Annotated in this window: 37 protein-coding genes and 1 pseudogene; 14 read left to right on the top strand and 24 right to left on the bottom strand. The window is 63.0% G+C overall.

Features of this window, described 5'->3' with window-relative positions; translation table 11 throughout:
* Window positions 1-216: 216 nt before the first annotated feature.
* The 4 genes from acnA to EBBID32_RS21745 all read left to right on the top strand — a co-directional run bounded on the left by acnA (window position 217) and on the right by EBBID32_RS21745 (window position 5,341).
* Entirely contained in the window at window positions 217-2,886 is a 2,670-nt protein-coding gene (gene acnA / locus EBBID32_RS21760; RefSeq protein WP_006967210.1) for an aconitate hydratase AcnA, read from the top strand.
* 43 nt (window positions 2,887-2,929) lie between these two features.
* Complete coding sequence (locus EBBID32_RS21755) at window positions 2,930-3,220, top strand: CBU_0592 family membrane protein (protein ID WP_006967208.1); 291 nt, start codon at window positions 2,930-2,932, stop codon at window positions 3,218-3,220.
* Window positions 3,217-3,897, top strand: coding sequence for a cyclase family protein (locus tag EBBID32_RS21750; RefSeq protein WP_006967206.1), 681 nt, complete (start codon window positions 3,217-3,219; stop codon window positions 3,895-3,897). Before EBBID32_RS21755 ends, EBBID32_RS21750 begins: the two co-directional genes overlap by 4 nt.
* An 85-nt stretch (window positions 3,898-3,982) precedes the next feature.
* Window positions 3,983-5,341 (top strand): glycoside hydrolase family 27 protein, encoded by a 1,359-nt coding sequence (locus EBBID32_RS21745; protein WP_006967204.1) that lies wholly within the window; start codon window positions 3,983-3,985, stop codon window positions 5,339-5,341.
* 13 nt (window positions 5,342-5,354) lie between these two features.
* Here the strand turns inward: EBBID32_RS21745 and EBBID32_RS21740 are convergent, their stop codons facing one another.
* Together EBBID32_RS21740 and EBBID32_RS21735 are read right to left on the bottom strand one after the other, a co-directional pair.
* On the bottom strand, window positions 5,355-6,998 hold the full coding sequence (locus tag EBBID32_RS21740) for a M20/M25/M40 family metallo-hydrolase (protein ID WP_006967202.1): 1,644 nt from the start codon (window positions 6,996-6,998) through the stop codon (window positions 5,355-5,357).
* 41 nt (window positions 6,999-7,039) lie between these two features.
* Entirely contained in the window at window positions 7,040-7,696 is a 657-nt protein-coding gene (locus EBBID32_RS21735; RefSeq protein WP_006967200.1) for a glutathione S-transferase, read from the bottom strand.
* A 124-nt stretch (window positions 7,697-7,820) separates the two neighbouring features.
* Here EBBID32_RS21735 and EBBID32_RS21730 point away from each other — a divergent pair, with 124 nt between their 5' ends.
* Window positions 7,821-9,044 (top strand): polyhydroxyalkanoate depolymerase, encoded by a 1,224-nt coding sequence (locus tag EBBID32_RS21730; protein WP_006967198.1) that lies wholly within the window; start codon window positions 7,821-7,823, stop codon window positions 9,042-9,044.
* A 57-nt stretch (window positions 9,045-9,101) separates the two neighbouring features.
* On the opposite strand, the gene EBBID32_RS21725 is transcribed toward EBBID32_RS21730, so the two are convergent.
* Window positions 9,102-10,625 carry a peptide MFS transporter gene (locus tag EBBID32_RS21725; protein ID WP_006967196.1) on the bottom strand — a complete coding sequence of 508 codons (1,524 nt, stop codon included), beginning with the start codon at window positions 10,623-10,625 and terminating at the stop codon, window positions 9,102-9,104.
* 268 nt (window positions 10,626-10,893) lie between these two features.
* Here EBBID32_RS21725 and EBBID32_RS21720 point away from each other — a divergent pair, with 268 nt between their 5' ends.
* On the top strand, window positions 10,894-11,472 hold the full coding sequence (locus EBBID32_RS21720) for a nitroreductase family protein (RefSeq protein WP_037492433.1): 579 nt from the start codon (window positions 10,894-10,896) through the stop codon (window positions 11,470-11,472).
* 72 nt (window positions 11,473-11,544) lie between these two features.
* Window positions 11,545-11,877: a GntR family transcriptional regulator gene (locus EBBID32_RS21715; protein ID WP_006967194.1), complete on the top strand. Its 333-nt coding sequence runs from the start codon at window positions 11,545-11,547 to the stop codon at window positions 11,875-11,877.
* A 27-nt stretch (window positions 11,878-11,904) separates the two neighbouring features.
* Here EBBID32_RS21715 and EBBID32_RS21710 read toward each other — a convergent pair whose 3' ends face one another.
* From EBBID32_RS21710 to EBBID32_RS21695, 4 genes are read right to left on the bottom strand one after another with little or no spacing between them, the layout of a single operon-like run.
* Window positions 11,905-13,944 (bottom strand): tetratricopeptide repeat protein, encoded by a 2,040-nt coding sequence (locus tag EBBID32_RS21710; RefSeq protein WP_006967192.1) that lies wholly within the window; start codon window positions 13,942-13,944, stop codon window positions 11,905-11,907.
* Window positions 13,941-15,305 (bottom strand): PEP-CTERM-box response regulator transcription factor, encoded by a 1,365-nt coding sequence (prsR, locus tag EBBID32_RS21705; RefSeq protein ID WP_006967191.1) that lies wholly within the window; start codon window positions 15,303-15,305, stop codon window positions 13,941-13,943. The genes EBBID32_RS21710 and prsR overlap by 4 nt, the downstream gene beginning before the upstream one ends.
* Complete coding sequence (prsK, locus tag EBBID32_RS21700) at window positions 15,305-17,377, bottom strand: XrtA/PEP-CTERM system histidine kinase PrsK (RefSeq protein ID WP_006967185.1); 2,073 nt, start codon at window positions 17,375-17,377, stop codon at window positions 15,305-15,307. The genes prsR and prsK overlap by 1 nt, the downstream gene beginning before the upstream one ends.
* Before the next feature lie 10 nt (window positions 17,378-17,387).
* A complete protein-coding gene (locus EBBID32_RS21695; RefSeq protein ID WP_006967183.1) occupies window positions 17,388-18,776 on the bottom strand; it encodes a TIGR03013 family XrtA/PEP-CTERM system glycosyltransferase in 1,389 nt (462 codons plus the stop codon).
* A 184-nt stretch (window positions 18,777-18,960) separates the two neighbouring features.
* Here EBBID32_RS21695 and EBBID32_RS21690 point away from each other — a divergent pair, with 184 nt between their 5' ends.
* Window positions 18,961-19,554, top strand: a complete 594-nt coding sequence (locus EBBID32_RS21690) for a hypothetical protein (RefSeq protein WP_006967181.1) — start codon at window positions 18,961-18,963, stop codon at window positions 19,552-19,554.
* Here the strand turns inward: EBBID32_RS21690 and EBBID32_RS21685 are convergent, their stop codons facing one another.
* The 4 genes from EBBID32_RS21685 to EBBID32_RS21670 form a co-directional block, all read right to left on the bottom strand.
* On the bottom strand, window positions 19,555-19,815 hold the full coding sequence (locus EBBID32_RS21685; protein ID WP_006967180.1) for a hypothetical protein: 261 nt from the start codon (window positions 19,813-19,815) through the stop codon (window positions 19,555-19,557).
* A 52-nt stretch (window positions 19,816-19,867) separates the two neighbouring features.
* A complete protein-coding gene (locus EBBID32_RS21680) occupies window positions 19,868-20,536 on the bottom strand; it encodes a sigma-70 family RNA polymerase sigma factor (protein WP_037492431.1) in 669 nt (222 codons plus the stop codon).
* Window positions 20,537-20,655: 119 nt separating this feature from the next.
* Window positions 20,656-20,787 (bottom strand): hypothetical protein, encoded by a 132-nt coding sequence (locus tag EBBID32_RS25170; RefSeq protein ID WP_006967174.1) that lies wholly within the window; start codon window positions 20,785-20,787, stop codon window positions 20,656-20,658.
* 81 nt (window positions 20,788-20,868) lie between these two features.
* Window positions 20,869-21,660, bottom strand: coding sequence for a response regulator (locus EBBID32_RS21670; RefSeq protein WP_037492425.1), 792 nt, complete (start codon window positions 21,658-21,660; stop codon window positions 20,869-20,871).
* A gap of 322 nt (window positions 21,661-21,982) precedes the next feature.
* Here EBBID32_RS21670 and EBBID32_RS24325 point away from each other — a divergent pair, with 322 nt between their 5' ends.
* Together EBBID32_RS24325 and EBBID32_RS21665 are read left to right on the top strand one after the other, a co-directional pair.
* Complete coding sequence (locus EBBID32_RS24325) at window positions 21,983-22,204, top strand: NepR family anti-sigma factor (protein ID WP_231382280.1); 222 nt, start codon at window positions 21,983-21,985, stop codon at window positions 22,202-22,204.
* Window positions 22,205-22,307: 103 nt separating this feature from the next.
* Entirely contained in the window at window positions 22,308-23,819 is a 1,512-nt protein-coding gene (locus EBBID32_RS21665; RefSeq protein WP_006967169.1) for a sensor histidine kinase, read from the top strand.
* A gap of 3 nt (window positions 23,820-23,822) precedes the next feature.
* On the opposite strand, the gene tgt is transcribed toward EBBID32_RS21665, so the two are convergent.
* Both tgt and EBBID32_RS21655 read right to left on the bottom strand, forming a co-directional pair.
* A complete protein-coding gene (gene tgt / locus EBBID32_RS21660) occupies window positions 23,823-24,953 on the bottom strand; it encodes a tRNA guanosine(34) transglycosylase Tgt (protein WP_006967168.1) in 1,131 nt (376 codons plus the stop codon).
* Window positions 24,954-24,992: 39 nt separating this feature from the next.
* Complete coding sequence (locus EBBID32_RS21655; protein WP_006967166.1) at window positions 24,993-25,172, bottom strand: hypothetical protein; 180 nt, start codon at window positions 25,170-25,172, stop codon at window positions 24,993-24,995.
* Window positions 25,173-25,410: 238 nt separating this feature from the next.
* On the opposite strand from EBBID32_RS21655, the gene EBBID32_RS21650 reads away from it, so the two are divergent.
* The gene (locus EBBID32_RS21650; protein ID WP_006967165.1) at window positions 25,411-26,373 is read left to right on the top strand and encodes a crotonase/enoyl-CoA hydratase family protein; all 963 of its coding nucleotides are present in this window, start codon (window positions 25,411-25,413) and stop codon (window positions 26,371-26,373) included.
* 20 nt (window positions 26,374-26,393) lie between these two features.
* On the opposite strand, the gene EBBID32_RS21645 is transcribed toward EBBID32_RS21650, so the two are convergent.
* Window positions 26,394-28,382, bottom strand: coding sequence for a putative bifunctional diguanylate cyclase/phosphodiesterase (locus EBBID32_RS21645; protein WP_006967163.1), 1,989 nt, complete (start codon window positions 28,380-28,382; stop codon window positions 26,394-26,396).
* Between the two features lie 152 nt (window positions 28,383-28,534).
* Here EBBID32_RS21645 and EBBID32_RS21640 point away from each other — a divergent pair, with 152 nt between their 5' ends.
* Window positions 28,535-29,209, top strand: coding sequence for a GNAT family N-acetyltransferase (locus EBBID32_RS21640; protein ID WP_006967160.1), 675 nt, complete (start codon window positions 28,535-28,537; stop codon window positions 29,207-29,209).
* A 64-nt stretch (window positions 29,210-29,273) separates the two neighbouring features.
* Here EBBID32_RS21640 and groL read toward each other — a convergent pair whose 3' ends face one another.
* Both groL and groES read right to left on the bottom strand, forming a co-directional pair.
* Window positions 29,274-30,920 (bottom strand): chaperonin GroEL, encoded by a 1,647-nt coding sequence (groL, locus tag EBBID32_RS21635; RefSeq protein WP_006967158.1) that lies wholly within the window; start codon window positions 30,918-30,920, stop codon window positions 29,274-29,276.
* Window positions 30,921-30,999: 79 nt separating this feature from the next.
* Window positions 31,000-31,287: a co-chaperone GroES gene (gene groES, locus EBBID32_RS21630; RefSeq protein WP_037492430.1), complete on the bottom strand. Its 288-nt coding sequence runs from the start codon at window positions 31,285-31,287 to the stop codon at window positions 31,000-31,002.
* 329 nt (window positions 31,288-31,616) lie between these two features.
* Between groES and EBBID32_RS21625 the strand changes: the two genes are divergently transcribed.
* Together EBBID32_RS21625 and yghU are read left to right on the top strand one after the other, a co-directional pair.
* The gene (locus tag EBBID32_RS21625; protein WP_006967152.1) at window positions 31,617-32,048 is read left to right on the top strand and encodes a universal stress protein; all 432 of its coding nucleotides are present in this window, start codon (window positions 31,617-31,619) and stop codon (window positions 32,046-32,048) included.
* Window positions 32,049-32,125: 77 nt separating this feature from the next.
* A complete protein-coding gene (gene yghU, locus EBBID32_RS21620; protein WP_006967148.1) occupies window positions 32,126-32,995 on the top strand; it encodes a glutathione-dependent disulfide-bond oxidoreductase in 870 nt (289 codons plus the stop codon).
* A gap of 106 nt (window positions 32,996-33,101) precedes the next feature.
* Here the strand turns inward: yghU and ligA are convergent, their stop codons facing one another.
* From ligA to EBBID32_RS21580, 8 genes and pseudogenes are all read right to left on the bottom strand, one after another.
* A complete protein-coding gene (gene ligA / locus EBBID32_RS21615) occupies window positions 33,102-35,201 on the bottom strand; it encodes an NAD-dependent DNA ligase LigA (protein WP_006967143.1) in 2,100 nt (699 codons plus the stop codon).
* A gap of 358 nt (window positions 35,202-35,559) precedes the next feature.
* Window positions 35,560-35,940, bottom strand: a complete 381-nt coding sequence (locus EBBID32_RS21610; RefSeq protein WP_006967141.1) for a putative quinol monooxygenase — start codon at window positions 35,938-35,940, stop codon at window positions 35,560-35,562.
* A 141-nt stretch (window positions 35,941-36,081) separates the two neighbouring features.
* Window positions 36,082-37,746 carry a DNA repair protein RecN gene (gene recN, locus EBBID32_RS21605; RefSeq protein WP_006967139.1) on the bottom strand — a complete coding sequence of 555 codons (1,665 nt, stop codon included), beginning with the start codon at window positions 37,744-37,746 and terminating at the stop codon, window positions 36,082-36,084.
* A gap of 51 nt (window positions 37,747-37,797) precedes the next feature.
* Window positions 37,798-38,583: an outer membrane protein assembly factor BamD gene (locus EBBID32_RS21600; protein ID WP_037492428.1), complete on the bottom strand. Its 786-nt coding sequence runs from the start codon at window positions 38,581-38,583 to the stop codon at window positions 37,798-37,800.
* Window positions 38,584-38,638: 55 nt separating this feature from the next.
* Complete coding sequence (locus EBBID32_RS21595; protein ID WP_006967135.1) at window positions 38,639-39,658, bottom strand: sensor histidine kinase; 1,020 nt, start codon at window positions 39,656-39,658, stop codon at window positions 38,639-38,641.
* Between the two features lie 147 nt (window positions 39,659-39,805).
* Window positions 39,806-42,136, bottom strand: coding sequence for a polyribonucleotide nucleotidyltransferase (pnp, locus tag EBBID32_RS21590; protein ID WP_006967133.1), 2,331 nt, complete (start codon window positions 42,134-42,136; stop codon window positions 39,806-39,808).
* A 337-nt stretch (window positions 42,137-42,473) separates the two neighbouring features.
* Window positions 42,474-42,743 (bottom strand): 30S ribosomal protein S15, encoded by a 270-nt coding sequence (gene rpsO / locus EBBID32_RS21585; RefSeq protein ID WP_006967129.1) that lies wholly within the window; start codon window positions 42,741-42,743, stop codon window positions 42,474-42,476.
* A pseudogene (locus EBBID32_RS21580) lies at window positions 42,744-43,186 on the bottom strand (tRNA pseudouridine(55) synthase TruB); the annotation flags it as partial.

Raw genomic sequence — 43,186 nt, 5'->3', positions numbered from 1 at the left:
GCCAGCCACCTCCCCTACAAGGGGAGAATTGGCTTTGCTCGACACGCCAACGACGCCGCACTCGGCAGTCCCCCGGCGACAGCCTCACCGCCCCGGCAATTGATTTGCCGCCCGCAATGCCTATCTCCCTGCTACAACGGGACATAGCTGCTTCGACCCATGATTCATGCGTTATCGCTCGATGGGGCCGAAGCTATTGCGAGGAGACGCACATTCATGACCGCCATCGGACAGGACACGCTGGGCACGCGCGACATATTGCATGTCAATGGCAAGGATATCGGCTTCTATTCGCTCAAGAAGGCCGCGGCAAAGCTGGGCGATGTGTCGCGCCTCCCCTTCTCGATGAAGGTGCTGCTCGAAAACCTGCTCCGATTTGAAGATGGCGTCACCGTCACGGTGGAGGACATAAAGGCGATCGTCGACTGGCAGAATGACCGGGGCAAGGCGGAGCGCGAAATCCAGTATCGCCCCGCCCGTGTGCTGCTTCAGGATTTCACCGGCGTTCCCTGCGTGGTCGATCTGGCCGCCATGCGCGACGCGATGAACGCGCTGGGTGCCGACGCCAGCAAGATCAACCCGCAGGTGCCCGTCCATCTCGTCATCGACCATAGCGTCATGGTCGATGAATTCGGTACGCCCAGGGCGTTCGAGCAGAATGTCGAAATCGAATATCAGCGCAATATGGAGCGCTACGACTTTCTGAAATGGGGCAGCAAGTCCCTCGCCAATTTCTACGCCGTCCCCCCCGGCACCGGCATCTGCCATCAGGTGAATCTGGAAAATATCGCGCAGGCCGTCTGGTCCTCGGTCGATGCTGACGGCAACATGGTCGCCTATCCTGACACCTGTGTCGGCACGGACAGCCACACCACCATGATCAACGGCCTCGGCGTACTGGGCTGGGGCGTCGGCGGGATCGAGGCGGAAGCGGCGATGCTGGGCCAGCCCGTCTCCATGCTGATCCCCGAAGTCGTCGGCTTCAAGATGATCGGCGAACTGAAGGAAGGCGTGACCGCCACCGATCTGGTCCTCACCTGCACCGAAATGCTGCGCAAGAAGGGCGTCGTCGGCCGCTTCGTCGAATATTTCGGCCCCGGCCTCGCCTCGCTCAGCCTCGCCGACCGCGCAACGCTCGCCAATATGGCGCCCGAATATGGCGCGACCTGCGGCTTTTTCGGCATTGATGACAAGACGCTCGACTATATGCGCCTGACCGGCCGCAGCGACGATAATCTCGCGCTGGTCGAAGCCTATGCCAAGGAACAGGGCTTCTGGATCGACCCGTCGGCCGACCTTATATTCACCGACACGCTGGAACTGGACCTTGCCACCGTCGTCCCCAGCCTGGCCGGTCCCAAGCGCCCGCAGGACCGCGTCTCGCTGCCGAAAGTCGATGACGTGTTCAACGCCGACCTCGTCAACACGTACAAGAAAGCGCAGCAGCGCGTACCCGTAGCGGGCAAGGATTTCGACATTGGCGACGGCGATGTCACCATCGCCGCGATCACCAGCTGCACCAACACGTCCAACCCCGGCGTCATGGTCGCTGCCGGTCTCGTCGCCAAAAAAGCGAACGAACTCGGCCTCAAACCCAAGCCCTGGGTCAAAACCTCGCTCGCACCCGGCAGCCAGGTCGTGACCGACTATCTGGAGCGCGCCGGTCTCCAATCGCACCTCGACGCAATCGGCTTCAATCTGGTCGGCTATGGTTGCACCACCTGCATCGGCAATAGCGGCCCGCTGGCGCCACCGATCAGCGCAGCGATCAACGACAACGGCCTGGTCGCCGCTGCCGTCATCTCCGGCAACCGCAACTTTGAAGGCCGCGTGTCGCCCGACGTGCGCGCCAACTTCCTCGCCAGCCCGCCACTTGTCGTCGCCTACGCCCTCAAGGGCACGGTGATCGAGGATTTCATCACCACGCCCATCGGCGTCAGCAGCGCGGGCAATGACGTTTATCTCAAGGACATATGGCCGACCAATGACGAGGTCGCCTCGACCATGGCGGGCTGCATGGACCGCGCCATGTTCCAGGCACGCTACGCCAATGTCTACAAGGGCGACGCCCATTGGCAGGCGATCGACGTGACGGGCAGCGACACCTACAAATGGCGAGCAGGCTCCACCTATGTTGCCAACCCGCCCTATTTTGAAGGGCTGAGCATGACGCCTGCACCGGTCACCGACATCATCGAAGCAAAACCATTGGCGATCTTCGGCGACTCCATCACCACAGACCACATCTCGCCCGCCGGCTCCATCAAGGCGTCCTCGCCCGCGGGCAGGTGGCTATCCGAACATCAGGTCGCGCAGGCCGATTATAACAGCTACGGCGCACGGCGCGGCCATCATGAAGTCATGATGCGCGGCACCTTCGCCAATATCCGCATCAAGAATTTGATGCTCGACGGCGTCGAAGGCGGCATGACCAGCTACAAGGGCGAAACCCTGCCGATCTATGACGCGGCGATGAAGCACAAGGCCGACGGCACCCCGCTGGTCGTCATCGGCGGCAAGGAATATGGCACTGGCTCCTCGCGCGACTGGGCGGCCAAGGGCACCAACCTGCTCGGCGTCCGCGCGGTCATCGTTGAAAGCTTCGAGCGCATCCACCGCTCGAACCTGGTCGGCATGGGCGTGCTCCCGCTCCAGTTCAAAAATGGCGACACGCGCGACACGCTCGGCCTGACCGGCGACGAAAGCTTCACGATCCAGAATGTCGCGGGCCTCAAGCCCCGTCAGGATGTGGACGTGATCGTCAAGCGCGCCGACGGCTCAACCTTCACCTTCACCGCCCTCTGCCGGATCGACACGATCAACGAGCTGGAATATTTCCTGAACGGCGGCATCCTCCAATATGTGCTGCGCAAGCTGGCCGCTTGATCGACTGACGCACTGGCGTAAGAGTTGAAAGGCTCCCTCCCACATGGAGGGAGCCTTTTTCCTGGCTGGAGGACTGCCGTTGGCGTTGTTCGTCGAAGTCATAGGCTGGACCGGCGCGTTGCTGGTTCTGGCTGCCTATTTGGGGGTATCCAGCGGACGGCTGACAGGCGGATCATGGGCCTTTCAGGGCATGAACGCGCTGGGCGCTGCCTTTTTCGTGCTCAACACTTGGTGGCACGGGGCAATCCCCTCGATGGTCCTCAACATCATCTGGAGCGGAATCGGCTTCGTCGCTTTGTGGCGCATCGCCCGCCGGAAAGTTTCGCCCGCATGACCCGCTTCATCGACCTCAGCCATGCAATCGAGCATGGGATGCCGACCTATAAGGGCGTGGCTGCACCGCATATCTGCGATTACTGGACAAGGGAGCAATCGCGCGCCACCTATGCCGATGGCAGCGCCTTTCAGATGGGACGGATCGACATGGTGTCGAACACCGGCACCTATCTGGATGCCCCATTTCACCGTTTCGAGGATGGCGACGATCTGTCGATGCTGGCGCTCGACCGGCTGGCCAGCCTGCCCGCCATCCTGGTCAGGCGACCGTTCGAGACAGTGGGGCTGGCAACCGATGCCGCGGATCTGGACGGACTGGACGTGAACGGCAAGGCCGTGCTGATCCACACGGGCTGGGACCGGCATTGGCGCACACCGGCTTATTTCGATGAACATCCGTTCCTGACGGAGAGTGCCGCCTGCCTCCTGGCGGATCGCGGCGCGCGGCTGGTCGGGATCGACAGTCACAATATCGACGATACCCGCCCCGGTTGTGGTCGCCCGGTGCACCGCACGCTGTTGGGCGCAGGCGTCCTGATTTGCGAACATATGACCAATCTGGCCGCATTGCCGGAGGCCGGATTTGCCTTTAGCGCCGTACCGCCCAAGATTATGGGCATGGGGACATTTCCCGTCCGGGCCTTCGCCATGCTGGACCGCGACATGATGGCCTGATTTGCCCGCCACCGGTAATGGCTGGCCGGAGTTAAAACATAAACCTGCCTTGATCTTGCCGCCGATTTCGCATTAACTCCTACAAATGAACATGCTCAATTGGAAAGCCAGCCGCCGCAACCTGTTGACCGCAGGCGTGACGGGCCTCGCTGGCGCTGTCACCGCGCCCGCGAACGCCGCGCCACAGCGACGGGATCAGGTGCTGGCCCCGCGCCCGCCGATGGGCTGGAACAGCTGGAACAGTTTCGCCACGACCATCACCGAAGCGCAGGCGCGCGAAACAGCCACGATCATGGCCGAAAAGCTGCTCCCTTTCGGCTACGACATCTTCACCGTCGATATCCAATGGTATGAACCCGAAGCGTCCAGTTACACCTACAACGCCAAACCCAAACCCGCGATGGATGCCTATGGACGCATGATACCCGCGCCCAACCGTTTTCCGTCCAGCGCCCACGACAGCGGCTTTGCGCCGCTGGCGAAGGCAATGCACTTATTGGGACTGAAGTTCGGCATCCACGTCATGCGGGGCATCCCACGCGCAGCGGTCGAGCAAAATCTGCCGATCCTGGGAACGCCCTACCACGCGGCCGATATCGCCGACCGGACCAGCATCTGTTCGTGGAATCCCGATATGTTTGGCGTCGACATGGCACGGCCTGGCGCACAGGCCTATTATGACAGCATCTTCCGCCTCTACGCCGATTGGGGCGTCGATTTCGTCAAGATGGACGATATGAGCCGCCCCTATGACGCCCATGCCGCAGAGATCGAGGCCGCGCATAAGGCGATTCTGGCAACCGGACGGCCGATCATCCTCAGCCTCTCACCGGGCGAAACCCCGGTGATCCGCGGCGACCATGTGCGCCGCTTCGCGCAAATGTGGCGCATCTCCGACGATTTCTGGGATGATTGGGCGATGCTCGACGCGCAATTCACCCGGCTGGAAAATTGGACGCCCTATCGTGGTCCAGGCAGTTGGCCCGATGCCGACATGCTGCCCTTGGGCCGACTGGCGCTTGGGGAGCGGGACACGCGCTTCACGCCGGACGAACAGCGCACATTGATGACGCTATGGGCGATCGCCCGCTCGCCACTGATCATGGGCGGGGATTTGCGGCACCTGGATGACGCCACATTGGCGCTGTTGACCAATCGCGACGTGCTGGCCGTCAATCAGGCCAGCCACGGCAATTGCCCGCATTTCGTCGAGGACGGGGTCCGCATCTGGTCGGCCTGGGCGGACGGCGGCACCGATCGCTATGTCGCGCTGTTCAACACCGGCGACAAACCGCGCGACGTCGGCGTCAGATTGCGCGACCTGGGGATCAGCGGCCCGGTCGCCGTGCGCGACCTGTGGGAGGGCAAGGCACTGCCACGACAGGCGGAGCGCATATCGGCGATGCTGCCGTCGCACGGTGCCGCCCTCTACCGGCTGCGTTGAACAATCACGCCCCTCATGGCCGCGCCGCCGCGCTCGCGTCCCGCACCGCCTTGAACTCCGAACCCGCCTTCCATTGCGGCCAGCGGGTCGATGTGGCGAGGTCATGGCCAATATCCAGCATCAGCGCCACATCCTGCGCCGCGCCATCCAGCTTCCATGTCGCGTCGATCGCGTCGCAGGCCTGATGGTAGCATTGGCCGGTATAGGCATCGACCCACGCCTGCCCGGCAACACGCCCACCCTCGACCAGATCGGACGCGCCCGCAATGCCCATCATCAGCAGCACCGGCACGCCGCGCTTGGCCATGGAAAAATGATCGGCGCGATAGAATAGCCCGCGCTCAGGCAGGCTTTCGGGTGTCACGACCCGGCCCTGCGTGGCGGCGGCCCTGGCCAGATCATCCTCCAGCGTCCCTTGCCCCTTGCCGACCAGAATGACATCCTTCGCCTTGCCAGCGGTCTGGAGAATGTCGAGGGTCAGGTTGGCGACGGTCTTGTCCAATGGCCAGACCGGGTTCTGGGCATAATGTTCGGACCCCAGCAACCCGCGCTCCTCGGCAGTCCAGGCCGCGAACAGGACGGACCGGTCGGGCGCCGGGCCAGCCTTGAACGCGCGGGCGATCTCGAACAGCCCGGCAATGCCCAGCGCGTCATCATTGGCCCCGGCGCGATATATGCGCCCCTGCGCGTCGGGCGCGCCCTTGCCATAGGCGTCCCAATGCGCGCCATACATCACCGTTTCATCAGGCCGTGTCGCACCGGGGATGCGCGCCAGCACGTTGGCGCTTTTGACCACGTCCTGCGTCACCGGGAAATCAGCGGAGAAGCTGGCCCCCTTCAACTCCACCGCACGAAAATGCTTCGACCGCGCCTGCTTGCGCAGCGCGTTCAAATCCAGACCCGCGCCCGAAAACAGCGTGGCCGCCGCGCCGCCCTCTATCCAGCCCTGCAACTGGAGGCTGGTCACCTTGTCGGGCGCACGCACCAGATCGTAATTCTCGCCGCCCGGACTGATCACCACATTCCAGCCATAGCCAGCGCCCGCCATATCATGCACGATCAGCGCACCGATCGCCCCGCGCCGGGCCGCTTCCTCAAATTTGTAGGTCCAGCGGCCATAATAGGTCATGGTCCGCCCGCCAAATTTGCCGACCGCATCGTCGCCCCTGGCCGCCTCGAAATCCGGATCGTTGATCAGAAAGACGGCGACCTTGCTCTTCAGGTCCACGCCCTTGAAATCATCCCAGCCGCGTTCCGGGGCGGAAACGCCATAGCCGACAAACACCATTGGCGCGGCGCTGATCGCCACCTTGTCTTTGGGCTGGAGAGTGGAGAGATAGACATGCCTGCCCACGGTCCAAGGCGTCGTAGCGCCCCCCTGCGAAACGCCAAGCGTCCCCGCGCTTCCCAGCCTTGTGTGCAGCAAGGGCACGCTCTGCACCCATTGACCATCCGGACCACCCGGCTCCAGCCCCAGCGCCTGAAAGCGGCCGACCAGATAGCCGATCGTCCGCTCCTCTCCCACCGTACCGGGCGCGCGCCCCTCGAACAGGTCCGACGCCAGAACCCGGACCGATTGTTCGAGCTGCTGCGGCGCCACGGTCTGGGCGTGAGCAGGAAGGGCGAGAAGGCTCAGAGCCAGAAAAGCGCGGGTCATGGCAATGGCTTACGCCCTGCCCACCTCAAGGGAAAGAGCGGTCAGAATTCGATGTCGAGTTCTTCCACCTCGTCCGGCTCGACCCGCGCCTCATCGATCCATTCGCGCATGATGTCCCAGCTATTGATCGTCCGGCAATAGGCCGCAGCCATGGCCGAAACCGGCACGGCATAGGTCAGGAACCGTTCGGCCACCGGCGCGAACATCGCGTCGGCGACGGTCGGCTTGTCGCCGAACAGCCATGGCCCGCCATAGCTGTCCAGACATTCCGCCCAGATCGTCTCGATCCGTTCGATGTCGGGCTTGGCACCCGAAAAGATCGGGAATTTGGCGTGCCGGACTTTCAGGTTCATCGGCAGCGCGGAACGAAGATTGGCAAAGCCCGAATGAATTTCCCCCGACACCGACCGGCAATGGGCGCGCGCGATCCGGTCGGCGGGATACATGCCGGCATCAGGGTATAGCTCATGCAGATATTCCGCGATCGCCAGCGTGTCCCACACGCTCGCCCCTTCATGGGTCAGGCGCGGCACCAGCACGGATGGGGACAGCAGCAGCAGTTCGGCGCGATTGTCCGCATCGTCCAGCGCGATCAGCTTTTCCTCGACCTTCAACCCCGCGATCCGGCAGAGCAGCCAGCCGCGCAGCGACCATGAGGAATAATTTTTACTGGATAGAGTGAGTTGCGCAACGGCCATGACATTCCCTCCGGTCAGCCTTAACCTACATTTATGATGATGCGGTGCAACATGAAAAACATGTATAGCGTTTCATACGAGAACCGATTCGGATGGACGGATTGAACAAGGCGCGCTTATAGTCATGCGAATGCTGTACAGTGGTTATCAGGCGTGGAACGATATGCTGGCGCCGGCACGCTTCGGGGCGCAGTTTGCGCTGGGGATGCGCGACAAGATGGGGCCAATGGCCGACTGGGCCATGCCGCGCCGCATGTTCGCGCTGATGGATGTGTTCCAGGGCGCGCGCGTCACGCACAAGCGCCCGGCCTATGCGATTACCTCGGTACGCAGCGGCAATGCCGATGTCGCGGTGCGCGAAGAGATTGTGGCGGACCTGCCCTTTGGCGACCTGCTGCATTTCGTGAAGGATGAGGTAGAGACCGCCCAGCCGCGCGTGCTGGTGGTGGCACCGATGTCGGGTCATTTCTCCACCTTGCTGCGCAGCACGGTGGTGACCCTGCTACGCGATCATGACGTCTATATTACCGACTGGAAAAATGCCCGCGACGTACCGCTGGAAGCCGGGCGCTTCGGCTTTGAGGATTATGTCGATTATATAATCCAGTTTTTCCAGACGATGGGTCCGGGCGCGCATCTGCTGTCCGTATGCCAGCCCTGTGTCCCCGCGCTCGCCGCAGTCGCGGTGATGGCCGAGGACAAGGATCCCGCGACGCCCAAATCGATGACTTTGATGGGCGGGCCGATCGACACGCGGGTCGCGCCAACCGTGGTCAATGACCTCGCCAATGACAAGCCGATCGACTGGTTCGAGAAGAATCTGATCTCCACCGTTCCCTTCCGCTATGCCGGGCGCGGGCGCGAAGTCTATCCGGGCTTCCTGCAACTCTCGGCCTTCATGGCGATGAACATGGAACGGCACGGATCGCAGCATCGCGAACTCTATCAGCTACTGGCCGACGGCAAGACGGTCGAAGCCGACAAGATAAAGACATTCTACGAGGAATATTTCGCGGTCCTGGACATGACCAAGGAATTCTACCTCGAAACCGTCGATCTGGTGTTCCAGCGCACCTTGCTGGCCAAGGGCGAGTTGATGCACCGCGGCCGCCCAGTCAATCCGGGCGCGATCCGCAAGACCGCGCTGCTGACGGTCGAGGGTGAGAAGGACGATGTCTGCGCCGTGGGCCAGACGGCGGCGGCGCATACGCTCTGCACCGGCCTGCGCCCCCACCTCAAGCGCCATCATCTCCAGCCGGGCGTCGGCCATTATGGTGTCTTTTCCGGCAGCAAATGGGAAAAGCAGGTCTATCCGCAGGTGCGGAACATGATCCTGTCGATGAACTGACCGCCCGGTCAGGGGCGGCTTCCGGTCGTACCGGACAGCCGCCCGCGCTGCGCCGGTTCAGCCCTTGGCCTCCGCGCCGATCGTGTCGGGATGCATCAGCCGCTTGATCATGGGCGATATGAGCAGCACCAGCACGCCCACCCCCATCGAAAACCAGCCGATACGGGTATAGACATCCAGCACTTGGCTCACCCCATCAGCGTCGCCGCTGCCGGTCGCGCGGGCGATAAGCCCTGCGATGAAATTGCCCGCCGCCATGGCCAGAAACCATGTGCCCATCACCAGCCCGACCATATTGGGCACCGACAATCGCGTCATCGCCGACAGGCCGACGGGTGAGAAGCACAGTTCCGCCATGGTGTGGAACAGATAGATGAGGATGACGAACAGCAACGGGGTCAGATCCTCCCCAGCCATCGCCGCACCCGCGACCAGCACCAGAAAGCCAGCGCCGCACAGGATCAGGCCAATGCCGAATTTGGCGGGCGATGATGGTTCAAGGCGGCGCTTGTCGAGGAAGGTCCACAATATGGCGAACAAGGGCGCCAGCAGGATGATGAAGATGGAATTGACCGACTGGAACATCGACGCGGGAATATCCCAGCCCAGCACCGTGCGGTCGACATTGCGGTCGGTGAAGATGTTCAGGGACGATCCGGTCTGCTCGAACAATCCCCAGAACAACGGGTTGAGCGCAATCAGGAACAGCGCGGCGAACATGCGGTCTCGGTCGACCTTGGCCAGCGTGCCGAGCGTCCGCCAGACGATATAGATCACCGTCAGCGCCGCGAAGGCGAGCAGCGCATAGCCCAGCAATTCGGCATAGCGGATAACGAACCAGATCGCGACCACGCCCAGCGCTGCGCCCAGATAGATGGTCCATTCCTGGCTGAGGCCCGCAACGGCAGGCGCGCGCAATTGCTGCGGCGCGGGCGGCTCGCCCTTCCCTAGCAGCCAGGGAGTGAGCCAGACGAACAGGACAAGGCCCAGCAACATGCCGACCCCCGCCGCCCCAAAGCCCCAGCCCCAGCCCATCGTCTCACCCAGCAGGCCGCAGACCAGCGGGCCGATCGCCCCGCCCGCATTGATGCCCATGTAAAAGATGGAGAAAGCCGGGTCGCGCCGCGCATCATCGCGGGGATAAAGTTCGCCCACCAGCACCGAAATATTGGCTTTCAGGAAGCCCGTGCCAACGATGATGCTGGCCAGCGCCAGATAAAATCCGTTGAGATAGACCGGGTCCTGTCCCCCCGGTCCCTCCGTCACCGCGATCAGGAAATGGCCGAACGCAATGAACAGCCCGCCCGCCAGCACCGCCTTGCGCGGGCCCAGAAAGCGGTCGGCCAGATAGCCGCCGATAACCGGCGTGATATAGACCAGCGAGGTATAGGCACCGTAGAGCAGATAGGCCTTGTCCTCCCCGAACAGGAAATGTTTGGTGAGGTAGAAGATCAGAATGGCGCGCATCCCATAATAGGAAAAACGCTCCCACATTTCTGCGAAAAACAGCAGGAACAGCCCGCGCGGATGGCCAAGCCAGGTCTTGCCCGCTGCCGCCGCGCCAGAAATTGAGGTCGCCATCAGCTACCCTTGTCATTTATGTGTGCCAGCCCGCCGAACGGGGACCAGAGGATGGCGCGAGACTAGAGGCAAAATCGCATCTGTCAAAATTCCACCCCGTTCGTCCTGAGTAGCCGCTGAGCTTGTCGAAGTGGCGTATCGAAGGATTGCGCGACATGCTTCGATATGGGCCTTCGACAAGCTCAGTCCCTACTCAGCACGAACGGATATTGCGTGACGTTCGTTTCTCACCCTTGCGTCAAAGCGGGTGCCGCGCCATCTGGACGCGATGTTCAATGATCGCTCCTCTCCGCTCGCCCTGCTCCAGACCCGCCGTTCGGGCAAACCGCGCGACCTGATCGCGCCCGGTCCCGACGACGCGCAGTTGCGCCAGATATTGGAGGTGGCGATCCGCACCCCCGACCATGGCAAGCTGGCCCCATGGCGCTTCGTGATAGTGCCGCTGGAGAAACGCGCGGCCTTCGCCGACCTCCTCGAAACCGCCTATCGCGCCGAAAAGCCCGATGCCGGACGGCTGGAGATCGAGGCGATGCACCAGTTTGCCCATCAGGCGCCGACATTGGTGGTGGCCCTGTCCGCGCCGGTCGCGGGCAGCAAGATACCAGTGTGGGAACAACAGTTATCCGTCGGCGCGGCGATCATGAATTTGCTCAACGCCACCCATGCGCTGGGCTTTGCCGGCGGGTGGCTGACGGGGTGGCCAACCTATAATGATGATGTCCGCACGGCCTTTGCCGCAGAAGGCGAAAACATCGCAGGGTTCATATTCATCGGCACGCCCGGCAAGCCACAGGAAGAGCGGCCACGGCCAGATTATGACGCCGTGATATCAGTCTGGGACAGATAGTTACGCAAACGGCCCAATCTAACGCAAGCAACTGACTTGCGCGCATCGCTGTATTATGGCACTGATGCAGTCATGGCCGACGATTCCAAACCCGTCTATCTCCGCCTGCGTGAGATTATTGCTGCGTCCATATTGGATGGTGAATTTGGCGATGGCGACATGCTGCCATCGGTACGCGCCTTTGCCGCGCGGCAGGGTGCCAACCCGCTGACGGTGGCGAAAGCCTATCAGAGCTTTCAGGATGACGGGCTGGTCGTGGTCAAACGCGGCGTCGGCATGTTCGTCGCCGACGGCGCGACCCGCCGGTTGCGCGTGGCGGAACGGGAGCATTTTCTGGAAACCGTCTGGCCCCCCGTCGCGGCGCAGATCCGGCGGCTTGGGCTGCACATCGACGAACTGGCTTAAATTCCTCCCCTGCAAGGGGAGGATTGTCTACAGCGCCGCCAGCGCGTCGACCGCTTCCTGCCGTCCAGTGAAATTGCCCGCTGACGCCGCGCGACCCAGCGCCAGCTTGGCATCATCCTTGCGCCCGGTTGCTGCATAGGCCTGCCCCAGATGGAATTGCAGCACCGGATGACCCGGCGCGAGCGCCACCGCCTTTTCCAGCAGATCGACCGCCGCCGGTCCCTTCTCGCCAGTCCGCAGCAGCGTCCAGCCATAGATGTCGGCGGTCATCGGGTTGGCGGGCATCAGCCGATAGGCGTGGGCCGCATAAGCGCGCGCCGCCGCACGATCGCCACTTTCCAGCGCAGCGCGCGCGAGATCGGCCATCAGCACCGCGTCGCCATCCCCGGCCTGCGCCCGCACCGCCTGCAACAGTCGCAACGCACCGCGCCAGTCCTGGCGCTGCATCGCAATGGCGGCGGCCAGGCGCTGGGCTTCGGCGTCATTGGGGTGCTGGGTCAGGAATAATTGCACGACCTGCGCTGCCCGTGCAGGATTGCCCGCCTGCCCCCATGCGGCGGCCAGACGCAGCGCTGCGGCGCGATCGAAGCGAATGTTCGCGGCGGCTTCGTAGGAACGCGCAGCATCGGCAGGGCGGCCAACGGCACCCAGCGCGTCGCCCTGAACCAGCCAGGCATCGGGCGCGCCCGGATTGGCGCGGCTCAGCGATTGCGCACGGGCCAGCGCATCATCGGTGCGGCCCGTGCTCAGCAAGGCGCGGATATAGGGGATATTGTCGCGCGCGGTGGCGGTGCTGGCGGGCGGCGGCCCGTTGGCCAGTGCATCATCGCGCGAACTCGCAAAGGGATCGGCAGCAGCGCGCACCGGCCAGGCGGCACGAGCCAGCATGTCGGCGGCCATCGCCCGGTTACCCAGCCCCTCCTGCGCGCGGGCGGCCAGCGTCAGCACATAGGGATCAGCATCGCGCTGTGCGACGACCGGAGCGAGCAGCGTCGCAACGGCGGCATAATCTCCGGCCAGATAGTAGGAGCGCGCCAGCAGGGTGCGGGCGGTGCGATTGTCGGGCTGGGCCGCGACCAGCGGGGCCAGCGCTTCTGCCGCCAGGACGGCATTGCCCTCTTGCAGGTTCAGCACGCCGCGCAGCAGCCGCGTCGCCGGTTCATTGTCCAGCCGCCCTTGTGTGCGATCGAGCAGCGCACGGGCCAGATCGGCCTTGCCCGCCCGCGCCGCCATCACCGCCTGCATCATCCACGCACGCGCATTGGCGGGATCGAGCGCCAGGATGCGGCGGGTCAGGCTGAGCATCGCGCCCGCTGCCCCGGCATCGGCCAGCGTCGCGGCATATTGCTCCATGGTCGGGATCGAATCGGGACGAACAGCCAGCGCCCGATCGAACCATGGCAGCGACGCGGTCAGGCCATATTGGGCGCGGGTGAGTTCGGCCCGCAGCGTCAACGCCTTTGCATCGGCCGGGTTCAGCGCAACCGCGCGGTCGGCGGCGGCAATCGCCCCCGCCTGATCGCCGGTCGCCAGCCGGAAGCGGCCGAGTTCGACCCAATTTTCCGCGTCATTCGGCGCAATAGAGAGCGCCCTCGCCAGCGCATTTTGCGCAGCTCGCATGTCCCCCTGCGCCATGGCGGCACGCGCCATGACGCGCGCGACCATGTCCAGCTCGGTGTCGGGTACGTCAGGCGCGCGAGCCTCTTTGAGCGCAGCGACGGCATCCCCCTGCAACAGCAGCGCCTGCGCCATGACCGCGCGGGTCTGCGACGGCGGCGCGCCCAGCGCACGAGCGCGGATCGCTTCGGCCTGCGCCCCTGCGCCATCGCCCAGTTCCACCAGCGCCCGCGCCTGCACCTCCCGCGCGACCACGGAACGCGGCGCGCCCTTGATCGCGTTCATCAGCTCGATCCGCGCCGTGCGCGCGTCACCCCTGTCGAGCGCCGCCAGCCCGCGTGCCAGAGCGGCGCTGCCATCGCGTTCATGGATGCGCCATTGCCACAGGCCCGCCACGCCCAGCAGCATGACAATGATCCCGGCAATCAGGAGAATGCGGGTCCGGCTCATCCCTGCATCTGATATTGTTTGAGCAGATCGTAGAGAGTCGGGCGGCTGATCCCCAGCATCTTGGCCGCGCCCGATATATTGCCGTCGGTGCGAGCGATCGCCCGGCGGATGGCGCGGCGATCGGCCATTTCGCGCGCCGCCTTCAGGTTCACAACTTCGCCCCCGGCGGCGCGCTCATCGTCCAGGTCCAGGTCAGCAGCGGTCACCAGCTTGCCATCGGCCATGATGACCGCGCGCTTCATGCGATTTTCCAGCTCGCGCACATTGCCAGGCCAGGTCCAGGCATCCAGCGCCGCGAGCGCATCGGGGGCCAGCCCCTTGACCTGCGGGTTCATGTCCCGCGCGAAACGGGACAGGAAATGTCGCGCCAGCAAGGCCGGGTCGCCCGGCCGGTCCTTCAGCGCCGGAATGCGGATGACGATTTCGGCCAGGCGATAATAGATATCCTCGCGGAAGCTGCCCGCTACGATCATCTCCTCCAGATTCTGGTGGGTCGCACAAACGATGCGGGTATCCACGGCAATCGCGGTGCGACCGCCAACCCGCTCGATCGAGCGTTCCTGCAAGAAGCGCAGCAATTTGACCTGAAGCGCCAGCGGGATGTCGCCCACTTCATCCAGGAACAATGTGCCACCCTGCGCCTGCTCGATCTTGCCCTGCGTCATCTTGATCGCCCCGGTGAAGGCGCCCTTTTCATGGCCGAACAGTTCGGATTCGAGCAGGGTTTCGGGGATCGCCGCGCAATTGATCGCGACGAAGGCACCGCCCCTGCGCGGGCTGGCGTCATGCAGCCCCTGCGCCAGCAATTCCTTGCCCGTGCCGCTCGCCCCCAGCAGCAGGACGGAGACCTGCGCGCTGGCGACCCGTTCGATGGTGCGGGCAACCTTCATCATTTCGGGCGCGCCGCTGATCAGGCGACCCAGCACCCGGCCATCCTCCGGCGCGGTGTCGGCCAGACGGGCATTTTCCTGTTCCAGCGCATGAACGTGAAATGCGCGGCGGACGATCATGCCCAGCTCGTCAATATCCACCGGCTTCTGGTAAAAGTCATACGCCCCGCCGGCTATCGCATCGAGCGCGCTTTCGCGCGCGCCATGGCCGGACGCGACGATGACCTTGGTGTCGGGCTTGATCCGCAATATCTCCGCCAGCGTGGCAAAGCCCTCGCTGGTGCCATCCGGGTCGGGCGGCAGGCCCAGGTCCAGCGTCACGACATCAGGCGTTTCCGCGCGCAGCATCTCGATCGCTTCGTCACGGTCGCCCGCGATGAACAGCTGATAATCCTCATAGGCCCAGCGCAACTGGCGCTGGAGACCCGGATCATCCTCGACGATCAGCAATTTGGGGCGCGTGTCGCTCATCAGGCGGCTTTCTCTTTTTGGTCGATCCGGGGGGCCAGCGGCAGGCGCAGGGTGAAACGGCTGCCGACACCTATCTTGCTTTCAACGTCGATCCGCCCGCCCATGGCCTGCGCCAGCGCGCGCGCCTCGAACGCGCCAATGCCAAAGCCGCCCACCTTGCTGGAGGAAAAGGGCTTGAACAGGTCGCGGCGGACATATTCCGCGCTCATACCCCGGCCATGGTCGATAATTTCGACCAGCACCTCTGCACCATCGGCGGACAGGCGCAGTTCCACCGGACTGTCGGGCGCGCTGGCGTCGATGGCGTTCTGGAGCAGATGGGTGAGTATCTGTTCGACCCGCGCCGGATCGGCCAGCGCCAACGGGGCCGTACCGAACACCTCGACCGGGTGCTGGCGCGCGCGCGTCCGGGCAAGCTGATCGGCCATGTCGCGCAGCGAAAGCGGGCGGGGTTCTTCCGCCCTGCCCTTATTATGCTGCGACAGGCGGGCAAGCATGTCGTTCATCTTGCCGACCGATTCGCGCAGCGTCAGGATCATGTCCGCGCGGAAATCCGGGTTGTCGGCATGGCGCTCCGCGTTGCGGGCGACCAGCGAAAGCTGGCTCACCAGATTTTTGACATCATGGATGATGAAGGCGAAGCGGCGGTTGAATTCCTCGAACCGCTGCGCATCGTCCAGCGCCTGCTGGCCCTGCGCTTCGCTGATATAGGTCGCCGCCTGCCGCCCGGCGGCGCGCAGCATGTCGAAATCCTCCCAGTCGAGCCGCCGGTCGATCGGCGGGCGGGCCAGCAGGATCGCGGCGATCAGGCGGCCATAATGGACCAGCGGCACCAAGGCCCAGTTGCGCTTGTCCTGTACCATCCAGTCGGGCAGGTGCAGCGCAGCCTCGCCCGTCCTGGGCTTGCCAAGATCGATGATCCAGCCGCTCTTTTCCCATGCCGCCACCGTTTCGGGGTTCAGGGTGGCACTATCGGGCAGGTCGCCGTCCCAGTTCCAATGCGTCTCGAAGATGAGCGCCCCCGGTTCGTTGCGCAACAGCAGCATGGCGGCGGGCGAGTCGGTAATGTCGGCCACCGCCTTGGCCACCCGCTTCCCCAGCGGCGCGGCATCCTCGCCGGGGCGGCCGATCGTCTCGCCAAAGCGCATCCATTCGGTGCGATAGTCATAGCGGTGCTGAAAGAAATGCTTGGCCACCTGCACCTTCCACAGCGCGCGCATCTGTGGTGATGGCAACAGCACCAGCGCGGTGACGGCGGTGAAGAATACAGCGCCAATTTCCACTACGCGGGCGTAGGGACCAGCGATGAATTCGACCAGCACGGCGGCGGCTGTCAGGACAATGACATAGAGCGCGATGGCAAAGAGCGAGAGCGACTGAAAGGTCAGCGTGCGCGACAATTGCAGCCGCCCGGCGATATCCTTGCGCATGCCAACCGCGATCACCGGGGCCAGTAGCGCCATCAGCAATCCGCGCAGGGCGTAAAGTTCGCTCACGCGCGTCGGGGCGACATAGCAGAGCGCGTAGAGATTGAGATCATAGGTCCACATCGCCGCCAGCGCGCCGAGCAGCAGCGCGACTCCACCCCGCTCACGCGATGGCCAGGCTGTGTAAAGATGGTGGACCAAAATCAGGCTGCCGATCGCGGTCATCATCCGCAGCACCAGCGACACATTGACGAGCGCGCGATGCATATCGCTGTCCGGCGACAATTGCCGCCAGACCAGATCGGTCGAGGTCTGGAGCAGGAGCAGCCCGGCAACCGCAGCGTAAAGCGCGCTGATCGCCAGAATCGGCCCGGCCCGGCCCACCGGCCCGCGCCGCAGCATGACGAACATCGTCAGCAGCCAGGCGGCATTGCGGATGCTTTCGCCGATACCGGTCAGCGGTTTGGAGACGCCGCCAAAGGACACATAAAGCGCCCAGCAACTGGTCAGCAGTAACGCGACCGCCAGCATCCGGGGTTCGGCCGCCTCCTCCCGTCGCCGCAGGATGAAAATCCCCAGCGCCGCAAACAGCACGGCCGCCAATGCATGTCCCCAGTCGCCGACAAATTGAAGCAGCGTGCCCATAGAGTGCGCCTCAGCGCGCGCCGTCGGGCCAGAGGACAACCCGCAGGGTCTGGATCAGGATCAGCAGGTCCAGGAAAGGCGTGTAATTTTTGGCGTAATACAGATCATATTCCAGCTTGTGCCGGGCATCCTCGATCGACGCGCCATAGGGGTAATTGATCTGCGCCCAGCCGGTAATGCCGGGCTTCACCATATGGCGTTCGGCATAATAGCGCAGATGCTGTTCCAGATCCTCTACGAACTGGCGGCGTTCGGGGCGCGGGCCGACGAAGCTCATCTCGCCTTTCAGCACGGTCCATGTCTGCGGCAATTCATCGATCCGCAGCTTGCGCAGCCAATAGCCAAGACGGGTGATGCGGGGATCATCCTTTTCGGCCCAGACGGCCTGACCATCGACTTCCGCGTCGGTCCGCATCGTGCGCAGCTTCACGATCCAGAATTCCTGGCCGAACAGGCCGACACGCTGTTGCCGGTAGAAAGCTGGCCCCTTGCTGTCGAACTTCACCAATATCGCCGCGATCAGGATGACGGGACCGGTCAGCGCCAGCAGCAGGGCGCTGGCAAGGATGTCGAACAGCCGCTTGGCGAAACTGGATATGCGGCGACCGGCAGAAAAGCCGTCGGAAAAGATCAGCCAGCTGGGATTGACGCTGGCCAGGTCGACACGGCCCGTCTCCCGCTCCAGAAAGGTCGACAGATCGTTGACATGAACGCCGGTGGTCTTGATCCGCAACAGGTCGGACATGGGTATCGCGTTGCGCCGTTCCTCCAGCGCCAGCACCACTTCGCTGGCGTTCAGGCGGACGACGAAATCGGACAGATTATAGATGGCGCTGCGGTTGATTGCTTCCTGCACCACCTGCGGCCCGTCATTCATGGCGATATAGCCGACGACCAGATAGCCTGCGCCCTTCTTCTTCTCCAGTTCGCGGATACGATCGGCACGGTTGCCCGCGCCCAGCACGACCAGCCGCCGCTTGAACGCTTCGCCGCCCAGCATCGAACCCAGCAGCAAACGCAGCGCCAGCAGCAAACCCATCGCCAGCCCCATGGCGTAGAGCGAATTGGAGCGCCACAGCGTCATGCCGGGCAGCAGGAAATAGAGGACGGAGAGGAAGATGACGCCCAGCGACACGGCGACCAGCAACCGCGCAAAGGCGAATCGGATCGATTGCAGCGCTTCGGTGCCATAGACGCCGACCGCGATCATGCCGGTCTGGATCGCGAAGGCGAAGCTGAGCAGCGGACCCATGCGGGTCATGACATGCTCGATATCCATGCCGATCTGCCGTGCCCGCAAGATCCAGCCGCCCTCCGCCGCGCAGAGCAGCAGCACGAAATCGAGCAGCCCCAGCAGCAGCACGGCGTGCGGCACATAATGTTTGAACAGCCTGATCATGGTCGCACTATCGGTCCCGGTGGTGTCGGACCTGGCCTTACAATGGCTGTAAGAAAATCCGACAGGGATATACCCTGCCCGAAAATGGCAAAGAAATCCTGAATCTGCGCGCCAATCGACGTCAACCGATGATTAGCCATGGCAATTATCGCCTCCTAAAGCCCGCCGCGCCAGACAGGCGGTCATGCGCCCGCTTCTCCTTTCCATCGCCGCCTTCGCCCTGATCGGCGCGGCTCCCTCCCCCGATATCCCGCTGGTGGCGATCGGCCTGCCTTTTGCGCCGGAAAAGCCGATGCCGGTGGCACGCGATCATCCACTCTATCATCGCGTCGCGGTGGGGGATGTCGAAGGGATTACGGCGATCGTCCGGTTCAAGGCCGCCCCACCCGGTCGCCTGCACAAGGGACTGCGCGAAACGCTGGACCGCATGAATCTGCTGGCGCCAAGCGACGGCGAGGCGCGGGTGCGGCTGGTCGCGACATGGCAAGGGCTTGATTCGCCCGCCAGCCTTTTAGTGGCAAGCAAGGAAACGACCGCGACGCTGCACTATCAACTCGTCCGCATCGACAACCATCAGGTCTTGTTGGACCGGACGATCGCGACAACGGTGAAGGGCGAAGGATCGGCGCTGGATGGCGGCATGGGCATGGCACGGGCGGCGATCGCGGCAAATTTCGCGTCGGCGGCAGCGTGCATGGACAAGGCCGCCTATGGCCGCGCACCCGATGATTGCGCGCTTCAGCCGCTCTATGGCGTCAGCGTGTCACGCCGCCATTGATCATTCGTTGTCGCGCAGCTTGTCAGCGGCGTCCTTGGCGGCGTCTCCGACCATTTTAGCGGCATCGTCGACCGACTGCGCGGCGCCGGTGACAGCTTCCGCCTGCCGGTCATCGCGGCGATCGTTGGTCAGATAGAAAAAGCCGATGGCCAGAAGCAGCGCCAACGCGACCAGTGCGAACACCACGCCGCTGCCACGCGATCGCTCGACTATAGTGACATGAACAGACGGATCGTCCCGCCCTGTGGGGTCGTTGCCCATATTGCGTCTCCTTGATGGAGCGACAACGGGCGGGGCGGCGCGATCGTTCCGGTCAGTCCTCCAGCGAGCCATGATCACGGCCTCGGCTGAGCCGGTCGACATCGTCCATAATCTCGTCAAGCACGGCCGTTTCGGTCGTCACCTGACTGCGACGTGAAGGCAGATCGCCGCTTTCGAGTATCTGTTCCAGCGCCGCGCGACCGCGCGCCACCCGGCTCTTGATCGTACCAACGGCCACGCCGCAGATTTCGGCGGCTTCCTCATAGGCAAAGCCCCCTGCACCGACCAGGATCAGCGCCTCGCGCTGGGGCTGGGGCAGTTGCAGCAGGGCGCGCTGCATGTCGCTCAGTTCGACATGCTTGTCCTGCGATGCAGGGGCGGCCAGGATACGGTCGGCCGTCAGATCGTCCCAATCGCCGCGAAAGCGCGAACGGCGCATTTGCGAGAGATAATGGTTGCGCAGGATGATGAATGTCCAGGCGCGCATGTTGGTGCCAGCCTGAAAGCGCTGCCGCGCCGCCCAGGCCTTGAGCAGGGTTTCCTGCACCAGATCGTCCGCCGTGTCGCGGTTGCCCGACAATGAACGACCAAAAGCGCGCAGGTGCGGGATCACCGCTGCCAGCTCGCGTTTGAAGTCCGCATCCGAAAGCGGCGCACGGTCCTCCGCCGGCGCAATCTCAACGCCGATATCGTCCTGGCTGTCGCCAACGTCATCAGACATGGGCAGGTCCCCCTTGGTGGTTGCCGTCCTCATCCCATGAACCGACATCGTCAAAGCCATAAATGCGCCCGCATCCTAAATCATGTGCCGTCAAAAACCAGTTCCCGCAATCTCTGCCGTCAGCGCCAGAGAACGAAGAGCATGGCGATCACGGCCAGTGCCAGCGAAATGCCCAGCACGTATCGCACGACATGCTCCGTCGATCCGCCGCGCGCGTCATCGGTCGTGATATGCTGTTCAGGATCAACCATGGCCCATCTCCCGATCGTTACGCATCATTAACGCCAGCAACGATCGGGAGTTCCACAAGTCGGTTATTAACGCTGCGCCAGTCAAACGGGCGCAGTCGCCTCGTCAAAGAACAGCGCCTGCGAAATCGCCGCCTTGACGGTCGAGCGCTGGAACGGTTTGGTGATCAGGAAGGTCGGTTCGGGCCGTTCGCCCGTCAGCAGCCGTTCGGGGAAGGCGGTGATGAAGATCACCGGCACGGAAAATTCAGCGAGAATATCCTTCACCGCGTCGATTCCGCTGCTGTCGTCGGCCAGTTGAATGTCGGCCAGCACCAGCCCGGGCCGATCGGCCAGCGCTTCGCGCACCGCATCTTCGGCCGTTACGGCAATGGCGGTGACGTCATGGCCCAGATCACGGACGATGGTTTCAATATCCATCGCGATGATTGGCTCATCCTCGATAATCAGTACCTTGGCGCGGGTCTGCGCCTCGATCTCGCTGAGCGCTTCTTCTACCAGCGCCTCGACATCGGCGCTGTCCATGTCGATCAGATAGGCGACATCATCGACCGTGAAGCCTTCCAGCGCGGTCAGCAGCAACGCCTGACGCGGCAGCGGGGTCAGGCGGGCGAGCCGAGCCTGTGCAATCGCTTCGCGGCTGCCCCCCGACGTCACCGGAATATCCTCCAGATGAGAGGAGGACCAGATGGCGTGGAAGGTGCGATAGAGGCCAAGGCGAGGGTCGACGTCGGATGGAAATTCCTCCGGCGCGGCGACGATCGCCTCCAGCGCGGCGCGGACATAGGCGTCGCCATGCGCCTGACTGCCGGTCAACGCGCGCGCGTAGCGCCGCAGGAACGGAAGATGGGGGTGCAATTGCTGTCCAAGCGACATCGTCAAATCTTCTCCCTGCCCATAAGGGGCGTAATGTTCCGAAGCATCGGTGCCTGTATATGTTGGCGGCGTGGGAAAGGATGGAATGTCCCTGCCATGATGGCAACCCCCGTCCCCCAAACATCACCAAAAGCGCGGCTGCATAAAAAATGCTTCATTCGCCGGAACCATCAACGAAGAGATTTGTTTCGCAGCCATATGGATTTTTCGATTTTATCGTGAATTTTGTATCAATCGCGCAGGACGACGAATTGACGTCCTGCAAGAATCCCGCAAATACGGGCAGGCTGGCGTGTCAGATATTGCTTCAGAGGGGCTGATTTTGGTTTCTTCATCGACGGAAGGTAATGCGGCGGGAGGGGGTACGCCGGATGGCGTGACCAGCCCGGACAGCGGCACACATGCCGCCTCGTCCCCCCGCAAGCGCCGTGCCGCCCCCAAAGAAGATGGCCATGTGTCCCAGGCGCTGCGCACCGTCTATCAACGCGCCGTGGACGAAGATATCCCCTCCGAAATGCTCGATCTGCTGAGCAAGCTGGACTGACACAGCCATGAACGGGGGCAGCCTTCCTCCGGCCGCCCGCACCGGGACTGCCCGATCTCCGGTCGTGCCGTTAGCTGGATTTTTCAGGTCAACCGGCGTCAAGATGTTCCTCATCCTGACACTGGCGCTGTTGCCGTTGGGACTGATCGCGCTGGTCGCTTCGCTACAGGCGATCCGCACCGCAGACCTTGAAAAGGAAGCACTGCTGCGCGTCGCCGTGACGCAGAGCGCGCGCAAACTGACGGCCGATCTGCAATCGGACCGAACAGCGCTGGAACTGACCGTCAATGCATTGGCCGGTCCCGGTGGCGAGACGAGCATCTGTCAGCGGCTGGAGCTTTTCCTGACCTCGCATGACCGGGATGGCGGGCGCTTTTACATCTACGATCGGCGCGGCAGGCGCCTGTGCGCGTCGTCTGCGCCGGAACCAGCTGGTATAGCCATCGACAATCGTTTCGACGGTACGAACGCGCAATTGCTGCCCGCATCGCAATTTCTGGTCAGCCGAGTGCGCAGCAGCGACGGCGCGCTGGTGGGACTCGCCTATTATTCGCGCGCCCACCTCGAAAGCGTCGCCGATCCCGCAACCGCGTTGCAAAACCGGAAACTGACCCTGCGGCAGGGTAACGCGCGGATGGTCATCAGCCGTCCCGGCAGCGCGCCGATAGAGGGCAATAGCAGCAGCCTGTCGGCCCGACTCGATCCCCCCGATATCATATTGACCATGACGGTGCGGGATCCGCCGGCGACCATCGCCCGGATGCTCTCGCTTTTCCTGCCGCTGGTCATGTGGTTTGCGGCGGCCGCGGTGGGCTGGTTCGTGGTCAATCGCCTGTTGATCCGCCCGCTGGTGCTGCTGCGCCGGTCGGTTGCGGCCTATCATCCGGGCGAAGTGCTGGAGCCGTTGCAAAAAGTCCGCACGCCAGCGCAGGAGATCGTCGCGTTGGGCGAAACCTTCCGCGAGATCAGCGAGGATGTCGCGACCCATGAAGCGGAAATGGCGCAAGGTCTGGAAACCCAGCGCAAGCTGACCCGTGAAGTGCATCACCGGGTGAAGAACAACCTCCAGATCATCGCCAGCCTCATCAACCTGCACGCCCGGTCGGCGCATGATCCCGAAGCGGTGGAGGCCTATGCCTCGATCCAGCGGCGGGTCGATGCGCTCTCGGTCGTCCATCGCAACCATTTTGCCGAGCTGGAGGATAATCGCGGCGTGGGCGTGCGTCCGCTGGTCAGCGAATTGTCCGCCAGCCTGCGCGGTACTGCGCCGGCACAAGCCCGTCGCTTTGGCATCCAGATCGACGCGGACGACCTGCACATCAGTCAGGATGTAGCGGTGCCGATCGCCTTTCTGCTGACCGAATTGGTCGAACTGGCGATGATGCTGGACCCTGACGGCGCGATGCAAATTGCGGTTCGAGGCGTCACGGGCCGCGACAATCGCGCGCTGCTGAGCGTACGATCCAGCGGACTGCGCGCATCAGAGGCGATGACGATCTATCTGGCCGAACGCTATGGCCGGGTATTGACCGGCCTGTCGCGCCAGCTGCGCGCGCCGCTGGACCATGATGCGGAGGCAGGCGGCTACACGATCGAGATCAGCGTCATTCCATAACGCTCAGGCGCGCTGGTAATCCCGGCGGAAATCGGCGGCAAAGGCAGCGAACTGTCCGGCAGCAATGGCGTCGCGAATCGCCTGCATCAGCGATTGGTAGAAATGGATATTATGCTGCGTCATCAGCATCGCGCCCAGCATCTCCCCCGCCTTCACCAGATGGTGCAGATAGGCCCGGCCCCAGGTTGCGCAGACCGAACAGGTGCAGCGCGGGTCGAGCGGCCCTGTATCTTCGGCAAAGCGGGCGTTGCGGATATTGAGTGGCCCTGCCCAAGTGAAGGCCTGCCCGTTGCGGCCCGACCGGGTGGGCAGCACGCAATCGAACATGTCGATGCCGCGTTCGACCGCGCCGACAATATCGTCGGGCTTGCCCACGCCCATCAGGTAGCGTGGCTTGTCGATGGGCAACATGTCCGGCGCGAAATCGAGCGTGGCGAACATCGCCTCCTGCCCCTCCCCCACGGCCAGACCACCCACGGCATAACCATCAAAGCCAATGTCGATCAGTTGCTGAGCCGATTGCCGCCTTAAACCTTCGTCCAGCGAACCCTGCTGGATGCCGAACAAGGCCGCACGCTCCGCATGGTCGCCGCCCGCATCAAAGCCATCGCGCGACCGCCTGGCCCAGCGCATGGATCGCTCCATCGACCGCGCCGCCTCGTCATGGGTGCAGCCATTTTTGGTGCATTCGTCGAACGCCATCACAATGTCGCTGTCGAGCAGCCGCTGGATTTCCATCGACCGTTCGGGGGTCAGCATATGCTTTGACCCGTCAATATGGCTGGAAAAAGCGACGCCCTGCTCGCTCATCTTGGTGAGTTCAGACAGGCTCATCACTTGATAGCCGCCGCTGTCGGTCAGGATCGGCCGGTCCCACCCCATGAAACCGTGTAGGCCGCCCAGCCGCGCCATGCGCTCCGCGCCGGGACGCAGCATCAGATGATAGGTATTGCCCAATATGATGTCCGCGCCGGTGGCACGCACTTCCGCCGGGCGCATCGCCTTGACCGTCGCGGCGGTGCCGACCGGCATGAAGGCAGGCGTGCGGATCTCGCCGCGCTGCATCTGGATTGCGCCGGTGCGCGCCTTGCCGTCAGTGGCGGCGATGGAGAAGGAAAAACGGGTTTGGGTCACGCGCGCCGTTTATGAGCGAAGCGGCGCATGCACAAGGGTTCAACCCGCCTTCCGCACGCCTTCAAACAGCATCAGCGCGTCCACATTGAAGCCTTCGATCCGGCGATAGGGACCAATGAAGCGCAAACAGTCCGCAGAGAGGCGTAACGGCCATGCCGCGCCCGCTGAATCATGCAGGGCCAGCGTGACAAATTTGGAGTCCTGATCGCGGTCGTTCATCCGCCTGTGGCTAATTAATAAAGGTTAACAAAGCCCTGAGGGACGATCGACCACAGCCAGGAACAAGCTCATTTGTTGTATTTTCATCACATCGAGTCTCATTTGGGCCAATTTGTGACGACGTGTTTGCAACAGTTCCGAACAAAAATAGTTAACGTGCTGTTCACTGACGGGGGGTTGATTGCATCCTCCATGTGAGCCTGTTCTGTTCAGTCGCAATAGAAAAACGGGGACGCAGATGATTGATTCAGGACGGTTTAATCCGACAAGCGACATGGTCGAAACGGCAGGTGAGGAGCATTTTGCGCCTGACACCGATCAACCCGCCTTTTCCGTAGCGGAAATAGCGGCTCCGACCGACCGCTCTACCCTTTTCGACCTTGGACAGATTGATGTGCGCTGGGACGAGGAACTGGCGACATTGTGGGCCTTCATGACCCCGCATCACCGGCCCAATTCCAATCTCGGACTGATTCGCGACACCATGGCGTGGCAGCGCGAGAGCAAGCGCGTCTATGGTGGCGCTGACGGCAGCGGCCGGGACGGCGCGCTCAAATTCATGGTTCTTGGCTCACGCTTCCCCGGTGTATTCAATCTGGGCGGTGATCTGGAAATGTTCGCCGAATGCATCCAGCGCCGCGACCGCGACACCTTGCTCAGCTATGGCGTCGCCTGCTGCGAGATTGTCGATCGCATCTGGCACTGCAATGATATGAACATCATCAATATCGGGTTGGCGCAGGGCGACGCGCTGGGCGGTGGGCTGGAAGCGCTGATGTGCTTCGACGTCATCATCGCCGAGCGGCAGGCCAAATTCGGCCTGCCAGAAGTGTTGTTCGGCCTGTTCCCCGGCATGGGCGCCTATTCGGTCCTGTCGCGGCGGGTCGGCCCTGTGCTGGCGCGCGAGATGATCGCGGAGGGACGCATCTACAGCGCGGACGAAATGTGCGAAATGGGCATTATCGCCCAGGTCGTCGAACCGGGCGAGGGTGAGGCGGCGACCGCCAGATGGATTCGCGACCATAGCGCTCATCATGCCGGTTATGTTGGCATCAACCGGGCCGGGCGACGGGTCAATCCGTTGACGCTGGTCGAACTGACCGACATTGTTGAGACATGGACCGATACGGCCTTGTCCCTGTCCGATCGCGATCTGCGGATGATGCGGCGACTGGCTTCAGCACAGACCCGCTTACGCTGAAACACCACCGCGGCGAAGGATCAGGCCTGCCGCCGCGGCCGTCTGTGGATGACGGGATCCGGACGCTCCCCTCCTTCCAGCGGACCATCGGCGATCATGTCGGCGATCCGTTCGCTCGTCACCGGGCGGCTGAACAAATAGCCCTGCACATTGGTGAAGCCGGCCTCGCGGGCGTGGCGTAGCTGATCTGTCGTCTCTATCCCCTCCGCCACCGTGTCCATCGCCAGATCACGGGCGAGGTTGCCGATCGCGCGCACGATCGCACGATCCTCCGCATTGGAGCTGACCCCCGCCATGAAACTCTGGTCCACCTTGAGCGTGTCGAACCGGTAGGAGCGCAAATAGGACAATGAGCTGTAGCCGGTGCCGAAATCGTCGAGCGCCAAACGCAACCCGATGCGCTGCAATTCGCGCAATATGGCATTGGTCTGCCCGCTATCGTCGAGGAAGATCGATTCGGTGACTTCCAGTTCCAGCCGCCGCGCGGGCAGACCGGTCTCCAGCAGCGCCGCGATGACGTTTCCGGGCAGATCATGCGACTTGAGCGATGCGGGCGAAACATTGATAGCGATGCGCACCTCGCCCGGCCAGGAGGCCGCAGCGATACAGGCTTCGCGCAACACCCAGCCAGTCATAGCCTCGATCATGCCCATACTTTCGGCGATCGGGATGAATTCGCCGGGCGAAATCGGTCCCAGCACGGGATGATCCCAACGCAGCAGCGCTTCGCAGGCATCGATATGGCCGCTTTCCAGATCAACGATCGGCTGGAACAGCAGCTTGAGTTCATTGTTGTCCAGCGCGCGGCGCAGCCCGGTCTCGATCTCGTGGACGCGATTGAAGCGTTCCTTGAGCGACCAGTTGAAGCTGGACGCACGGTTGCGCCCTTCCCGCTTGGCTTCATAGAGCGCCAGATCGGCATGTTGCATCAACTCGTCCATGTCGCGCCCGTCCTGCGGCGCGATCGCAAAGCCGATGGAGGCTGTAACCTGAAGATGATTGTCCGACAGGTCGAAGCCATGGGCGAAATAGGTGATGATTTCCTGCGCGATCGCCGCTGCCGTAACGCGATCCGTGTCGGCACAGATGATAACGAACTCGTCGCCGCCAAAGCGCGCGATCCGGCCGCGGCCCTGCACGACCTCGTCCAGCCGCTCCGCCACCGCGCGCAGCAACTGGTCGCCAACCATGTGGCCCAGCGAATCATTGATTTCCTTGAACCTGTCGATGTCCATCCAAAGGATCGCGACGGCATCATTGCGCTTCTGGCTGGTTTCAAAGATTTCGCGCAGCCGCATCTGCATCGCCATGCGGTTTTCAAGGCCCGTCAGGCTGTCGAAGCGGGCGAGTCGCTCGAATTTTTCCGCGAGCAGCGACTTGTCGCGCTTGCCGATCAACGCCTGGACGACGATACGATGGGTGGTCGAGCTGATTTCAGCGAGGCCCAGCACCATCGCGACCATAGCGATCGACAGGACGCGATAGCCGGTTGATCCTTCCAGCCACAACCCCGTAGCCGTCGGCAACAGAGCCAGGCACACTTGCCCGATGGCGATCTGGACGCGCCCTGCGTTGCGGCCGGAGATGCCGCCTGCATAGCCCGTCGCCATCGACACGCTGAGCATGTGGATGACCGAATTGGCCGATCCGATCAACGTGACGAAGCCCATCAGCCCCAGTAACCCGGCATAGGCCCAGGCACCCAGTTCATAGGCCAGTTCCCAGTTGCGCGAGGCGACAGCCGTGCCGCGTACCAACTGGCGATGGAAGAAAATGGCGGAAATGACGCGGAGAGCGGCAACGATACAGACAGCGACGACGACCGCATGGATCGCCGGAAAATCGCTCATGCTGCTGATGACGATACCCACAGCGGTGCCGGTGGCCGCGCCAATGGTCAGGGATGTAGGAGACGCATAGAGCGATTCGACAAGGCTGCGCCGAACGTCGGCGTCATGCCCCGGTGGCTGCGCCCTGCGCCTTTCCAGCAATGTCCTCAAAGCGCGCAAATCGGTGGGTCTCCGGTTCCCAAAGCCGGTGTCGCATTTTCCCTTTATTTTTTGGTTAATATTGCGGCAGCGGCGGCAGAGTAGCTGCCCGGCTTGAACCGGCCAGTCGGGCTGATATGGCACCTGTACCCTGCCCCATAGGAGCCTGCCCCATGCACCCGCTTGATCGTCCCGTCTGGCATACGCTGCGCAGCGGCTGGGCGGCACTCGCACAGGGCGACGGCCAGGCGATGCGGCTCGATCCCGCTTATGGTCCCTTCGCTGCGACCGGAGACGACAAGCCAGACGGCCTGACCGCACTCGCGGCACTGGCCAATGACGACAGCGAAATGTGGCTGGTCGGGCAGGATGTGGCAATCACGCCGCCGGGCATGACCATTGCGCGCACCGCGACTTTGGCGCAAATGGTCGCAACAACGGTCATTCCTGCCCCGGCAACGGACCTTGAGTGGATCGTCCTGGACGAAGCCGATGCGGCGGAAATGCGCGCGCTGGCGCTGCTGACCCGGCCCGGTCCCTTCCACCCGCTCACCCATCGGCTGGGCCGCTTCATCGGCGTGCGCGACAAGGGGCAACTGGTCGCGATGGCGGGTGAGCGGATGCGCCTGCCCGGCTTTACCGAGGTCAGCGGCGTCTGCACCCATCCCGATTTTCGTGGCCGGGGTCTCGCCGGCGCGTTGATGCGGATCGTCATGCAGGCGATGCTGGACCGGGGCGAGACGCCGTTCCTGCACGCCTATGCCGCCCATGACCGAACCATAGCGCTTTATGAGACGCTGGGCTTCGCGGTGCGGGCGGAATTGTCTATAGTTGTGCTGGTGCGCTGATCGCGCGAAAAAGGCCGGTGGATCGCTCCACCGGCCTCTTATTGTGTCGTCAGGAAGGCAGGACTTAGAAGTCCATGCCGCCCATGCCGCCCATGCCACCGCCGGGCATGCCCATCGGTGCCTTGTCATCGGCGGGCATTTCCGAGATCGCCGCTTCGGTGGTGATCAGCAGGCCAGCGACCGAGGCCGCGTCCTGCAGCGCCGCACGAACAACCTTGGTCGGGTCGATCACGCCGGCTTCCACCAGGTTTTCATACACGTCGGTCGATGCGTTGAAGCCACGGGTTTCGTCATTTTCGCGCAGCAGGTTGCCCGCAACCACGGCACCGTCAACGCCCGCATTCTGGGCGATCTGGCGCAGCGGCGCTTCGATCGCCTTGCGGATGATGTCGATACCACGGGTCTGGTCGTCGTTCGCGCCCTTCATGCCGGCCAAAGCCTTGGTGGCATAGAGGAGAGCGGTGCCGCCGCCGGGGACGATGCCTTCTTCAACGGCCGCACGGGTGGCGTGCAGCGCGTCGTCAACGCGGTCCTTGCGTTCCTTGACTTCGACTTCCGAAGCGCCGCCAACCTTGATGACGGCAACGCCGCCAGCGAGCTTGGCCAGACGTTCCTGCAGCTTTTCACGGTCATAGTCCGAGGTGGTGTTCTCGATCTGCTGACGGATCTGCTCGGTACGGCCCTTGATCGCATCATGGTCGCCAGCGCCATCGACGATGACGGTGTTGTCCTTGTCGATGGTGACGCGCTTGGCGGTGCCCAGCATCGCCAGCGTGACATTCTCCAGCTTGATGCCCAGATCTTCCGAGATCACTTCGCCCTTGGTCAGGACAGCGATATCTTCCAGCATCGCCTTGCGACGATCGCCAAAGCCAGGAGCCTTGACCGCTGCGACCTTGAGGCCACCGCGCAGCTTGTTGACGACCAGGGTCGCCAGCGCTTCGCCTTCGATGTCCTCAGCGATGATCAGCAGGGGACGCCCCGATTGAACGACCGCTTCGAGGATCGGCAGGATCGACTGAAGGTTGCTGAGCTTCTTTTCGTGGATCAGAATATAGGGATCAGCCAGCTCTACAGCCATCTTTTCCGGGTTCGTCACGAAATAGGGCGACAGGTAGCCGCGGTCGAACTGCATGCCTTCGACGACGTCCAGCTCGAATTCGAGACCCTTGGCTTCTTCAACCGTGATCACGCCTTCCTTGCCGACGCGCTCCATGGCTTCGGCGATCTTTTCGCCAACCACGGTATCGCCATTGGCCGAGATGATGCCGACCTGGGCGATTTCCTTGGTCCCGGCGACGGGCTTGGAACGGGCCTTGAGATCCTCGACAACCTTGATGACAGCCAGGTCGATACCGCGCTTCAGGTCCATCGGGTTCATGCCGGCGGCAACCGACTTCATGCCTTCACGGACGATCGCCTGCGCCAGGACGGTCGCGGTGGTCGTGCCGTCGCCAGCGATGTCGTTGGTCTTGGAAGCGACTTCGCGCACCATCTGGGCGCCCATATTCTCGAACTTGTCCTTGAGTTCGATTTCCTTGGCGACGCTGACGCCGTCCTTGGTGATACGGGGAGCGCCGAAGCTCTTGTCGATGACGACGTTGCGGCCCTTTGGCCCCAGGGTCACCTTGACCGCGTCGGCCAGGATGTCGACACCGCGCAGGATGCGCTCACGGGCGTCGCGGGAAAATTTTACGTCTTTTGCAGCCATGGGAAAAACCCTCTTTCTTGCAAATGGGAATAGTCAGGAAAACGGAAACAGTCAGGCGATGACGCCCGGCCCGTCGCCTTTAGGCGACAACGCCCAGAATATCCGATTCCTTCATGATCAGCAGGTCTTCACCGTCGACCTTGACTTCGGTGCCGGACCATTTGCCGAACAGGACGCGATCGCCAGCCTTGACGTCGAGCGGGGTCACCTTGCCATCTTCGGCCTTCGAGCCGGAACCGACGGAGACGATTTCGCCTTCCTGCGGCTTTTCCTTGGCGGTGTCGGGGATGATGATCCCGCCGGCGGTCTTTGCTTCCGCCTCGATACGGCGGACGAGAACACGGTCGTGCAATGGACGAAATGCCATGTTGATTGCCTTTCCCTTCTGTTTGGGATCGGTCCGGCGCGCGATGCCGGGGATGAATCGCCCCGAAAACCGCACTCGCCTTATCCTTCTCCCGATAAACTGCGTCGCTGTTAGCACTCATTGATGGGGAGTGCTAGCGCGCTCTCATATGGCGCAACCAAAAAGCCGGTCAAGGGTTTGACAATGAAATTTTTGTAGCGATCTTGCCTCGCTGGATTGCCCGTCCGTGGCGCATTCCGGCGAGATATGTCCCCGGCGCAATCTTTGATGACGACTGCATCGCTTCCCGCCCTGCTTCGTTGTCGGAGGATAACAGGAAAGGACAGAGGATGCTTTTTGGCACAATCGTCGTGGCGGTCGACATTAATGATCCCGACAATGCGAGAGCCGCCATCGGTCGGGCTGCCGGCATTGCCGGATCGCAGGGACGGATCCACCTGCTCAACGTCCGCTATCACCTCCCGTCGCGCTATTCCGAACTGCTGGCCGGCGATTTCGACCAGCAGGAAAAGGACGAAGCGCTGGCCGCCATGCGCCTATGGTGCGCGGACGCTGGTATATCGGCGGCTCAGGTCAGTTTTCTGACACGGCGGGGCAGGGTCCGCGATGAGGTGATCGGTGAGGCGGAACGGACCGGCGCGGACCTGATCATCATCGGATCGCATCAGCCGACGATGTCGTCGAAGCTGCTGGGATCAAACGCATCGGCGATCGTCCACCAGTCGCCGGTCAGCGTTCTGGTCGTCCGGCATAGTGATTGATGGCGGGCGGCGGAAGGTTGCGAGGCGGCCGTCCACTTCCTACCTCACGCGCGTAGAACGAACGGGAGCCTGCGCGCATGACTGACATCTATACCCCGCCCGCCGTCTGGACATGGGACAAGGCCAGTGGCGGCCAGTTCGCCAATATCAACCGGCCAATCGCTGGCGCGACCCATGACAAGGATCTGCCGGTGGGCCAGCATCCGTTTCAGCTTTATTCGCTGGCCACGCCCAACGGGCAGAAGGTTACGATATTGCTGGAGGAATTGCTGGAGGCAGGATTTAGCGCGGCCGAATATGACGCCTGGCTGATCAGGATCGGCGATGGCGACCAGTTTTCCAGCGGCTTTGTGGCGGTCAACCCCAACAGCAAAATTCCCGCACTGATGGACCATAGCGTATCGCCGCCGCAGCGTGTGTTCGAGTCCGGTGCGATCCTGCTTTACCTGGCGGAGAAGTTCGGCGCCTTCCTGCCCACCGACCCGGCCAAGCGCACGGCAGCGCTCAGCTGGCTGTTCTGGCAGATGGGCAGCGCGCCGCTGCTGGGTGGTGGCTTTGGTCATTTCTACGCCTATGCCCCGGAAAAATACGAATATCCGATCAACCGCTACACAATGGAAGTGAAGCGGCAACTCGACGTGCTGGACCGGCATCTGGCGGAAAACGACTATATGGCGGGCGACGAATATAGCATCGCCGACATCGCTATCTGGACCTGGTATGGCGGCGTCGTGCTGGGCTATGCTTATGATGCGGTGGAGTTTCTGGACGCGGGCAGCTACACTAACCTGTTGCGCTGGGCGCGGCAGATCGACACCCGCCCCGCGGTCACGCGCGGGCGGATGGTCAACAAGATGAACGGGCCGCTGGAGGAGCAATTGCATGAGCGCCACGACGCGGGCGACTTTGCGACCAAAACGCAGGACAAGGTTGAAGCCGCGCCCTGACAATCCTCCCCCTGTGGGGGAGGTGGCATCGCGTAGCGATGACGGAGGGGTATCACCCTCTCGATAGCGGCCCCCCCTCCACCGCCCCTTGCAGGGGAGGATTTTCCTACCCCGCCGCCCTTACAATCTCCGCCCACTCCTCTTCGCTGATCACCGTGATCCCCAGCGCAGCAGCCTGTTTCAGCTTGCTCCCCGCCCCCGGCCCGGCCACCACAAGGTCGGTCTTGGCGCTGACTGATCCGGCCGCCTTGGCCCCCAATCGTTCGGCCTGCGCCTTGGCCTCGTCGCGGCTCATCGTTTCCAGCTTGCCGGTGAACACCACGATCTTACCCGTGACGGCGCTGGCGGTGGTTTCGACGATATAATCGGGCGGCGAGACTTCGGACAGAAGATCGTCCCACGCGGCCACATTATGCGGCTCGTGGAAGAAATCGGCGAGCGCATGGCCCACCGCCGCGCCAACATTCTCGACCCCGATATGATCGGCGATGACCTTGTCACGCTTGGCCTGCGTCTCCCCCTCCGGTGCGGCATCGCGCAGGGCTATAATCTCTTGCGCCAGAGCGCGCACAGCCGACAGCCTAGTATAGCGTTTGAGCAGATCGCGCGCCGTCACCGCGCCAACATGACGGATGCCCAGACCAAACAGCAGCCGCGCCGCGTCCGGCGCGCGCTTCGCCTCGATCGCGGCGAGCAGATTGTCGACCGACTTCTCCTTCCAGCCTTCGCGGCCGATCAGGTCGGAGCGGTGGCGTTTCAGGCGGAAAATATCGGCCGGCTCGGTGATCCAGCCCAGATCGAGAAATTCCTGGATCGACTTCTCCCCCAGCCCCTCGATATCGAGCGCAACCCGGCTGACGAAATGGCGCAGCCGCTCGAACCGTTGCGCCGGGCAGATCAGCCCGCCGGTGCAGCGATAATCGACCTCCCCTTCCTCGCGCACCGCCTCGCTCTGGCAGATCGGACATTCGGGTTTGAAGATATAGGGCGCGCCGGGCTTGTCACGATCCAGATTGTCCACCACCTGCGGAATGACGTCGCCCGCACGCTGGACGACGACGCGGTCGCCGGGGCGCACGCCCAACCGGGCGATCTCGTCGGCATTGTGCAGCGTGACGTTGGAGACGACGACGCCACCCACCGTCACCGGGGTCAGGCGACCCACCGGGGTTAGCTTGCCGGTGCGCCCGACCTGAATGTCGATCGCCTCCAGCGTCGTCTGCGCGCGTTCGGCGGGGAATTTATGCGCGATCGCCCAGCGCGGTGCCTTGGCCACGAAACCCAGCCGTTGCTGCCAATCGAGCCGGTCGACCTTATACACCACCCCGTCAATGTCGAAGGGCAGGTCGGCACGGGCGCGTTCGATGCTGCGATAATGGGCGAGCAGGGTTTCGAGGATATCTACTCGCAGCAGCCGGTCCGACACCGGCAGACCCCAGGCGGCAATCGCCTGCATCAGGCCCAGTTGCGTGTCGGCGGGCAAGGCGCTGTGCGCGCCCCAGCCATGGGCCAGGAAGCGCAACGGGCGGCTGGCGGTGACGCTCGCATCCTTCTGCCGCAGCGATCCGGCGGCAGCGTTGCGCGGGTTGGCGAATTGCCGCGCCTTGTCCGGCTCGTCTGCCTCCGCCAGCAGCCGGGCATTGAGCGCGGTGAAATCCGCCTTGGCCATATAGACCTCGCCCCGCACCTCGAACAGGTCGGGGATTGCATCGCCGGTCAGCCGCTGGGGAATATCGGCGATGGTGCGGACGTTGGCGGTCACATCCTCGCCCGTAGCGCCGTCGCCGCGCGTCGCGGCCAGCACCAGTTCGCCCTTCTCGTAACGCAACGAACAGGACAGGCCGTCAATCTTCGGCTCTGCGGTCAGCGCGACCGGCGCATCGTCGGGCAGCGCCAGGAAGCGGCGCACGCGGGCGAGAAATTCGGCGATATCCTCATCGGCAAAGCCATTGTCGAGGCTCATCATGCGGGCGGCATGGGGAATTTTCTTCAGCGCGGAGGTGGGTGCCGCCCCGACCTGCGCATTGGGCGAATCGGCACGGACGAGGTGCGGGAAAGCGGCCTCCAGCGCATTATTCTCGGCGATCAGCGCGTCATAGGCCGCGTCCGTAATCTCCGGCTGGTCCTGATCATGATAGAGCCGGTTATGCCTGGCCACTTCGCGCGCCAGACGCATCAGGCGGTTGGCAGCTTCGGCTTCATTCATGAATGAAAGCCCCAATTAGATGGACAAGCGATGACAACAAAAGTCGATAGGGCCACGAACAAAACGGCAGCCCTACCACTGCGAGCATCCAATATTTTCACGTTACATAACCAAATGTGGAAAACGGCCAGAATGATAGCAAGTGCAGTCCATGCAGACCAATATTTGTCCCCCATCGGATTTAGCCGATGCAGCATACCCAGAGCACCCCACCATAGCGACCCATATAGCAACAAGGGCGGAATAACTGCAATCGATGCGAGCATTCCCAACCGGCCTATCATCCTGATAATGACGGGCAGAAACGTCGTATGCTGGCCTTTCATTGACTGTAGTTTAAGTCCCGAATGATCGCACACTATACTATATCCCCCGCCACCGGCACCGTCTCGAACCGCTGCCCGAAACCGGCGATGATCGGGCGGGCTTTGGCGATGGCGGCCTGCACGGCGGGGAGCTTGAGCGAGGCCATGTGATTGTCGCGGCTGTCCCACACTTCGGTGATCCACAGCGCGTCGGGATTGGCGGTGTCGAGCGCAATCACATAGGACAGGCAGCCGGGCATGCCGGTCGTTCCCTCGCGCAGATAGGCGAGCAGTTCGTCGCGCTTGCCGGGTTCCGCGATCATCTGGCCGATCAGGCCGTAGCGCGGTGGGGCCGATTGCGCAGTGGCGGGGATGGCGCTGGCGGCCATGGCGGCGGCGGTCAGACCGATCATGTCTCTGCGATTATGGGTCATCGCGTCACTTCACTCCCTCCGTTCGTTTCGAGCCCTTCGACTGCCCGCCTGCGGCAGGCGCTCTGGATAAACTACGTCGAGAAACAATAGCGCAGTTCTCCCCGTTTCTCGACTACGCTCGAAACGAACGGGTGTTGGTGGCTAAACCCGCTCCAGCAACCGTTCCGCCTGCGCCCGCGCTTCTGCGGTAATCTCTGCGCCCGACAGCATCCGCGCGATTTCCTCGCGCCGTTCGCCTTCGTCCAGAGCATGAACGCCCGTCCGCGTCACGGTGCCGTCGCTGGACTTGGCGATCAGCAGATGGCCCGCCCCCCGCGCCGCGACCTGCGGGCTGTGGGTGACGACCAAAATCTGGTTGCTGCGGGCCAGCCGCGACAGGCGTTCGCCGATGGCGGAAGCCACCGCCCCGCCCACACCCCGGTCGATCTCGTCGAAGATCAGCGTGTCCGCACCGCCCTGCTCGGCCAGCGCGACTTTCAGCGCGAGGATGAAGCGCGACAATTCGCCGCCCGACGCGATCTTGGTCAGCGGAGCGAAGGGCGCACCGGGGTTCGTCGAAATCTCAAACTCCACCCGGTCCATCCCCTGCCCGGTCCATTGCGCTTCATCGAGCGGCGCGACCACGGTGCGGAACCGTGCAGCGTCCAGCTTCAGCGGTGCAAGTTCCGCCGCAACGGCCGCGTCCAGCCTGCCCGCAGCCATCTGGCGCTCACCCGACAGCGCCTGCGCAGCGGCGCGATAGCCGGCGGCCTTCTGCGCGACATCCGCTTCCAGCGCAGCGATATGCTCCTCCCCGCCCTCGATCGCGGTCAGCCGCGCGGCCATCTCCGCGCACAATTCCGCCAGATCATCGGGCTGAACCTGATGCTTGCGCGCCAGCCCGCGCAGGTCGAACAGCCGGGTTTCGATGTCGTCCAGCCGGGCGGGATCGAAGCTCAAGGCCTCGGCCACCTCGGCCAGCCGGTCCTCCGCCTCGCCCGCCTCCACCACTGCGCGGTCCAGCGCCTCCAGCACGGCGGCCAGCCGCTCATCCTCCGCCGCGATCCGGTCCAGCCGCCGCGCCGCCTGCCGCAATTGGGCGAGGCCACCGTCGGAGCCAGTCAAGCAATCGGCAATCGCCGACAGATCGTCGGTCAGGCGCGCGCCCTTCTGCATCGACGCACGTTCTTCCGCCAGCGTCGCCTCTTCGCCCGGTTCGGGGCGAAAACGGGCGAGTTCATCGACGGCGTGGGTCAGATAATCGCGGTCGCGCGCGGCGCTATCCACGGTCGCCCGCGCTTGCGCGAGAGCGCTCACCGCCTTGCGCCACGCGCCATACGCTGCGCCTACCGCCCCGGCATCGCAGCGGCCATAAGCATCGAGCAGCGCGCGATGCCCGCGCGCATTCAGCAACCCACGATCGTCATGCTGGCCATGAATTTCGACCAGGCACCCGCCCAGTTCGCGCAGCAGTGCCGCCGAACAGGCCGAATCATTGACGAAGGCGCGGCTGCCGCCATCAGCCTTCACCGTGCGGCGGATCAGCAGCGGTTCGCCCGGCTCCATCTCGATGCCATTGTCGGCCAGCAGCATCGCGGCGCGATGGTCGGCGGGCGGCGGGTCGAAGGTCGCGGTGACGCTGGCCTGCGCCTCGCCATTGCGGACTAGGCCACTATCGGCGCGTGCCCCCAGCGCCAGGCCCAGCGAATCGAGCAGGATCGACTTGCCCGCACCCGTCTCCCCGGTCAGCACGGAGAGGCCCGCGCCGAAATCCAGGTCCAGCGCCTCGATCAGCACGACATTGCGGATGGACAAAGCGCTCAGCATGACGCGCTTCTACCCGTCAATGCACAAAAGGGGAACAGGCAAGAAAGGCGATTACGCCTTGCTGCCATGTTCCTGCATCAGCTTGTAGCTGCGCTCATACCATTTGGTGCCGGGATAGTTGGCGCCCAGCACCGCAGCGGCCTTGCGCGCCTCTTCGGGAATACCGAGCGAGAGATAGCTCTCGACCAGCCGCTCCAGCGCTTCGGGCGTGTGCGTCGTGGTCTGATATTTGTCGATCACGACGCGGAAGCGCAGCGTGGCGGCAAGCCACTGGCCGCGCCGCTGGTAAAAGCGCCCGACCTCCATTTCCTTGCCGGCCAGATGGTCGTTGACCAGATCGACCTTCAACCGCGCATCGGCAGCATAGCGGGTGCCGGGATAGCGGCGGATCAGTTCGCCCAGCGAATCAAGCGCCTGTTGCGTAATCTTCTGGTCACGACTGACATCGGCAATCTGCTCATAATAGCAGAGCGCGATCAGATAATAAGCGTAGGGCGCATCCTTGTTGCCGGTATGGATCGACAGGAAACGCTGCGAAGCCGAGATGGATTCGGCATAATCGCTGTTCATATAGTAGCTGAACGCCGACATGAGCTGCGCCCGGCGCGCCCAGGGCGAATAGGGATGCTGGCGCTCCACCTCGTCAAACAAGGCGGCGGCGAGCTTATACTGGCCGCGATCAAGCCGGTCCTTGCCGCTATTATAAAGGGTCGACACGTCGCGGGCGACATATTGGGTGTCGGCCTTGTTCTTCGACGTCGCGCAGCCTGCGAGCAGGGTGGCAAGCAGAAGCGGGGCGGTGGCCGCGCCGATGCGCGTTACGGTTTTCATCAGCATGGGCGGGTCATAGCCGAGCAGATCGCTGCCGCCAAGCGGCAGAATGGTGTCACCCTCAACAGGCCGTTCGGGCGGGCAGATCAAGCCGCGCCACCGCGCCGCCATGCACGCCCGGCGTCAGCGAGAAACGCCCGCCCAGCTGGACCGCCAGCGCATTGGCAATGCGCAGCCCCAGCGATTCGCTGGCACCATGTTGAAAGTTCGGGGCGACGCCATGGCCGTCATCGACGATGCGCAGCGCCAGCGCGCCCTGTGCTTCTTCCAGCGCCACCGCGACCGTGCCGGGCCGGTCGGGCAGGCCATGCTCGATCGCGTTGCTGACCGCCTCCGCCACGATCAGCGCCAGCGGGACGGTGATGGCGGGTTCGATGGTCAGGCCGTCGGGCGCGGAAACGGTCAGCTTGATGTCCGAACGGCCGCTGGCTTCCAGCACATCGCTCGTCAGCGTGGTCAGGAAAGCGCGAATATCCTGTCCCTGCCCCGACGGATCATACAGCGCGCGGCTGATCCGGCCGACCAGCCCCAACCGCGCCGACGCATCGTCCAGCGCCTTGCGCGCTACATCATGATCGACATGACGCCGCTGGAGCGCAAGCATCGCAGCGACCACCTGCAAATTGTTGGACACACGATGCTGGAGTTCGTGGAACAGCAGTTCCCGATTTTCCGCCAGCGCCCGGTTACGTTCCCGCTCTACCGCCAGATGGAAATTGGCCCGCTGCATGAAGTGGATCAGCAATATGTCGACCACGACGACACCGGTATAGAACAGCATCGCGACCGCGACCCCAGGGTTCATATCCGCACTGTAAAAGGGCGGAATGAACACATACCAGGACACTAGGCCGCAAAGGATGGCCGCAAAAATCCCCGGCCGCACTCCGAACAGAAAGGACGAGAGGATGACCACCGGAAAGAAGGTGACGAAGGGATAGCCATTGGGCAGCAAAGGTTCGGCCGCGATCCGCAGCATGAAGGCCGCGCCGCAAAAGATCAGCGTCAGACCATAGGCATAGATTGGCCGGTCAAGGACCAGCGGCAGCCGTTCGACAAAGCGCGCGTTGCTCCGCTGCATGATGTTCCCCAAATGATCCATCGTTACAGTAGCAGAACTTTGCCCCATCGCCTTGATCGAAATCAGTCCATTGCGCAGCCGACATTAAAAAGGGGCGCCCGGTTGAACCGGACGCCCCATTTTTTACTCAGTTCGTCGGACGGACGATCAGTCCTGGGTCAGGAAGTCGGGCAGACCGCCCGGTGCCGGACCATCATCATTGCCGCCTTCGCTGCGTTCACGACGCGGGCCACGGTCACCGCCATCACGGCGCGGACCACGACCGCGATCTCCGCCTTCGCGACGCGGGCCACGGCCTTCACCGCCGCCACCGTCACGGCGCGGGCCACGATCACCGCGCGGTTCGCGCGCTTCACGGGCAGGACGGGTATCCTCCAGCTCTGCGCCGGTTTCCTGATCGACGACGCGCATCGACAGGCGAACCTTGCCGCGCGGGTCGATTTCGAGAACCTTGACCTTCACTTCCTGGCCTTCCGACACGACGTCGGTGGGCTTTTCCACGCGCTCATTCTTCATTTCGGAGACGTGGACGAGGCCGTCCTTGCCACCCATGAAGTTCACGAACGCACCGAAATCGACGATGTTGACGACCTTGCCGTCATAGATCTTGCCGACTTCGGCTTCCTGGGTGATGCCAAGGATCCACTTGCGGGCGGCCTCGATCTGCGCCGGATCGGACGAGCTGATCTTGATCAGGCCTTCATCGTCAATATCGACCTTCGCGCCGGTTTCGGCGACGATTTCGCGGATGACCTTACCGCCGGTGCCGATGACTTCGCGGATCTTCGACTTGTCGATCTGCAACGTCTCGATACGCGGGGCATGGGCCGACAGCTCGGTACGGGTCGATGACAGCGCCTTGCTCATTTCGCCAAGGATATGCGCACGGCCTTCCTTCGCTTGCGTCAGCGCAGCTTCAAAGATTTCGCGGGTGATGCCCGCAATCTTGATGTCCATCTGCATCGTGGTGATGCCTTCGGACGTGCCTGCGACCTTGAAGTCCATGTCGCCCAGATGATCTTCGTCACCCAATATGTCGGACAGGACGGCAAAGTCCTTGCCTTCCAGGATCAGGCCCATGGCGATGCCGGACACGGGGCGCTTCAACGGCACACCGGCGTCCATCATCGACAGCGAGCCGCCGCAGACGGTCGCCATCGAGGAGGAACCGTTCGACTCGGTGATGTCCGAGAGGACGCGGATCGTGTAGGGGAACTCGTCCTTGCTGGGCAGCACGGGGTGCAGCGCACGCCATGCGAGCTTCCCATGGCCCACTTCACGACGACCCGGCGCGCCGAAACGGCCGACTTCACCGACCGAATAGGGCGGGAAGTTATAGTGCAGCATGAAGTTTTCATAATGCAGGCCAGTAAGGCCGTCGATCATCTGCTCGGCGTCCTTGGTGCCCAGCGTGGTGGTGCAGATCGACTGCGTCTCACCGCGCGTGAACAGGGCCGAACCATGGGTGCGGGGCAGGAAGCCGACCATCGCTTCGATCGGGCGGATCTGCGTGGTGGTGCGGCCGTCGATGCGCTTGCCGTCCTTCAGGATGGCGCCGCGCACGATTTCCGCTTCCAGCTTCTTGGTAAGCTTGATGCCGGCCATGACGGTCTGGGCGTCCAGGCCATCGGCGGTGAACTTCGCCTTCGCCTTGGCGCGGGCTTCGTTCAGCGCGTTGGAACGGGCAGACTTGTCGGTCAGCTTGTAGGCGGCGGCAATGTCCTTGCCGATCAGCTTCTTCAGCTTGGCCTTGAGTTCAACCAGATCATCGCTCTTGGCCATGTCCCAGGGGTCCTTGGCGGCCTTTTCCGCCAGGCTGATGATGGCGTCGACAATCTTCTTGCTCGCGTCATGCGCGAACAGGACGGCGCCCAGCATGACCTCTTCCGACAGCTCTTTCGCTTCGGATTCGACCATCATCACCGCGTCGTAGGTGGCAGCAACGACCAGATCGAGTTCACCGGTCTTTACCTCGTCCAGCGACGGGTTGAGCTGATATTCGCCATCCTTGTAACCGACGCGCGCCGCGCCGATCGGCCCCATGAAGGGCACGCCCGACAAGGTCAGCGCAGCCGATGCGGCGATCATCGCCACCATGTCCGGCTCGCTTTCGCCATCGAACGACAGCACCTGGGCGATGACGTTGATTTCGTTGTAGAAGCCTTCGGGGAAGAGCGGGCGGATCGGACGGTCGATCAGGCGGGAAACCAGCGTTTCCTTTTCGGTCGCGCCGCGCTCACGCTTGAAGAAGCCACCGGGGATGCGGCCGGCGGCGGAATATTTTTCCTGATAGTGAACGGTCAGGGGGAAGAAATCCTGGCCTTCCTTCACGCTCTTGGCGGCGGTCACGGCGCACAGCACCACGGTTTCGCCATAGGTCGCCAGCACGGCGGCATCAGCCTGGCGTGCGATGCGGCCGGTTTCGAGGGTCAGCGTCTTGCCAGCCAGCTCGATCGATACTTTCTTGACATCAAACATAGTTTTTTCCTTCGCCCGCGTGGGCCCTATTGCCGGGCGGGGCCTTTGGTGGAGCCGGTAAGACTCCATGACTGGAGAGCTTCACGCTCTCCTCCGTCGCGGGTGCGACGGTGTGGGGAAATGTCCCCTTTATCATGCCGCCGTGCCGGATTGCCCGGCGCCATGGTTTACCTATTTCGTCATCCCGGACCTGATCCGGGATCCATTCACGCTCGGCTCCGGTTGAACGCCACCGTAGCGCCGAATGGATACTGACTTTCGTCAGGATGACGGGCCATTCAATTAGCCCGGAATCAGAAACGGCCCCGCATGGGGGCCGTCCCGTTGAAGGTCTGCGTTATTTGCGCAGGCCCAGCTTGGCGATCAGGTCGGTGTAGCGAGCCTGATCCTTCTTCTTGAGATAGTCCAGCAGCGAACGACGCTTGTTGACCATCATCAGCAGACCACGGCGGCTGTGATTATCCTTGTGGTGACCCTTGAAATGCTCGGTCAGGTTGGTGATCCGCTCGGTCAGGATCGAAACCTGAACCTCTGGCGAACCCGTGTCACCCTCAACGCGGGCATATTCCTTGATCAGCGCTTCCTTGCGCTCGGCAGTAATCGTCATCTATTCGTCATCCTTCGACATCAGGTTGAAACCGCGCACCACGATGATCTGATGATCATCCGACCGGACCAGCGCGACGGGGATGTTCCCGTCCATCGCCAGATACAGGCCGGTGGTGGCAGTGATCCCGGTCAGAACCTTCCCCTGTCGGAGAGCGATGGCCTGGTCGGGAGAGACGGGGAGAGCCGGGATGTCGTCCAGCCCCGCCGTCAGCGGCAGCATAAGGCTACCGATGGCGCGCTCGTTAGCAGCATGGCGCAATTTGTCCAGCGAAATCGCGGAATCCAGGGTGAACGGCCCGGCCTTGATACGGCGGAGCATGGTGACATGCCCGACCGTGTCGAGCGCCAGCGCAACGTCGCGGGCAAGCGAGCGGATATAGGTGCCCTTGGAGACATGGGCGGTAAGGGTGATACTCTCTATCCTCTCCCCGGCGGGGAGAG

The organism is Sphingobium indicum BiD32 (genome assembly GCF_000382885.1).
Classification (GTDB): Bacteria; Pseudomonadota; Alphaproteobacteria; order Sphingomonadales; family Sphingomonadaceae; genus Sphingobium; species Sphingobium japonicum_C.
The sequence above is the reverse complement of the archived record's forward strand: the minus strand, read 5'-3'. Positions and strand labels throughout refer to the sequence as shown.

Excerpts from the sequence above, each read along its gene's own strand:
- acnA (WP_006967210.1), top strand. The coding sequence starts at position 217 with ATGACCGCCATCGGACAGGACACGCTGGGCACGCGCGACATATTGCAT.
- EBBID32_RS21755 (WP_006967208.1), top strand. The coding sequence starts at position 2,930 with ATGGAGGGAGCCTTTTTCCTGGCTGGAGGACTGCCGTTGGCGTTGTTC.
- EBBID32_RS21750 (WP_006967206.1), top strand. The coding sequence starts at position 3,217 with ATGACCCGCTTCATCGACCTCAGCCATGCAATCGAGCATGGGATGCCG.
- EBBID32_RS21745 (WP_006967204.1), top strand. The coding sequence starts at position 3,983 with ATGAACATGCTCAATTGGAAAGCCAGCCGCCGCAACCTGTTGACCGCA.
- EBBID32_RS21740 (WP_006967202.1), bottom strand. The coding sequence starts at position 6,998 with ATGACCCGCGCTTTTCTGGCTCTGAGCCTTCTCGCCCTTCCTGCTCAC.
- EBBID32_RS21735 (WP_006967200.1), bottom strand. The coding sequence starts at position 7,696 with ATGGCCGTTGCGCAACTCACTCTATCCAGTAAAAATTATTCCTCATGG.
- EBBID32_RS21730 (WP_006967198.1), top strand. The coding sequence starts at position 7,821 with ATGCGAATGCTGTACAGTGGTTATCAGGCGTGGAACGATATGCTGGCG.
- EBBID32_RS21725 (WP_006967196.1), bottom strand. The coding sequence starts at position 10,625 with ATGGCGACCTCAATTTCTGGCGCGGCGGCAGCGGGCAAGACCTGGCTT.
- EBBID32_RS21720 (WP_037492433.1), top strand. The coding sequence starts at position 10,894 with ATGTTCAATGATCGCTCCTCTCCGCTCGCCCTGCTCCAGACCCGCCGT.
- EBBID32_RS21715 (WP_006967194.1), top strand. The coding sequence starts at position 11,545 with ATGGCCGACGATTCCAAACCCGTCTATCTCCGCCTGCGTGAGATTATT.
- EBBID32_RS21710 (WP_006967192.1), bottom strand. The coding sequence starts at position 13,944 with ATGAGCCGGACCCGCATTCTCCTGATTGCCGGGATCATTGTCATGCTG.
- prsR (WP_006967191.1), bottom strand. The coding sequence starts at position 15,305 with ATGAGCGACACGCGCCCCAAATTGCTGATCGTCGAGGATGATCCGGGT.
- prsK (WP_006967185.1), bottom strand. The coding sequence starts at position 17,377 with ATGGGCACGCTGCTTCAATTTGTCGGCGACTGGGGACATGCATTGGCG.
- EBBID32_RS21695 (WP_006967183.1), bottom strand. The coding sequence starts at position 18,776 with ATGATCAGGCTGTTCAAACATTATGTGCCGCACGCCGTGCTGCTGCTG.
- EBBID32_RS21690 (WP_006967181.1), top strand. The coding sequence starts at position 18,961 with ATGCGCCCGCTTCTCCTTTCCATCGCCGCCTTCGCCCTGATCGGCGCG.
- EBBID32_RS21685 (WP_006967180.1), bottom strand. The coding sequence starts at position 19,815 with ATGGGCAACGACCCCACAGGGCGGGACGATCCGTCTGTTCATGTCACT.
- EBBID32_RS21680 (WP_037492431.1), bottom strand. The coding sequence starts at position 20,536 with ATGTCTGATGACGTTGGCGACAGCCAGGACGATATCGGCGTTGAGATT.
- EBBID32_RS25170 (WP_006967174.1), bottom strand. The coding sequence starts at position 20,787 with ATGGTTGATCCTGAACAGCATATCACGACCGATGACGCGCGCGGCGGA.
- EBBID32_RS21670 (WP_037492425.1), bottom strand. The coding sequence starts at position 21,660 with ATGTCGCTTGGACAGCAATTGCACCCCCATCTTCCGTTCCTGCGGCGC.
- EBBID32_RS21665 (WP_006967169.1), top strand. The coding sequence starts at position 22,308 with ATGTTCCTCATCCTGACACTGGCGCTGTTGCCGTTGGGACTGATCGCG.
- EBBID32_RS21655 (WP_006967166.1), bottom strand. The coding sequence starts at position 25,172 with ATGAACGACCGCGATCAGGACTCCAAATTTGTCACGCTGGCCCTGCAT.
- EBBID32_RS21650 (WP_006967165.1), top strand. The coding sequence starts at position 25,411 with ATGATTGATTCAGGACGGTTTAATCCGACAAGCGACATGGTCGAAACG.
- EBBID32_RS21640 (WP_006967160.1), top strand. The coding sequence starts at position 28,535 with ATGCACCCGCTTGATCGTCCCGTCTGGCATACGCTGCGCAGCGGCTGG.
- groL (WP_006967158.1), bottom strand. The coding sequence starts at position 30,920 with ATGGCTGCAAAAGACGTAAAATTTTCCCGCGACGCCCGTGAGCGCATC.
- groES (WP_037492430.1), bottom strand. The coding sequence starts at position 31,287 with ATGGCATTTCGTCCATTGCACGACCGTGTTCTCGTCCGCCGTATCGAG.
- EBBID32_RS21625 (WP_006967152.1), top strand. The coding sequence starts at position 31,617 with ATGCTTTTTGGCACAATCGTCGTGGCGGTCGACATTAATGATCCCGAC.
- yghU (WP_006967148.1), top strand. The coding sequence starts at position 32,126 with ATGACTGACATCTATACCCCGCCCGCCGTCTGGACATGGGACAAGGCC.
- ligA (WP_006967143.1), bottom strand. The coding sequence starts at position 35,201 with ATGAATGAAGCCGAAGCTGCCAACCGCCTGATGCGTCTGGCGCGCGAA.
- EBBID32_RS21610 (WP_006967141.1), bottom strand. The coding sequence starts at position 35,940 with ATGACCCATAATCGCAGAGACATGATCGGTCTGACCGCCGCCGCCATG.
- recN (WP_006967139.1), bottom strand. The coding sequence starts at position 37,746 with ATGCTGAGCGCTTTGTCCATCCGCAATGTCGTGCTGATCGAGGCGCTG.
- EBBID32_RS21600 (WP_037492428.1), bottom strand. The coding sequence starts at position 38,583 with ATGCTGATGAAAACCGTAACGCGCATCGGCGCGGCCACCGCCCCGCTT.
- EBBID32_RS21595 (WP_006967135.1), bottom strand. The coding sequence starts at position 39,658 with ATGCAGCGGAGCAACGCGCGCTTTGTCGAACGGCTGCCGCTGGTCCTT.
- pnp (WP_006967133.1), bottom strand. The coding sequence starts at position 42,136 with ATGTTTGATGTCAAGAAAGTATCGATCGAGCTGGCTGGCAAGACGCTG.
- rpsO (WP_006967129.1), bottom strand. The coding sequence starts at position 42,743 with ATGACGATTACTGCCGAGCGCAAGGAAGCGCTGATCAAGGAATATGCC.